This window comes from Shewanella sp. WXL01 (assembly GCF_012263345.1).
Classification (GTDB): domain Bacteria; phylum Pseudomonadota; class Gammaproteobacteria; order Enterobacterales; family Shewanellaceae; genus Shewanella; species Shewanella maritima.
In genome coordinates this window covers 57,672-115,342 of record NZ_JAAIKQ010000005.1, presented here as the reverse complement: position 1 = coordinate 115,342, position 57,671 = coordinate 57,672, and the positions used below count along the sequence as shown (strand labels likewise).

Annotated in this window: 48 protein-coding genes (2 of these 48 cut by a window edge); 29 read left to right on the top strand and 19 right to left on the bottom strand. The window is 43.8% G+C overall.

Going from position 1 to position 57,671, the window contains the following annotated elements; genetic code table 11:
* From G3R49_RS13325 to G3R49_RS13315, 3 genes are all read right to left on the bottom strand, one after another.
* A protein-coding gene (locus G3R49_RS13325; protein ID WP_167869999.1) for a GNAT family N-acyltransferase crosses the window boundary here: on the bottom strand, positions 1–515 show its 5' end (the start). The gene continues 1,240 nt to the left of window position 1, outside the view; 515 of the gene's 1,755 nt are visible here — the first part of the coding sequence; it begins with the start codon at positions 513–515; the stop codon falls past the left edge of the window.
* The gene (locus G3R49_RS13320; RefSeq protein WP_167869998.1) at positions 505–1,482 is read right to left on the bottom strand and encodes a UDP-2,3-diacylglucosamine diphosphatase; all 978 of its coding nucleotides are present in this window, start codon (positions 1,480–1,482) and stop codon (positions 505–507) included. The genes G3R49_RS13325 and G3R49_RS13320 overlap by 11 nt, the downstream gene beginning before the upstream one ends.
* Before the next feature lie 358 nt (positions 1,483–1,840).
* Complete coding sequence (locus G3R49_RS13315; protein WP_167869997.1) at positions 1,841–2,875, bottom strand: Glu/Leu/Phe/Val dehydrogenase; 1,035 nt, start codon at positions 2,873–2,875, stop codon at positions 1,841–1,843.
* A 310-nt stretch (positions 2,876–3,185) separates the two neighbouring features.
* Here G3R49_RS13315 and G3R49_RS13310 point away from each other — a divergent pair, with 310 nt between their 5' ends.
* Positions 3,186–3,626 carry a DUF4826 family protein gene (locus tag G3R49_RS13310; RefSeq protein ID WP_130602761.1) on the top strand — a complete coding sequence of 147 codons (441 nt, stop codon included), beginning with the start codon at positions 3,186–3,188 and terminating at the stop codon, positions 3,624–3,626.
* Positions 3,627–3,706: 80 nt separating this feature from the next.
* On the opposite strand, the gene G3R49_RS13305 is transcribed toward G3R49_RS13310, so the two are convergent.
* The 6 genes from G3R49_RS13305 to G3R49_RS13280 form a co-directional block, all read right to left on the bottom strand.
* Entirely contained in the window at positions 3,707–4,852 is a 1,146-nt protein-coding gene (locus G3R49_RS13305; RefSeq protein WP_167869996.1) for a cupin domain-containing protein, read from the bottom strand.
* Between the two features lie 136 nt (positions 4,853–4,988).
* Positions 4,989–6,359: an adenylosuccinate lyase gene (gene purB, locus G3R49_RS13300; RefSeq protein ID WP_167869995.1), complete on the bottom strand. Its 1,371-nt coding sequence runs from the start codon at positions 6,357–6,359 to the stop codon at positions 4,989–4,991.
* 35 nt (positions 6,360–6,394) lie between these two features.
* Complete coding sequence (gene hflD, locus G3R49_RS13295; RefSeq protein ID WP_130602767.1) at positions 6,395–7,027, bottom strand: high frequency lysogenization protein HflD; 633 nt, start codon at positions 7,025–7,027, stop codon at positions 6,395–6,397.
* 2 nt (positions 7,028–7,029) lie between these two features.
* Positions 7,030–8,145 (bottom strand): tRNA 2-thiouridine(34) synthase MnmA, encoded by a 1,116-nt coding sequence (gene mnmA / locus G3R49_RS13290; RefSeq protein ID WP_167869994.1) that lies wholly within the window; start codon positions 8,143–8,145, stop codon positions 7,030–7,032.
* Between the two features lie 432 nt (positions 8,146–8,577).
* Entirely contained in the window at positions 8,578–9,030 is a 453-nt protein-coding gene (locus G3R49_RS13285) for an NUDIX hydrolase (RefSeq protein ID WP_167869993.1), read from the bottom strand.
* A gap of 50 nt (positions 9,031–9,080) precedes the next feature.
* Positions 9,081–9,797, bottom strand: a complete 717-nt coding sequence (locus G3R49_RS13280; protein WP_167869992.1) for an rRNA large subunit pseudouridine synthase E — start codon at positions 9,795–9,797, stop codon at positions 9,081–9,083.
* A 522-nt stretch (positions 9,798–10,319) separates the two neighbouring features.
* On the opposite strand from G3R49_RS13280, the gene G3R49_RS13275 reads away from it, so the two are divergent.
* A complete protein-coding gene (locus G3R49_RS13275; RefSeq protein ID WP_167869991.1) occupies positions 10,320–12,545 on the top strand; it encodes an NADP-dependent isocitrate dehydrogenase in 2,226 nt (741 codons plus the stop codon).
* 181 nt (positions 12,546–12,726) lie between these two features.
* Here G3R49_RS13275 and cspD read toward each other — a convergent pair whose 3' ends face one another.
* Complete coding sequence (gene cspD, locus G3R49_RS13270) at positions 12,727–12,933, bottom strand: cold shock domain-containing protein CspD (protein ID WP_130602777.1); 207 nt, start codon at positions 12,931–12,933, stop codon at positions 12,727–12,729.
* Positions 12,934–13,128: 195 nt separating this feature from the next.
* Here cspD and clpS point away from each other — a divergent pair, with 195 nt between their 5' ends.
* Together clpS and clpA are read left to right on the top strand one after the other, a co-directional pair.
* Positions 13,129–13,437, top strand: a complete 309-nt coding sequence (gene clpS, locus G3R49_RS13265; RefSeq protein WP_130602779.1) for an ATP-dependent Clp protease adapter ClpS — start codon at positions 13,129–13,131, stop codon at positions 13,435–13,437.
* Between the two features lie 49 nt (positions 13,438–13,486).
* Positions 13,487–15,745: an ATP-dependent Clp protease ATP-binding subunit ClpA gene (gene clpA / locus G3R49_RS13260; protein WP_130602781.1), complete on the top strand. Its 2,259-nt coding sequence runs from the start codon at positions 13,487–13,489 to the stop codon at positions 15,743–15,745.
* 449 nt (positions 15,746–16,194) lie between these two features.
* On the opposite strand, the gene infA is transcribed toward clpA, so the two are convergent.
* From infA to aat, 3 genes are all read right to left on the bottom strand, one after another.
* Positions 16,195–16,413: a translation initiation factor IF-1 gene (gene infA / locus G3R49_RS13255; protein WP_011496276.1), complete on the bottom strand. Its 219-nt coding sequence runs from the start codon at positions 16,411–16,413 to the stop codon at positions 16,195–16,197.
* A 96-nt stretch (positions 16,414–16,509) separates the two neighbouring features.
* Positions 16,510–17,190 carry an arginyltransferase gene (locus G3R49_RS13250; RefSeq protein WP_167870087.1) on the bottom strand — a complete coding sequence of 227 codons (681 nt, stop codon included), beginning with the start codon at positions 17,188–17,190 and terminating at the stop codon, positions 16,510–16,512.
* 7 nt (positions 17,191–17,197) lie between these two features.
* Positions 17,198–17,905: a leucyl/phenylalanyl-tRNA--protein transferase gene (gene aat, locus G3R49_RS13245; protein WP_167869990.1), complete on the bottom strand. Its 708-nt coding sequence runs from the start codon at positions 17,903–17,905 to the stop codon at positions 17,198–17,200.
* Positions 17,906–17,950: 45 nt separating this feature from the next.
* On the opposite strand from aat, the gene G3R49_RS13240 reads away from it, so the two are divergent.
* On the top strand, positions 17,951–18,445 hold the full coding sequence (locus G3R49_RS13240; RefSeq protein WP_167869989.1) for a glycine zipper 2TM domain-containing protein: 495 nt from the start codon (positions 17,951–17,953) through the stop codon (positions 18,443–18,445).
* A 66-nt stretch (positions 18,446–18,511) separates the two neighbouring features.
* On the opposite strand, the gene G3R49_RS13235 is transcribed toward G3R49_RS13240, so the two are convergent.
* Positions 18,512–18,880 (bottom strand): hypothetical protein, encoded by a 369-nt coding sequence (locus tag G3R49_RS13235; protein ID WP_130602787.1) that lies wholly within the window; start codon positions 18,878–18,880, stop codon positions 18,512–18,514.
* A gap of 202 nt (positions 18,881–19,082) precedes the next feature.
* On the opposite strand from G3R49_RS13235, the gene G3R49_RS13230 reads away from it, so the two are divergent.
* Positions 19,083–19,835 (top strand): Nif3-like dinuclear metal center hexameric protein, encoded by a 753-nt coding sequence (locus tag G3R49_RS13230; RefSeq protein WP_167870086.1) that lies wholly within the window; start codon positions 19,083–19,085, stop codon positions 19,833–19,835.
* Between the two features lie 129 nt (positions 19,836–19,964).
* Here G3R49_RS13230 and metG read toward each other — a convergent pair whose 3' ends face one another.
* Positions 19,965–22,001, bottom strand: coding sequence for a methionine--tRNA ligase (metG, locus tag G3R49_RS13225; RefSeq protein ID WP_167869988.1), 2,037 nt, complete (start codon positions 21,999–22,001; stop codon positions 19,965–19,967).
* A gap of 158 nt (positions 22,002–22,159) precedes the next feature.
* Here metG and apbC point away from each other — a divergent pair, with 158 nt between their 5' ends.
* The 8 genes from apbC to G3R49_RS13185 all read left to right on the top strand — a co-directional run bounded on the left by apbC (position 22,160) and on the right by G3R49_RS13185 (position 28,918).
* Entirely contained in the window at positions 22,160–23,275 is a 1,116-nt protein-coding gene (gene apbC / locus G3R49_RS13220; protein WP_130602791.1) for an iron-sulfur cluster carrier protein ApbC, read from the top strand.
* An 8-nt stretch (positions 23,276–23,283) separates the two neighbouring features.
* Positions 23,284–23,922 carry a uridine kinase gene (udk, locus tag G3R49_RS13215; RefSeq protein ID WP_130602793.1) on the top strand — a complete coding sequence of 213 codons (639 nt, stop codon included), beginning with the start codon at positions 23,284–23,286 and terminating at the stop codon, positions 23,920–23,922.
* A 126-nt stretch (positions 23,923–24,048) separates the two neighbouring features.
* Positions 24,049–24,885, top strand: a complete 837-nt coding sequence (gene pabC, locus G3R49_RS13210) for an aminodeoxychorismate lyase (RefSeq protein WP_167869987.1) — start codon at positions 24,049–24,051, stop codon at positions 24,883–24,885.
* Between the two features lie 190 nt (positions 24,886–25,075).
* Positions 25,076–26,083, top strand: coding sequence for an endolytic transglycosylase MltG (mltG, locus tag G3R49_RS13205; RefSeq protein ID WP_167869986.1), 1,008 nt, complete (start codon positions 25,076–25,078; stop codon positions 26,081–26,083).
* On the top strand, positions 26,083–26,715 hold the full coding sequence (gene tmk / locus G3R49_RS13200) for a dTMP kinase (protein WP_167869985.1): 633 nt from the start codon (positions 26,083–26,085) through the stop codon (positions 26,713–26,715). The genes mltG and tmk overlap by 1 nt, the downstream gene beginning before the upstream one ends.
* Before the next feature lie 20 nt (positions 26,716–26,735).
* Entirely contained in the window at positions 26,736–27,731 is a 996-nt protein-coding gene (gene holB / locus G3R49_RS13195; protein ID WP_245335365.1) for a DNA polymerase III subunit delta', read from the top strand.
* Between the two features lie 34 nt (positions 27,732–27,765).
* Positions 27,766–28,092, top strand: coding sequence for a PilZ domain-containing protein (locus tag G3R49_RS13190; protein ID WP_130602801.1), 327 nt, complete (start codon positions 27,766–27,768; stop codon positions 28,090–28,092).
* Positions 28,093–28,135: 43 nt separating this feature from the next.
* The gene (locus tag G3R49_RS13185) at positions 28,136–28,918 is read left to right on the top strand and encodes a TatD family hydrolase (RefSeq protein ID WP_167869984.1); all 783 of its coding nucleotides are present in this window, start codon (positions 28,136–28,138) and stop codon (positions 28,916–28,918) included.
* Between the two features lie 345 nt (positions 28,919–29,263).
* Here the strand turns inward: G3R49_RS13185 and rsmF are convergent, their stop codons facing one another.
* Entirely contained in the window at positions 29,264–30,736 is a 1,473-nt protein-coding gene (gene rsmF, locus G3R49_RS13180; RefSeq protein WP_167870084.1) for a 16S rRNA (cytosine(1407)-C(5))-methyltransferase RsmF, read from the bottom strand.
* Between the two features lie 138 nt (positions 30,737–30,874).
* On the opposite strand from rsmF, the gene G3R49_RS13175 reads away from it, so the two are divergent.
* Positions 30,875–32,101 carry a spore maturation protein gene (locus G3R49_RS13175; protein WP_167869983.1) on the top strand — a complete coding sequence of 409 codons (1,227 nt, stop codon included), beginning with the start codon at positions 30,875–30,877 and terminating at the stop codon, positions 32,099–32,101.
* 128 nt (positions 32,102–32,229) lie between these two features.
* Here the strand turns inward: G3R49_RS13175 and G3R49_RS13170 are convergent, their stop codons facing one another.
* The 3 genes from G3R49_RS13170 to G3R49_RS13160 are packed head-to-tail and all read right to left on the bottom strand — an operon-like array spanning position 32,230 to position 36,122.
* Positions 32,230–34,869 carry a PqiB family protein gene (locus tag G3R49_RS13170; RefSeq protein WP_167869982.1) on the bottom strand — a complete coding sequence of 880 codons (2,640 nt, stop codon included), beginning with the start codon at positions 34,867–34,869 and terminating at the stop codon, positions 32,230–32,232.
* Positions 34,856–35,503 carry a paraquat-inducible protein A gene (locus tag G3R49_RS13165; RefSeq protein WP_130602811.1) on the bottom strand — a complete coding sequence of 216 codons (648 nt, stop codon included), beginning with the start codon at positions 35,501–35,503 and terminating at the stop codon, positions 34,856–34,858. Before G3R49_RS13165 ends, G3R49_RS13170 begins: the two co-directional genes overlap by 14 nt.
* Positions 35,493–36,122, bottom strand: a complete 630-nt coding sequence (locus G3R49_RS13160) for a paraquat-inducible protein A (RefSeq protein WP_130602813.1) — start codon at positions 36,120–36,122, stop codon at positions 35,493–35,495. The genes G3R49_RS13165 and G3R49_RS13160 overlap by 11 nt, the downstream gene beginning before the upstream one ends.
* A 176-nt stretch (positions 36,123–36,298) precedes the next feature.
* On the opposite strand from G3R49_RS13160, the gene G3R49_RS13155 reads away from it, so the two are divergent.
* From G3R49_RS13155 to G3R49_RS13090, 14 genes are all read left to right on the top strand, one after another.
* Positions 36,299–36,580: a YebG family protein gene (locus tag G3R49_RS13155; protein WP_130602815.1), complete on the top strand. Its 282-nt coding sequence runs from the start codon at positions 36,299–36,301 to the stop codon at positions 36,578–36,580.
* A gap of 33 nt (positions 36,581–36,613) precedes the next feature.
* Positions 36,614–37,072, top strand: a complete 459-nt coding sequence (locus G3R49_RS13150) for a GAF domain-containing protein (protein ID WP_167869981.1) — start codon at positions 36,614–36,616, stop codon at positions 37,070–37,072.
* A 286-nt stretch (positions 37,073–37,358) separates the two neighbouring features.
* On the top strand, positions 37,359–37,994 hold the full coding sequence (gene proQ, locus G3R49_RS13145) for an RNA chaperone ProQ (RefSeq protein WP_167870083.1): 636 nt from the start codon (positions 37,359–37,361) through the stop codon (positions 37,992–37,994).
* Positions 37,995–38,012: 18 nt separating this feature from the next.
* A complete protein-coding gene (gene prc, locus G3R49_RS13140; protein ID WP_167869980.1) occupies positions 38,013–40,064 on the top strand; it encodes a carboxy terminal-processing peptidase in 2,052 nt (683 codons plus the stop codon).
* 73 nt (positions 40,065–40,137) lie between these two features.
* Entirely contained in the window at positions 40,138–42,696 is a 2,559-nt protein-coding gene (gene pepN / locus G3R49_RS13135) for an aminopeptidase N (RefSeq protein WP_167869979.1), read from the top strand.
* 120 nt (positions 42,697–42,816) lie between these two features.
* Positions 42,817–43,032 (top strand): DUF2835 domain-containing protein, encoded by a 216-nt coding sequence (locus G3R49_RS13130; protein ID WP_130602823.1) that lies wholly within the window; start codon positions 42,817–42,819, stop codon positions 43,030–43,032.
* A 312-nt stretch (positions 43,033–43,344) separates the two neighbouring features.
* A complete protein-coding gene (locus tag G3R49_RS13125) occupies positions 43,345–45,381 on the top strand; it encodes a DUF1302 domain-containing protein (RefSeq protein ID WP_167869978.1) in 2,037 nt (678 codons plus the stop codon).
* Positions 45,382–45,395: 14 nt separating this feature from the next.
* Positions 45,396–46,760, top strand: coding sequence for a DUF1329 domain-containing protein (locus G3R49_RS13120; RefSeq protein ID WP_167869977.1), 1,365 nt, complete (start codon positions 45,396–45,398; stop codon positions 46,758–46,760).
* Between the two features lie 53 nt (positions 46,761–46,813).
* Positions 46,814–47,818 carry a YCF48-related protein gene (locus G3R49_RS13115; protein WP_167869976.1) on the top strand — a complete coding sequence of 335 codons (1,005 nt, stop codon included), beginning with the start codon at positions 46,814–46,816 and terminating at the stop codon, positions 47,816–47,818.
* A gap of 43 nt (positions 47,819–47,861) precedes the next feature.
* Complete coding sequence (locus G3R49_RS13110; RefSeq protein WP_130602831.1) at positions 47,862–50,171, top strand: RND family transporter; 2,310 nt, start codon at positions 47,862–47,864, stop codon at positions 50,169–50,171.
* A 277-nt stretch (positions 50,172–50,448) separates the two neighbouring features.
* On the top strand, positions 50,449–55,293 hold the full coding sequence (locus G3R49_RS13105; protein WP_130602833.1) for an NAD-glutamate dehydrogenase: 4,845 nt from the start codon (positions 50,449–50,451) through the stop codon (positions 55,291–55,293).
* Positions 55,294–55,353: 60 nt separating this feature from the next.
* On the top strand, positions 55,354–56,373 hold the full coding sequence (gene pyrD, locus G3R49_RS13100; RefSeq protein WP_167869975.1) for a quinone-dependent dihydroorotate dehydrogenase: 1,020 nt from the start codon (positions 55,354–55,356) through the stop codon (positions 56,371–56,373).
* A 178-nt stretch (positions 56,374–56,551) separates the two neighbouring features.
* Complete coding sequence (locus G3R49_RS13095; RefSeq protein ID WP_167869974.1) at positions 56,552–57,091, top strand: cell division protein ZapC; 540 nt, start codon at positions 56,552–56,554, stop codon at positions 57,089–57,091.
* A gap of 546 nt (positions 57,092–57,637) precedes the next feature.
* Positions 57,638–57,671, top strand: the start of a protein-coding gene (locus tag G3R49_RS13090; RefSeq protein WP_167869973.1) for a methyl-accepting chemotaxis protein. The gene runs 1,613 nt beyond the window's last position; 34 of the gene's 1,647 nt are visible here — the first part of the coding sequence; its start codon is at positions 57,638–57,640; its stop codon lies beyond the right edge, outside the window.

The following is a 57,671-nucleotide window of genomic DNA, read 5'->3' as shown; positions in this document are numbered from 1 at the left end:
GGAAAAATTAATACTGCACCTTCATTGTTTAAATGCTGATGAATTTCATTTAGGTGTTGTTTTGGCGTGCCGCCAGTCATGTTTCGTACTGGTAATAAAATGGAGTGTAAGGGCTTAATTGCCATGAGCAGTTCATTGGCAACAACCTTAATATCAGGGCGAAATTGGCTGATTAGCTTAATTAACACTAACGCATCCATCGACCCTATTGGGTGATTGGCATAGATGACAACTCTACCTTCTGAAGGGATGTTTTCCACCTCTTTGTCAGGCACTGTATAGCTAACATTAAACGTCGCTAGCACTTGCTCAACAAAGTCGACGCCTTGCAAATGAGCAAATTGCTCAGCAAAGGTGTTGCATTGCTCTTCGTGGAGTAAATACTTAAGCATGGCTTTGGTTGGTTTTGCTAGCCAAGGTGAAGCTTCGATGCGTGGAAAGCTTTGTTTGACGATTTGCTCTACATTGAGAAGTGCATTGTTATTGTTGTTTTCTTGCTCGTTATTAAGCAACATGTCGATCACCTTGTTGTGGCTTAGTTGGTTCTATTTCATTAGATTGTGAGATTGAAAACATGATGCTGCTTAACGGTTTAAGCCCTGAGAGCTTCTCTTCCCATTTGAGTAAATGGAAATCTCCGCTAGGGCATTCAGCTATAACAGTGCAGTTCTCAACCCAGTCGCCGTCGTTGGCGTAGATGATGGCGCGGTCATTAATTAAATTGTGTGAAAGTTCAGGCTGATGAATGTGGCCACACACCACAAGATCAGCGCCTTGTTTACGTCCATAAGCCAAAGCTGCCGTCTTGAACTGATTGATTGCAGCTTGTGCTTTTGAGACGCGCTGTTTGACATAGCCAGCTAATGACCAATAGGAATAACCAAACAAGCTTCTTGCCTTGTGTAGGCCACGGTTAAGCCACAACAACACGTCATATAAACGGTCACCAAGCTTGGCATAGAAAGGGTGAATTCCGACCTCGGAATCGAATTGGTCGCCATGGATCAGCAGGCAACGTTTACCTTGCTTAGATACATGCATGTGCTCTTGTTTAATCGTGATGCCTCTAAAGTAACTGTCAGAGTATGCTTTAAAAGCTTCATCATGGTTGCCCGGTATGTAGAACACTTGCGTGTCAGTATCTGCAGCAATCTGCATGATTTTTTGTAGTACACGCTGGTGTGGTTCAGGCCAATATACACGGCGCTTTAATGCCCAAATATCAACAATATCGCCGACTAAATACAGGTAATCACACTGAGCTTGTTCAAGCAGTTGCAATAAGAACTCGGCCTTACAATCTGGCGTGCCTAAATGCACGTCAGATATCCAAAGCGCATGATATTGATTGGACTTGCAAGAACTCGTTGATTGAAAAGGAGAGGGCAGGTGAGATACGCTCGTTTGTTCTTTCTGTGAAATGCTGTTGGGTTGTGAAATGCTTTGGTGCTGAGAATTGTGCTGACGCTTGACTTGATTCATGCTGTGCATAGCCAATCCATTCTGTGGCAAAGTTTCACCAAGAATAAAAAGCAAAATTGACAGCTACATGAAACCCTTGTTGCATTTTTATTAAACTGTAGATTATACCAATTAGCACAAAAACGTGATCATTCTTACTGGTTACATCTTATTGGTAAAAAAGGCTTATAACTTCGTTAGAAATTTTGTAGGTAGAGCAACTAGCTAGCTTCAATTTCCGCCTTGTTCTAAGCGATTTTTCCTGCGTAATCTCTGACCACTTATTTATCCCAATTGGTATTATAAAAAAGGAGACCCTGAGGTCTCCTTATAAGTATGTGTACAGCTAGCTTTTTCGCAGAATCAGCTCTTTGCAGAACTAACGCTTTGCCGAATCAATGATGGCTTTTGCCATTTCATCAGCAACGTCAGCCGTAGTGCGATTTTGCTCATCTGCGGCGGCAAAAATCTTGATTAGCGTATTGTAAATTTGCTCTACCTTGGCAGTCGAAGCCGCTTCGTCATAGTTATTCTCAAACGAAACATTGATAATACCACCAGCGTTAATCACATAATCTGGTGCGTATAGAATGCCAAGTTCTTTTAGCTTTTCACCGTGACGAGGCTCAGCTAGCTGGTTGTTGGCACAACCGGCAACAATAGATGCTTTTAGCATTGGGATTGTGGTGTCGTTGATAGTTGCACCAAGGGCACAAGGCGCGTAAACATCGACGTCTTGATGATAGATATCGTTAGGCGCTACCACGGTTGCGCCGAACTCAGTTGCTACTTTATCTAGCGACTCCTGGTGAATATCAGTAACGATAAGCTTGGCGCCTTCTTCATGTAGGTGCTTACATAAGTAGTAACCTACGTGACCCACGCCTTGTACAGAAATCGTTAGACCTTCTAGGCTATCTAGGCCTTTTTGATGCTTAACCGCTGCTTTAATGCCTAGATATGTACCAAGCGCCGTGAATGGTGATGGGTCGCCTGATTTTCCCTCAAGGCCTGCGACGAATTCAGTTTCGCGGTTAGCGATCATAATATCAGCGGTAGATACACCAACATCTTCAGCAGAGTAGTAACTGCCACCTAATTTGTTGATGAAGCGACCAAATGCAAGGAATAAAGCTTCACGTTCTTGGGTTTTCGGATCGGCAAGAATAACTGCTTTGCCGCCACCCATTTCTAGGCCAGCGAGGGCATTTTTGTAAGTCATGCCACGAGATAAGCGCAGAACATCATTGAGTGCTTCGTCATCCGAGTCGTAATTCCACATACGACAGCCGCCAACTGCTGGGCCTAGGTTGGTATTATGAACTGCAATAATGGCTTTTAGGCCGCTTTGTTTGTCATGGCAGAACACCACATTTTCGTGTTCATCGAACGAGACATGATTAAATACCGTCACGTGCATTCTCCGCTTGCGATAAAAATTTGTTAGCGTGAGGCTAACACCTACTTGTTATATTTATTGCAGCAAGATAGCATCTAGGAATAATCTCAACAAAGTTTGACAGGGTTATTTTTGTGATCTACGTGGCAATTTTGCTTGCCACTTTACGTAAACGTAAAGAAGTTGATGAATTCCATTCAATTTTGACTAAGTTAGCCGCAAAACTCCGATTGTTATTTCTTGGTTGGTAGCCTCATTATTGAGGAATTTTTGAATATCGTGCTCAGCGAGATTTGTAAAGTATAACAATAAGATAGGAAGTATTATGAGTGAAGAAGCAGTAGAACTGACTCCAGAGCAAATTCAAGAGCAGGAAGCGTTAAGAGCACAATGGGTGCGTGAACATTTTCAAAAGGCGAATAAGTTTTTAGCCGAGAAAGGCGTGATCCCAACAAAAGTTCATACCGAAGAAAGCCGTTACCTAGCGCCATACTTAGCTGTATGGAAAATGGATGCTAAGCAGCCTAAGAAACAAACATTCTGGGTAATGTCTGGTGATTTACCGTCAGATTATGTTGATGTAAAAGTGGCGGCAACAGCCCGTGATGCACTGCGTCACTTTTCAATGATGTGGCAGCTAAAGGCTGAAAATCTACATCAATCTGGTTTAACCCAAGATAAAACTCAACGTGAGTTTGCCAATCTGTTGGTCTCACGTGCTGAGAGTTTGTATCACATGCACAATGACGACAAATTGTGGGGTTAACAAATAGCGGGGCAAATTACCCAAGCTTGTAATTGTTATAACCATAAATAGGGCGCCAATTGGCGCCCTATTTATGTCTGTTATCTGCGGCTCTCACTACTCTGCAAGATATAAAAGCCTTGGCTAAGCAGCTGGGTAAAGAGTGTTTGTAGCTGTGGCTCCGCATCAATTAGTGCTAGTGCTTGCTCAGATGTAAAACTCACTTGATTGGTGAGCAGTGTAAGCGTTTCAGCATTTAATTCATTAAGCTCAAATACTTCACCATTAACGAAAATACGCTGAGCGCTGTCATCTTCGAGTTTGAGCACTTTGAGGCCGCCAATGCGGCTGATAGTTGCACCTTGCGTCAGAGCATCGATGAGCTCTTGCTCAGTTATCGATTCATCTGGGCAGATATCTAGCTCAAAGCGGTTTTGACTAAGCAGCTTACCCATCATGGTTTGATAAGCTTGCGGGTTGTTTGCTAGCTCAGCTAATAGCTTCATGATGCCTTGCTGGTGGGAGGTAGACACAACACCAGGGCTTGATGGTTCATCATTTGACGTAAATCGCTGACTGCCAAGGTTGTTGTCAATAAAGTAATCTGCAAGTTCGTTGACTACTTCTTGCTGACTAGGGGCGCGAAAACCGATTGAATAGCTCATGGCAGTCGTTAGGGTTTCACCGCAATGTGGGTATCCAGGTGGAATGTATAAAATATCGCCTGCTTGTAATACTTCGTCGATAATTGGTTCAAAGTCTTCAATTAGCGGTGAGTTTGGGTTGTTGTCTCGTTGCTGATAGTTGCCAAGATCGCCAACGCGCCAGCGGCGCTCACCTTCGCCTTGAATAATGAATACATCATAATTATCAATGTGTGGGCCGACTCCACCTTTTGGCGTGGCAAATGACGCCATAAGATCATCAAAACGCCAGTCGGGGATAAAACGAAACGCTTCGACTAATGGCTGTGAGTCTGGATACCAGTGATTGACGGCTTGCACTAGCAATTGCCAGTTTTGTTCACCATATTCACTGTAGTCTTCAAATGGACCGTGGATAACATCCCAACCATCAGCTGTTGTGTTTACCACACGTGATGCAATGTCTTCTTCACACGCCAGTCCCGCAAGCTCTTCAGCGCTGATCGGGTCAACGAAATCTTTAAATGCGCCGCGAAGTAGTACTGGCTTTTTCTGCCAGGTGTTTGCCAGGAACTCGTTTATGTCGAAGGTTAGTTGATACATACAAGACTCGTTTATGGTGCTGAAAATATGGATTAGTGTCGGGCTTTATCGCTTAGGGTTAGCGAATAAAAATGGCGGCATCATAGATACCGCCATTGTCTTAGCTTATTGCTTTGTTATTGAGTTAAACAGGCTGTTAGCCTAGCTCAGCAACAAATGCTTCAGCGCGGCCAATGTAGTTAGCTGGAGTCATTTTCTTCAGCTCAACTTTTACTGCGTCTGGCAGCTCAAGACCATCGATGAATACCGCTAGTTGGTCACCGTCGATACGCTTACCACGAGTCAGCTCTTTAAGCTTCTCATATGGTTTTTCGATACCGTAGCGGCGCATAACTGTTTGCACTGGCTCAGCCAATACTTCCCAGTTTGCATCTAGCTCAGCAAGTAGTGACTCTTCGTTAACTTGGAGCTTGCTCATGCCTTTTAGGGTTGCTTGGTACGCAATTAGCGAGTGCGCCATACCTACACCTAGGTTACGTAGCACTGTTGAGTCTGTAAGATCACGCTGCCAGCGAGAAACAGGCAATTTAGCGGCTAAGTGTTGCATTAACGCATTGGCAATACCTAGGTTACCTTCAGAGTTTTCAAAGTCGATTGGGTTAACTTTGTGTGGCATGGTTGAAGAACCAATTTCACCAGCGATAGTGCGTTGCTTGAAGTGGCCTAATGCAATGTAACCCCAGATATCGCGATCAAAGTCGATCAAGATAGTGTTGAAACGTGCTACTGCATCAAATAGCTCAGCGATGTAATCGTGTGGCTCAATTTGCGTTGTATATGCATTCCAGTTAATGCCTAGGCTAGTCACAAAGCGCTGTGAAAGCTCATGCCAGTTAACTTCTGGGTATGCAGATAGGTGAGCGTTGTAGTTACCTACCGCGCCATTAATCTTACCCATGATTTCAACTGCGTTGATTTGGTTTAATTGGCGCTCTAAACGGATTGCCACGTTCGCCATTTCTTTACCAAGCGTTGTTGGTGATGCTGGCTGGCCGTGGGTACGAGACATCATAGGCACAGACTTGTTGTCGCGAGCAATCTGCTTAATGCCGTCAACGATTTGTTGGCAGTAAGGCACAAGTACTTGCTCACGCGCTTCTTTAAGCATTAAAGCGTGTGACAGGTTGTTGATGTCTTCAGAAGTACAAGCAAAGTGAACAAACTCATCAATTGCCGCTAACTCTGCATTGTCTGCGATTTTTTCTTTAATGAAGTACTCAACCGCTTTAACGTCGTGGTTGGTGGTGCTTTCAATGGTTTTAACGCGAAGTGCATCTTCTTCAGAGAAATTGTCTTTAATGCTGTCTAGCAAAGTCAGTGCTTCTTCGCTAAATGGCGGTACTTCTTCAATTTCTGGGCAGCTAGATAACAGCTTTAACCAGTTGATTTCAACTTGTACGCGGTACTTAGTTAAACCAAACTCGCTGAAAATAGCGCGTAGAGAGGCTGTTTTACTACCGTAACGGCCGTCTACTGGCGAGATAGCTGTTAATGCGGAAAGATCCATTTTAAGCTCCTTAATGAACTTTCTGTAGGGTGAGATTAATGATTATGTTGGCTTTTTTTAGCCATTTCGAATATTGCTTTGCGACTGAATACTAGGTGGCGACGTTTGCCACCAAGTTGACGCCACAACACTGCGCTTCTCATTGCAGCAAGTAATAAGGCGCGAATTTTATTCTGTACGCTTGGCTGTTGCAAATAGGTTGGGTTACCTGATATCTGCAGCTTAGGCCCAAGGGTACTAATGATGTCGCTGTAGATGCTGGCAAAGTTGGCAACAACTTGCTCGTCAGTGATATCAAAATGGTGCAGTTGGCGATTAACCTGGCTAATACGCTCAGCTAGCATGCCAAGACCGTTGGCAGAGCGACTGAGTTTGCGCTCAAGTGCTAGCATACCGACCAAATAACGCGTGGTTTCAACATCTTTGTTGCTACCGTCACCAAGCTGATCTTGGATTAACTGATAGCCTTTGCGCAGCATGGCTTTGTCTGGATAGATGTCGCTAATAGAATCTGGGTTAGTGACAATAATGGTGTTTAGGCTAGCACCTAGGGCATCGTTGTCACTGTCGCCGTGTCTGGCGATAAACTGAACTTGACCAATGGCGTGCAAGATACCTGCAAACGCCATGGTACGCTCATACAAATTGTCAGTACCTGACTGAGCCATGTTTATCCTCGAATTAAGCTATCGATGATGCCGCCGCCTAAGCAAACTTCACCATCATAAAATACTGCGCTTTGACCTGGGGTAACTGCAGCAACTGGCTCGTCGAAGACAACTTCAATTGTGCCTTCATCTTTATGGTATACAGTACAAGCAACATCTTGTTGGCGATAGCGAGTCTTAACAGTAATGCTTGCTTTATCAGCAGGGCCTTTACGGTCAACCCAGTGCAGCTGATTTACCATCATGCCATTTGACATTAGGCGAGGGTGGTTTGCGCCTTGACCTACAATCAATACGTTACGCTTAAGATCTTTCTCTACCACATACCATGGATCTTCGCTTGAATTTTTAAGGCCGCCAATGCCTAAGCCTTTACGTTGACCAAGCGTGTGATACATCAAGCCTTGGTGAGTACCAATCACTTCACCTTCAGGCGTTTCGATATCGCCTGGCTGAGCTGGTAGGTAGGTTGACAAGAAGTCGGTAAATTTACGCTCACCGATAAAACAGATACCTGTGCTGTCTTTTTTGTCATGGGTGATTAAGCCCATTTTCTTAGCAATATCGCGCACTTCGTGCTTTTCAAGTTCGCCCACAGGGAAGAGGCTGCGCGCTACTTGCTCATGACTTAGGGTATAAAGGAAGTAGCTTTGATCTTTGTTGTTATCAACGCCGCGCAGCATTTGTGTGCTGCCATCCTGCGCGTCAAAGCGACGAACATAGTGACCCATAGCAATATAGTCGGCATCAAGAATATCATCAGCAAAGTCTAGAAAAGCTTTGAACTTGATTTCTTTGTTGCACATGATGTCTGGATTTGGCGTGCGACCTGCTTTGTATTCAGCTAGGAAGTACTCGAATACATTGTCCCAGTACTCTGCGGCGAAGTTAACTGTGTGCAGTTTGATCCCCAACTTGTCGCAAACCGCTTGGGCATCTTTTAAATCTTCCGCTGCAGCACAGTATTCATCAGTGTCGTCTTCTTCCCAGTTCTTCATGAACAGACCTTCTACCTGATATCCCTGCTCTAAAAGCAAGTATGCTGAAACTGAAGAGTCCACACCGCCAGACATGCCGACAATGACTTTTTTATCATGATTGGGATTTGCTGATGTCATATATCCTAAACCGTCACTATGTTTGAAAAATTGCGAAAGCCGCATTCGAGAGTTTCAATATGGGGGCAGCCTTCGTATCTTCAACCCTTTAAGGGCATTGATTGATACAAGTTAGCCAACTGGCTATGGATTCCGTAAGCCAACTGATAGCAAATACCTGAAACTAGCTCGCAAAACTCGGTGTTTTGTGCGGCGCGTATTCTATCACGCATTAAGTTATGGGGCTATGATTGTGGTGAGCTAACTAATGATCTGTGGGTAATAGTGTAATGCGTAGGTTTCATTGATGTTATTAGGTAGGTTACATAATGGCTTTTGTCTGTTTAGATTGGGCATTACTATTAAAATTAATACTGTTATCAAGATGAATACAGTTTCGCCTACTTGAAACTGTTGCTCGAGTTCTAGCTTCTATGTTTTAGCTTTTAGGTGCTATAGGTATTGAGTATCAATGAAGTTTAATGGCAGTAGTTGCTGAGATTGCTCAAAGTCGATAATTGACTGCAGAACTAATGGGCTGCGATGCTGATTTTCACATTGTTTAACCTCATTTAGGGTCATCCAGTGGCAGGCAGTTATTGCACTGTCTTGCGGTATAGCAGCAACCAACTCTTGTACTTCAGCGGCAAAGGTATAGCGCACAAACCCAGTACCATCAGCAGCGGTGAATTGATAGATTTTAACCAAGCCATCAAGGGTGACGCTTAAGCCGGTTTCCTCTAATACTTCCCGAGTGCAAGCCGCTACAATTGATTCACCGGCTTCGATGTGACCCGCTGCTTGGTTAAAACGCTGTCGTCCGTCGATTTGTTCTTCTACTAACAAGTAGTTTCCTTGGCAGTGGATGATGCAAGCGACAGTTGTGTTGGGTTTATAGCGAGTCATGGCAAATTCCTGTATAGCTTAGTTTTAATAGTTATTGCTTATTAGGCTGCTTATTTAGAGGCTTTATCAGTTGATTTATCTACTTTATAGTCGCCATTTTTAAGTTCGTCTAATTGCCATTGACCTATTTTGTAGCGGATCAGTCGCAGTGTTGGAAAGCCAACATGCGCCGTCATGCGCCTAACCTGACGATTACGTCCTTCGCAGATCTGTATCTCAAGCCAGCTGGTAGGGATAGACTTTCGCTCGCGCACCGGTGGCGTGCGCGGCCAAATATTTGGTTGCTCAATCAGCTTTACTTTCGCGGGTAAAGTTGGGCCATCTTTTAGCTCTACGCCATTTTGCAGTGCTGCTATCGCAGCTGGTGTCACTTCGCCTTCTACTTGTACCCAATAGCCTTTAAAGGTTTTCTTTTTCGGTTGGGTGATCTGTGCTTGTAGCTTGCCGTCATTAGTTAGTAGCAATAAGCCCTCGCTGTCTCGATCTAACCGGCCCGCAGCATACACGTCTTTGACATCAATGAAGTCTTTTAGCGTTTTACGGCCTTGCTCATCGGTAAACTGACACAAGACATCAAATGGCTTGTTGAATAATACAATTTTAGGATCGTTAACCTGGCGAGCAGGCTTGTTGGTCTTCTTATGCGCAGCACGTGAATGACTTTTGCCTATGTTCGAAAAGGGTTTACGAGCACCGGTTTTATTGGCACTCGATTTATGGCGAGGTTTGTGGCTATTTGATTTGCGAGAGTTGGAGTCTACAGGCATAGATAACAGGTAATTTGCGCTAAGTAATGAAATAACCGGGCTATTTTAGCATGTTAAATCCATGCCTGTCTGTGTTGGACGAACTATGCTGCATCGCTGTCAAGCGGCACGTCATCTAAGTGGATTCACTTGCTCTTAAGAATGTTAGCTTAGACTAAAGTTGGTTAGTTTGTCTGACCAATGTTTTCCGATTATAAATCAGTGTGTTAACTGTTTTTGCTCGCGGTTTACAGCCAGGAATGTAAAAAATTTTGGCGCTAAACTCGCTAAATGTGACGTTTTGGGTATATTATGTTGCCGTAAAAATGTGATCTACACCTAATTTTAAGTTGCAGAGGTGGCCGTTCATTATCTGCAACTATGATGAACACCGGGATAGGCAAGCTCACATTATCCGCTGGTTTATTGATAGCTCAGCAGCGTGATGTAACAGATACCTTTCTTGGATTTATCTTAACTCGCAGCCATTGCGAGACAGCATAATTATTCTAAAAAATTATTTTATATAATGTAGGAATCAACATGAAAGATAACGCTCCAACGATCATCTATACCGAAACTGATGAAGCGCCAGCGCTAGCCACAGTTTCTTTTCTACCTATTATTCGCAAATTCACTAACGCTGCTGGCGTAGAAGTTGAGATCCGTGACATTTCACTTTCTGGTCGTGTCATTGCTAATTTTCCTGAAAACCTAACTGACGCGCAGAAAATCTCTGACGCACTTGCAGAGTTAGGTGAAATGGCGAAAACACCAGAAGCCAACATTATTAAACTGCCTAATATCAGTGCTTCAATTCCTCAGTTAAAAGCATGTATTGCTGAGCTACAAGCAAAAGGCTACGACATTCCAAACTATCCTGACGAGCCACAAAACGATGCCGAGAAAGAAGTAAAAGCACGTTACGACAAGATCAAAGGTAGTGCGGTAAACCCAGTATTGCGTGAAGGTAACTCAGATCGTCGCGCTCCAGGTTCAGTGAAAAACTACGCCAAGAAAAATCCACATTCAATGGGTAAGTGGGCGAGTGACTCACAATCTCACGTTGCGCACATGAGTGAAGGCGACTTTTATAGCAGCGAGCAATCAACCACTGTTGGCGCTGCTGATGACGTAACAATCGTACTGACCAAAACTGACGGTAGTGAGCAAGTGCTAAAAGCGTCTGTTGCTTTGCAAGCTGGTGAAGTTATCGATGCTGCTGTTATGAGCAAGAGAGCGCTAGTTGATTTCTATACTCGTGAAATCGAAGCCGCTAAGTCTGAAGATGTGTTGCTTTCTTTGCACTTGAAAGCAACCATGATGAAAGTATCTGACCCAATCCTATTTGGTCATGCAGTAAAAGTATTCTTTAAAGATGTGTTTGCTAAACACGCTGAGCTTTTCGAAGAGCTAGGTGTTGATGCAAATAATGGCTTTGGTGATGTTTACGCTAAGATTGCTAACCTGCCAGCTGCTAAAAAAGAAGAAATTGAAGCAGACATTGCTGCGGTTTATGCTCAGCGCCCAGCGTTGGCTATGGTTGATTCTGATAAGGGTATCACCAACTTACACGTACCAAGCGACATCATTATCGACGCATCTATGCCAGCTGCGATTCGCTCTTCAGGTCAAATGTGGGGCCCAGATGGTCAATTAAAAGATACCAAAGCAATGATCCCTGATCGTTGTTATGCCGGCGTGTACCAAGAAACCATTTCATTCTGTAAACAACACGGTGCATTCGACCCAACCACTATGGGTAGCGTGCCAAACGTGGGTCTAATGGCACAAAAAGCGGAAGAATACGGTAGCCATGACAAAACCTTTGAAGTGCCTGCTGCAGGTACGGTAAAAGTGATTAACCAAGCTGGCGATGTGTTAATGAGCCACGAGGTTGAGCAAGGCGATATCTACCGTATGTGTCAGGTTAAAGATGCACCAATTCGTGACTGGGTGAAACTTGCTGTTAAGCGTTCGCGTTTAAGCAATACTCCTGCGGTATTCTGGTTAGATAAGAATCGCGCCCATGATGCTCAGCTTATTAAGAAAGTAGAGCAATACCTTCCAGAGCACGACACTGACGGATTAGACTTACGCATTCTTTCGCCAGTTGAAGCGACAAAGCACACGTTAGCTCGCATTGCGAAAGGTGAAGATACGATTTCAGTAACAGGTAACGTACTGCGTGACTACTTAACCGATTTATTCCCAATTCTTGAGCTAGGCACCAGTGCTAAGATGCTGTCAATTGTGCCGCTAATGAATGGTGGTGGCCTATTCGAAACGGGCGCTGGTGGTAGTGCGCCTAAGCATGTTCAGCAGGTAGAGAAAGAAAACCACCTGCGTTGGGACTCACTTGGTGAATTCCTAGCATTAGCGGCTTCACTTGAACACCTAAGCCAAACAGCGGGCATTGCTAAAGCGCAAGTGCTTGCTGATAGCCTAGACAGTGCAATTGGTCAGTTCCTTGATAGCAACAAGTCGCCATCTCGCCGCGTTGGTGAATTAGATAACCGTGGTAGTCACTTCTACCTTGCGATGTATTGGGCGCAAGCGCTTGCTACTCAAACAACTGATGCTGAACTTGCCGCTCAGTTTGGTGAGCTAGCTGAAAAGCTTGCATCTAACGAAGTTGCCATTGTTGCCGAGCTTAACCAGGCACAAGGCCCAGCAGTTGATCTAGGTGGTTACTACCGTTTAGACGCTGATAAAGCTGTTGCTGCAATGCGCCCAAGCTCGACGCTAAATGCAATTATCTCAGGCTAATAAGCGCTGAGATAAAGATATAAAAACGGCCAGATGTGCGAACATCTGGCCGTTTTTTATTGGTACTTACAAAGTTGCATATTGTGGTAAGTCAACGTGTTCATTTTGATGGTATAAAAAACGCGCATAAAAAAAGACAGGGATTACACTCCCTGTCTTTTTGTTTTATAGTTTCACCACACTATTTTGTTGGTGAAATGGCCGAAGCGTGCATCCCTTTGGGGCCTTGCTCAACTTCGAAGGAAACTGGCTGACCCGCTTTTAATGTGCGGTAGCCTTCCATCTCAATTGTTGAATAATGCGCAAATACATCTTCGCCACCCTGATCTGGGCAGATAAACCCGAATCCTTTGGCGTTGTTGAACCATTTAACAGTTCCGCTTGCCATACTTCCACTTCCTTCTGTTGTCTACTTACCAGTAAGATAGTAAAACTTATTATCCAGCGGTCTCATGTCGCCGCCTAGCAAACAGAATGAAATTTGTACGAAAAGAAGTCAAGCTAAAATTAACAAAAACTCAACATTTAAGTAAATTAATGTTATCAAGTGGTAGTATATCAAACGAGAGGCTAGTATTAACTCATGGCTAAATTAGGTAGCGTAGAACACACGGAAGAGACCTTAGGGACAGATCTACAACCTCCTAGTATGTATAAGGTTGTTTTGAATAACGATGACTACACGCCAATGGATTTTGTTGTAGAAGTATTACAGCGATTTTTTAATAAGACTGAACAACAAGCGACTGACATCATGTTAGCCATCCATCATAAAGGAAAAGGGCTTTGCGGGGTTTACCCTTTCGGGATAGCAGAAACCAAAGTGCTACAGGTAAACCAATTTTCTAAAGAAAACCAACATCCATTATTGTGTACATTAGAAAAGGCATAAACCTTATGCCGATTCTTGACGCCGCAGCAGTTAATTTTGGGGGGAGCTTATGCTGAATAAAGACTTAGAGGTAACCTTGAACCTTGCCTTTCAGCAAGCGAGAGATTCGCGTCATGAGTACATGACGGTAGAACATTTGTTATTAGCGTTAATTGACAACCCAGCGGCTTACGATGCACTCGTTGCATGTGGTGCGGACATCAACAAACTTAGAGATGAAGTTGCGACTTTCATTGAGCAAACCACACCGCTGATCGCTGAACCCATTGAAGATAAAGAAACTCAGCCGACGTTAGGGTTTCAACGCGTACTTCAACGCGCTGTATTTCATGTGCAGTCTTCTGGCCGTAACGAAGTAAACGGCGCTAACGTATTGGTTGCGATTTTTAGTGAACAAGAATCACAAGCTGTGTATTTACTGCGCCGCTGCGATATTACTCGCCTTGATGTGGTTAATTACATTTCACATGGCTTCTCGAAAGATGAGAAAGCTAACGAGGGCATTGAGAACGAGCATACCGATGAGCAGTCAGAGCAATCTGAAACTCGCACAATGCTTGAGCAATTTGCCAGCGATCTAAATCAACAAGCATTAGATGGCAATATCGACCCATTAATTGGCCGTGACGCTGAAGTTGAGCGCGCAATCCAAACGCTTTGTCGTCGCCGCAAGAATAACCCATTACTAGTGGGGGAAGCCGGTGTCGGTAAAACTGCCATTGCAGAGGGGTTAGCCTACCGCATTGTTAATAACCAAGTGCCGGACGTGATGAACGACGCCAAAGTGTTCTCGCTTGATATGGGCGCGTTGCTTGCCGGAACTAAATATCGCGGCGACTTTGAAAAACGTTTTAAAAGTTTACTAAAAGAACTCACGGCCAACGAGCACGCGATTTTATTTATCGATGAAATCCACACCATTATCGGCGCAGGCGCTGCGTCAGGCGGGGTGATGGATGCATCTAACTTATTAAAGCCATTGTTATCAAGTGGCCAGCTACGCTGCATGGGCTCAACCACATTCCAGGAATATCAAAGCATTTTTGAGAAAGACCGTGCCTTGGCACGTCGATTCCAAAAAATTGATATTAATGAGCCAAGTGTTGCTGAAACCACTAAGATTTTGATGGGACTCAAGTCTAAGTACGAAGAGCATCACGGCGTACGCTACACCCAGGCGGCGATTAGCTGCGCAGCAAGTTTATCTGATAAACACATTAATGATCGTCATTTACCAGATAAAGCCATTGATGTGATTGATGAAGCGGGCGCGCGTATGGTCATGATGCCGCAAAGCAAACGTAAAAAGACCATCGGCCAGGGCGAAATTGAGCAAATCATCGCTAAACTTGCCCGTATTCCTGAAAAAACAGTCTCGTCATCTGACAAAGACCTACTTAAGAACCTTGAGCGCAATCTTAAGATGGTGGTGTTTGGTCAAGATAAAGCCATTGAAAGCCTTAGCTCAGCAATTCGTTTGTCTCGCAGTGGTCTTGGTGTCGATAAAAAGCCTGTGGGCAGTTTCTTGTTTGCTGGCCCAACCGGTGTGGGTAAAACCGAGGTGACGAATCAGTTGGCAGCATGCTTGAACTTAAAACTAATCCGCTTTGATATGTCCGAATATATGGAGCGTCACACTGTGTCACGCTTAATCGGTGCACCGCCAGGTTATGTTGGTTATGACCAAGGCGGTTTGCTAACGGATGCCGTGATTAAGAATCCGCATTGTGTGGTGCTGCTGGATGAAATCGAGAAAGCCCATCCAGATGTTTATAACTTGCTGCTGCAGGTGATGGACCACGGCACGCTTACCGATAATAACGGCCGCAAAGCTGACTTTAGACACGTTACCTTAGTGATGACAACCAATGCGGGTGTGCAAGAGACTGTGCGTAAGTCGATAGGCTTTAGGCAGCAGGATCATTCACAAGACGCCATGGCAGAAATCAATAAGGTGTTTTCACCAGAGTTCCGTAACCGTTTAGATTCAATTGTGTGGTTCAATCACCTTGATATGACGGTTATCGCCAAAGTGGTCGATAAGTTCTTGGTAGAGTTACAGGCTCAGCTTGATGATAAAGGCGTGACTCTGGACGTGAGCGATGAAGCGCGTACCTTACTTGCTGAGAAAGGTTACGATAAAGCCATGGGCGCGCGCCCAATGGGACGTGTTGTGACTGAGCTGATTAAACGTCCTTTAGCCGATGAAATCTTATTTGGTGAGCTAGAGTCAGGTGGCGTAGCGGTAATTGATGTCAAAGACGGCGAGATTAACATTGACTGTCAGACGACAGAAAAAGTCTCATAAGTGCTTCGCCTAGTTTAAGCTCTTGCTTCAAAGCTAACAGATACCACTTCCAAAGCCACGCATCGTCGTGGCTTTGTTTTTGATGAGTTTATATAAACATTTAGTTTTACTTTGGTTTTTACCTGTAGCCTATTTAAAGCGCTTCATTACCTAGGGCGAGATCATGCACATATATCGCGCATTTTCTTATGGAGTTAATGAGCTTTGAGTAAGCAAGCCTCTTTAGCAGGGATGCTAAAGCGGAGCCCCTAAAGTAACCATAGGGGATGATTTTACGGTGTCTTGTGCAATCAAAGTCCGTTAACTCTTATTACATGGTTGATAATTAATCACTCATGCGCTCGCGCTGGTTCACTACCCATTAACGTTAATGCAAGTACAACAAATTAATAAAATTGAGGCACAAAAAAAACCGACATAGTGTCGGTTTTTAACTTCAAGGCTAACGATTAACGCGCACGGAAAACGATACGTCCTTTAGATAGGTCATAAGGTGTTAGCTGAACTGTTACCTTGTCACCAGTTAAGATACGGATATAGTTTTTACGCATTTTTCCAGAAATATGAGCAATGACCACATGGCCATTTTCTAGCTCTACGCGGAACATTGTGTTTGGCAAGGTTTCAAGGATCGTACCTTGCATTTCAATGTTATCTTCTTTCGCCATTAATTAGTTATCCCATTAGCCTTTAAATATAAAAAACGGGCGTATCATGCCGCAAAATAGCCGCGCTGTAAAGTCCGTTGTACTTTGACATGAAAGTTATTGCTGTTGTTGCCAACCTTGTGCAGTAAGAATTTGGTACGGGCGGTACAAGCGCTTGTAGTTCATTTTAGCGTTCTCATCGATTTGATACCCCAGGTATAGATAACGTTTACCAAGGACCTTAGCGAGCTCACATTGCAATAAGATCATTAAAGAACCGAGTGAGCGCTTGCTGTAGTCAGGGTCAAAGTAACTGTAAATTGCCGATAAACTATTAGGCATGAGATCGGTTACCGCAACACCGATTAATTTATCTTGATGAAACAATTCGATAAAGGTTGGCTCAAGCCAATCACATATTAAGAACTCGTTAAACTGCTCGCGGCTTGGTGGAAACATGGGACCATCACTGTGACGAGCATTAATATAACGCTCATATAGTTCAAAGTGACCTTCAGCGTGCTGATGACTGAGTTGCCATTGGATATCAACATTTTGTTTTAGTGTACGTTTCTGCCTCTTTGAAGGACTAAATTCGGCTATCGGTACCCGAATAGACTGACACTGCTGGCAGGCTGGGCAGTGTGGTTTGTAGATTGAGTTACCATTACGCCTAAAGCCCATTCCTAAAAGCTGTTCAAATAGGTGATCATTGAGTTGCTGCTCTTGAATGACCAACAGTCGCTCCTGATTGCCAGGAATGTAATTGCAATCAAAGGTATTGGTCAGTCCCACCATTAAGTTGTTAGAACTCAAGTGCTAACTCCTTGGCTTGCCAGATACTTGTATCTGTTGTTTGATGGCGCAGCTCATTCAATTGCGATAAAAACTCGACTCTAGGGATATCAACTGCACCTAGGCTTTGAAGATGCGGGTTCATGATTTGCGCATCAATGAGCTTAAAATCGTGCTCAACTAAAAACCTATTGAGCGCAAAAAAAGCCGCTTTAGACGCATTCGTTTGATGATGGAACATGGACTCGCCGCAAAACACTTTACCCACATTGATCCCATATAGTCCGCCGATCAATTCATCTTTGCTCCAAACTTCAACGCTGTGAGCGCGACCTAGCTGGTGTAGCTTGATATAAGCCAGCTGGATCTCTTTAGTTATCCAGGTGCCATCTTGAGTTTGCCTTGGGCCTGCACAAGCTTCAATGACCTGTTCAAAGGCATGATTGATGGTATAACGCCAGGGTTGCTTCTTGAGATACTTAATGAGGCTTTTACTGCCAGCGTTTGGCTTAGGCGTAAAAACAGCTCTTGGATCTGGGCTCCACCATAAAATGGGATCATTAACGTTAAACCAGGGAAAGATGCCATTAAAGTAGGCTTGCTCTAACCGCTCGGGTGTGAGTTGTCCGCCGACAGCCAGTAACCCATTGGGCTCGCTGAGCGCTAGGTTTGGATCGGGGAAATCATCAAATGGATTTAAATAAGACAGAGCGTTCACAAATCGCGTATATTAGGGGAATAGGTACCTATAATTTAGCGGAAAATGCTTATGTTGAATATATCGATAAAACAAATAGCTTGTCTATTTGGGTTGATTGCAGCGTTGTTGAGCGCAAGTTTTTCGGTTGAGGCTAATTATCAGCGTAATACCGCGCAGCAAGTTGAGAAGGTGCTTTATGGCAATGTAGAGTCAATTAAGCACATTACTGAAAAGCAATTAGTTGAAGATCGCAATAATGGCTGGCGTACCTTCGGTGGCGCATTAATTGGTGGTTTAATCGGCAATCAGTTTGGTAGTGGCCATGGCAAGGATGCGGCGACGGTACTGGGGGCCTTGATTGGTGGTCGTGTTGCCAATGAATATCACAAACAGCCTTATTATATAGAGCACAAGCTTGTTGAGTTAATGATCAAGCAAGAAGATGGCACTCAGGTCATGGTGATTCAAGACTTAGATCCAGGTATGCCGTTAGCTGCGGGAGATGAAGTGCGTGTGGTGTATTTGCCAGGATTTGTGCGTGTTGATATCGCAATGTAGTACGCTAAGCGTATTAAAAAAGGAGCATTAAGCTCCTTTTTTAATGGTTGTCACTGACGAGACGACTTAGAAACCACGTGGTAGGGTATTTTTACCTGCGTTAGCAAGCTTTTGACGCCAAAGTTGCTTAGGTGTTAGGCCACCGTTTGCAGAAGTAGCTGGCTTTTTCTTTTCTGATTTAGCCGCAGCTTTTTTAGCAGGCTTAGCTTTTACTTCTTTTTTTACCGGCTCTGCTTTAGTTTCTTCAGCTTGTACAGGTGCTTCACCGCCATCAAACTCAGCTAGCATTTTTTCTAGTTCGCTAAAACGAACCGATTTACCGCCATCAATTTTGTACCAGCTACCAGATTGCTCAATCGATACCGCTTTACCAGATTGTTTCTCTAGCGCAGCAGACAATGCGCTGATGACTTCTTCTTTGCTTAGTGCAGTCATTTTATCTATAACCTATTTTTAGGGTAAATTAATTTCAGCGGACAATTCTAATGGGGATTGACCCAAAAAGTCCAATTTCATTAGTTTTTATGCCGTATTTGAGGTCAAAGTGGGGCTTTTGAGGTTATTTTTGATGATTGAGTATGATTAGTGCCGTACAATTTCACTCATTGAACGTTAAATTAATAATAGCCTTATGACCATTTCTACAACTGAACTTACCCAATATCTAGCTGACTACCTACAAGTTGACCAATATAAAGACTACGCGCCCAACGGCCTTCAGGTACAAGGTAGTGAAAACATTACTCGTATCGTGACCGGTGTAACTGCGTGCCAGGCGTTGATTGATAAAGCGGTCGAAGTTAATGCTGATGCCATTTTGGTTCATCATGGCTTTTTCTGGAAAAGTGAGCCAGAAGTGTTAACGGGTATGAAATACAAGCGTATTAGCGCGTTAATTAAAAACGACATCAATCTATTTGGTTACCATTTACCGATTGATGGACATCCGCAAATAGGCAACAACGCTCAGCTTGCAAGCAAGATAGGCGTAGCCGAGCCTAAAATCGCCGAGTCAGTTAAACAAAACCTGCTTTGGCGTGGGGAGCTTGAGCAAGCATTAGCTCCGCAGCAGTTAGCTAGGCGACTTAATGATACGCTAGCGCATAAACCGCTTCATATTGGTGAAGCTCCTGAGCTAATTAAAACTGTTGCCTGGTGTACTGGCGGGGCACAAGATTATATAGATGCTGCAGTGGAATTAGGTGTGGATGCATTTATCAGTGGTGAGGTGTCGGAGCGAACATTTCATGCCGCTATGGAGCAAAATATTCACTATTTTGCCGCAGGGCATCACGCAACTGAGCGATACGGTATTAAGGCGCTTGGCGAACATCTATCAGACAAATTTGGCCTAGAACATCAGTTTATTGATATTTATAACCCTGTATAAAAGGCTCTTTGCTTTTCAGTGTGGTAGCAACCTTGATGATAGTTATTGAGTTCGGTGCCGCGGGTAGCTACAAAGGCAAACAAAAATGGCGACCAATTGGTCGCCATTTTTAATGAATGCAAATGCGAATTACATGACGCGCATGCCTGGTTTTGCACCAGCGTGTGGCTCTAAAATCCATAGGTCTTTACCGCCTGGACCTGCAGCTAGCACCATGCCTTGTGACTCACCAAACTTCATTTTACGCGGAGCTAGGTTAGCAACCATTACCGTGTGTTTACCAACTAAGTCTTCTGGAGCATAAGCAGACTTAATACCTGCAAATACTTGGCGAGTTTCACCGCCTAAGTCTAGCTCTAGGCGCAGCAGCTTATTGGCTTTCTCGATGTGCTCCGCTTTGGCGATCAGCGCGATACGTAAGTCAACTTTGGCAAAATCGTCAAAGGTGATTTCATCGGCGATTGGCTCTTTTTCTAGCTCAGATTGCTCAGCTTTTGTCGGCTCAGGTTGAGTAGCTTGTAGGTTTTCAGTCGATGCATCGATGATAGCCTCAATGCTCTTCATTTCGATGCGTTGCATTAGCGCTTTAAACTTAGCAATTTCATGACCAGCAAAGTCATCGCTCATGTTGTCCCAAGTTAGCTCAACTTGTAAGAAGCTTTCTACGTCTTGAGCAAGTTTTGGCAGCACTGGCTTTAAATAAGTCACAAGAATGCGGAACAGGTTTAGCGCGTTTGAACAAACCTGGTGCGCGGCATCTTGCTGATCTTCTTGCTTAATTAATTGCCAAGGCGCTGCATCTGCCACGTAAGCATTAGCAATATCGGCAAGCGCCATGATTTCGCGCATCGCTTTACCAAATTCACGGGTTTCGTAAAGCTCGGCAATGGTTTCACGTTTCGCTAGGAACGAGTCGATAAGTGACTTATCTTCCACAGCAGCCAATTTGCCGTCAAAGCGCTTGCTGATGAAGCCTGCAGTGCGTGATGCCAGGTTAACTAGCTTACCTACAAGATCAGAGTTCACACGCTGAGCAAAGTCTTCAAGGTTTAAGTCTAAATCGTCAATACGGCTATTTAGCTTAGCGGCGTAGTAGTAACGTAGGTATTCTGGATTTAAGTTGTCTAAGTAGGTACGTGCCTTAATAAAGGTACCCTTAGATTTAGACATTTTCGCACCATTAACCGTGACATAGCCGTGGGCGTAAACGCTAGTAGGCTTACGAATTCCGGCGCCATCAAGCATGGCTGGCCAGAATAGGCTGTGGAAGTAGACAATATCTTTACCAATGAAGTGGTAAATCTCAGCGTCTGAGTCTTTGCCCCAGTAATCATCGAAGTTAAGGTCGTCACGCTTGTCACATAGGTTTTTGAATGAGCCCATGTAGCCGATAGGCGCATCTAACCAAACATAGAAGAATTTGCCTGGCGCATCTGGGATTTCAAAACCAAAGTAAGGCGCGTCACGAGAAATATCCCACTGTTGCAGGCCTTGCTCAAACCACTCATTTAGCTTGTTGGCCATTTCTTGCTGTAATGAACCAGACTGGATCCACTCTTTTAACATGCCTTCAAACGCTGGTAGGTCGAAGAAGAAATGTTCAGTGTCTTTCATTACTGGTGTTGCGCCAGATACAGCCGAATATGGGTTGATCAAATCTGTAGTGCTGTAGGTCGCGCCGCAGTTGTCACAGTTATCGCCGTATTGATCTTCACTCTTACACTTCGGGCAAGTACCTTTAACGAAGCGATCTGGCAAGAACATTTGTTTTTCTGGGTCAAACAATTGCGAGATGGTTTTGGTTTTGATGTAACCGCCATCACGAAGCTTTAGGTAGATTTGACTGGCTAACTCACGGTTTTCATCGCTATGAGTGCTGTGGAAATTGTCAAACTGGATATGAAAATCTGCAAAGTCTTGCTCGTGTTCTTTTTGCACCTGAGCAATCATTTCTTCAGGTGTCATACCTAACTGCTGAGCTTTTAGCATGATAGGTGTGCCGTGAGCGTCATCTGCACAAATATAGTGGCACTCATGGCCACGTAATTTTTGATAACGTGACCAAATATCAGTTTGAATATATTCCAGCATGTGGCCTAAATGGATTGGGCCGTTAGCGTATGGAAGGGCACTGGTGACCAAAATTTTACGCGTTGAATTCGTCATTTTATCTCTATATCGATCTACTTCAAAAATATTGCCAAGATACTACCTGATTGCGGTCACCTTTTCATTATTTGATGATACAAATTCTTCAACAAAGCAGTAAATTGCTGCCTAAGTTCTGCTACACTAGCTCGAAATTACAATGAGGAGTTGATGTTTTGTCTAATCCGCATCCAGATTATCAGTTACCTGATCAATTATTGTCCCAAGTTCTTGCTATTCTCGACGATTTCCAAGACCCATATTTAAATAAGAGTTTCATTGCTGCAGGTTTGGTAAACAAACTTGCCATTGAAGATAAGCGCTTGCAGCTAGGTTTGGTATATCCATACCCATGTATGACTCAATACCGCGATACAGTTATGGCTGTGACCAACAAGCTCGCGGTATTGGATGAAATTGATGAAGTTGAATGTGAGATAGACTTTCAACCAGCAACATACTCAGCTATTACCTCAGTAGCGCCGGTCAAAAATGTTAAGCAAGTGATTGCTGTTGCCTCTGGTAAAGGCGGCGTAGGTAAATCAACCACCGCGGTTAACTTAGCATTAGCCCTTAAAGCAGAAGGTGCTAATGTCGGTATTCTTGACGCTGATATTTACGGACCGTCTATCCCTATCATGCTGGGTGTGCCGCACTTTAAGCCTCAGTCTCCAGATGGCAAGATCATGACAGCGGCCGAGGCTCACGGCATTGCTGCGCAATCAATTGGTTTTATGCTAGCCGATGAAGAAGCTGCGGTTTGGCGCGGGCCAATGGCTGCGGGCGCACTGTCACAACTGTTAAATGAAACCCAGTGGCCTGAACTAGACTATTTAGTTATCGATATGCCGCCAGGAACCGGTGACATTCAGCTAACCTTATCGCAAAAGTTCCCTGTAAGCGGCGCTGTGATAGTCACCACACCGCAAGATATTGCACTTGCTGATGCCAAAAAAGGCATCACCATGTTTAACAAGGTGAGTATTCCTGTACTTGGTATTGTTGAGAACATGAGCTTCCACTTATGCCCAGAATGTGGTCATAAAGAGCACCCATTCGGAACCCATGGTGGTAGTGCGATTGCTGAGCGATACAATGTGCCTTTATTGGGCGCACTGCCGCTAAATATTAATATTCGCGAGTCGATGGATGATGGCGCGCCATGTGTCGTGAGTCAGCCAGAAAGTGAAGTTGCGGGCATTTACCGCGAGATAGCTCGCAAATTAGGTGCACAGCTAGCCCAGCAAACGGTACAATCTAGCATCGCAATCAGTATTACAGACGACGAATAAGGTTTTATATGAATTCACAGCAATGTGTCATTATTGGAATTGCTGGCGCGTCTGCGTCTGGTAAGAGCCTAATTGCTAACACTATTTTTAACGAGCTATGCCGCGATTTGGGCACAGATCAAATTGGTGTGATCAATGAAGATGCTTACTACCGTGACCAGAGTCACCTCACCATGGATGAGCGTGTTAAGACTAACTATGACCATCCTAAGGCGCTTGATCATGAGTTATTGGCGAGCCACCTTCGCGAGTTAAAAGCACTAAAGCCGGTAGAGATCCCGACTTATAGTTACACCGAACACACGCGTATGGAGCAAACCCAATGTATGAGCCCGAAAAAGGTGATTATTTTGGAAGGTATTTTGCTGTTAACTGATCCAAAATTGCGTGAGCTGATGGACGCGAGTGTATTCATGGATACGCCTTTAGATATTTGTTTTTTGCGCCGCCTACAGCGTGACGTACAGGAAAGAGGGCGCACCATGGAGTCGGTAATCAGTCAGTACAAAGCAACGGTTAGGCCTATGTTCTTGCAGTTCATTGAACCGTCAAAGCAATACGCTGATATTATCGTGCCACGTGGCGGCAAAAACCGCATTGCAATCGATATTCTTAAAGCGCGATTACAGCACTTGTTGGGCAAATAACCAATGGGCAATTAGCTGAGGTTAAAAGCATTGCTAATTAACCCTCGCTAATGCAGTCTACGAAGAGCCGTTATTACGGCTCTTTTTTATATGAGATTTTCTACCTGTGTACTTAAAGGGTGAGTCATGACGCAAAACCTAGACACTAACGTATGGGTCAATCAAGATGAGGCTGGAACCATAAGCCCGTTTGATCGCGGACTTGCTTATGGCGATGGCTTATTTGCTACCATGCAAACAAATAATGGCGTTATTTTATTGCTTGATGCCCATTTAGCACGTTTGCATCAAGGTGCTGTTAGGCTCGGTATTAATTGGTCGCCAACTGAGACTTTTATTGCTCATCTAAAGCAACTGGCTGCTAGTAATCCTAATCATTGTATTAAGGTAATATTGTCTCGCGGCAATGGTGGGCGCGGTTATATGCCGCCAGAGCATGCAAAGCTTACCGAAATTACCTCGGTGCACCCGTTGCCTTCGCATTATCCGGTTTGGCAGCGTGAGGGCATTAAGCTTGCGCTGTCTGAAGTTGAGCTTGGCAGACAACCATTGCTTGCCGGTATCAAACACTTAAACCGTCTGGAGCAAGTGTTGATTAAGGCGCAGCCTCTCGCTACTGATGTGCAAGATTGGCTTGTTGTCGATACTCAAGGCAAAGTGATTGAATCGTCAATGGCGAACCTGTTTGTGATTAAATCAAATAAGGTCTATACGCCGTCAATGGCATACTCTGGTGTGGCTGGTGTTACCCGTGAACGGGTAATTGATGCTTTGCTGCAATTTGGGCTGAGTGTGGAGTGTACTGAGTTTGATGTTACTTTCTTGCAAAGCTGTGATCATGTGATGTTGAGTAATAGTCTATTTGGCGTAGTTGACGTGACCGCAATAGGTAACCAGGTTTTTGAGCGTTTTGCTGAAACTAAAAAGCTTACTGAGTTAATCTATGCAAACGAAAAGCGCTAACACAAATGCTTCGTGCAAGAGGTGGCAGTTAGAGGCACTTTAGGATTAATAGCTTTGAGCGAAAGGCAATGGTTATAATGGCGCGATTTAAGCTTAAGACCACTAAGGTTGCCGACTTGCTAAAATCTCAGTGCTAAAAACTCAGCGCTTAAAAAGCGACAATGATTGATGACAATTATAATTACAGGTTATGACAAAAATAATTAAATGGATTTTAGCCAGTACCTTTACTTTGGCTAGTGTGGCGATTGTTGCTGCTTATTGGTTTACCCAACAGTTAAGTGCATTTCCACAGCAACAGCTTTCCCTTGATGCGCCAATCGAGATAGAGATCACTCGCGGCAATACAGCTATCGGATTAGTTCATCGGCTACAAAATGATGGCTTAATCACCGATGCCTGGAAAATGAAATACCTGCTTAAACTTGAGCCAGATTGGGCGCAAATCAAAACGGGATTATTTGCGCTAGAACCGGGTGACACCCTAGCGGACGTATTAAACCGCATTAAATCTGGCGAGCAAATGGTGTTTTCAGTCACCTTGATTGAAGGAAAAACCATTAAAGAATGGCAAGCATTGCTCAATGAACAATCAAGACTGACCGTCGATGAAGATGTGTTCAATAAGGTATTAGCAAAACACGGTGATACGTCTGGGCTTCCAGAGGGCAAATTTTATCCTGACACTTATCAATTTCATGCCGGCGACAGCGCACAAAGTGTGCTTGAGCGTAGTTATTTGCGTATGCAGACGGAGATTGACAATGCCTGGCAACAACGTGATCCGCAGTTAAAGTTAAAAACACCTTATGAACTGTTGATCATGGCGTCGATTATCGAAAAAGAAACTGCACAATCGACTGAGCGTGATTGGGTATCAGCGGTGTTTAATAATCGTCTGAAAAAGGGCATGCGTTTGCAAACGGACCCAACAGTGATTTATGGCATGGGCGACCGCTTCAACGGTAATATTACTCGTAAGGACTTGCGCGAGTATACGCCATTTAATACATATAGAATTAATGGTTTACCACCAACTCCAATTGCTGCGCCAAGTCGCGCATCGTTAATCGCAGCAGCCATGCCTGCTGACGTCGACTATTTGTATTTTGTATCGCGTAATGATGGCACCCATGTGTTTTCAACCAATCTTCGCGATCACAACAATGCTGTTAACAAATTTCAGAGAAACCAATAATGAGTTTAGGTAAGTTTATCGTCATTGAAGGCCTAGAAGGCGCGGGCAAGTCATCTGCAATCGAGTTAGTTAAGCAGGTTATCACCGAGTTTACTGAGCAAGAGCCAGTATGTACTCGCGAGCCTGGTGGTACTCCACTTGCTGAGAAAATGCGCGATTTAGTGAAAATTGCTGATGAATCGGATCCACTATGCGATGAAGCAGAGTGTTTATTATTCTATGCTGCACGTACCCAGCTTATCGCTAACGTCATCAAGCCTGCACTTAACAAAGGTCAATGGGTGTTAGGGGACCGCCATAATTTATCTTCACTTGCGTATCAAGGTGGTGGTAGAGGGCTAATGAATCTAGTGCAGTCTATCAGTGATATTAGCTTGCAAGGCTTCAAACCTGATTTAACCTTATACCTTGATATTGACCCTAGACTAGGGCTTGCTCGTGCAGCACAGCGTGGTGAGCTCGATCGCATCGAGACGCAAAAGATTGCCTTTTTTGATAAGGCACGTGAAACCTTCTTATCATTTGCAGATCAAGATGAATCAATTGTGGTCATTGATGCCTCACAGCCGATGGAAAAGGTGCATCAAGATATACGTAGCCAGCTTAATCAACATTTAGCAAATTTAAACTAGACGTTTGGGAAGGAAGACCATTGCCTTTTAAATCGAGCAGCCCAGATACTGCGCTAAATTCTATTGTGCTGAACCATGGTGAGCTGCCATGGCTTAGTGCAATGACGCAGCAGTTTTATCGACAAGTTGTTGATGAGCACTACAGTCATGCATACATGCTTAATGTCGATAAGGCTTATGGCGGTGAATTGCAGGCCAGTGTGATGGCGCAAGCTGTACTTTGCTATAACCCAAGTGAACAAGGCGCTTGTGGTCATTGTAAGAGCTGTCAATTGATTGCTGCTGGCTCTCACCCCGATCTACATCTTGTGGCGCCAGATGGGCATCAGATTAAAGTCGATCAAATTCGCCAGCTTTGTAGCAGCCTCAGCCAAACGGCTCAGCAGGGTGGGCGACGTGTTGCCGTTATTCATCAGGCTGAAAGGCTTAACCTTGCAGCGGCAAATGCACTGTTGAAAACACTAGAAGAGCCAGGCGAAGATACCTTGATTATCTTACAGGTGAATCACGGCTCTCAGCTGCTAGCGACCATTAAGAGTCGTTGTCAGGCACTAGAGTTTACCCGCCCCAATAAAGCAGAGCTGTTGTCCTGGTTAGGGGCATTGAATATTCAGCTACCGTTGGATAAAAACGATAAACCTCAAGATGTTACCTGGTGTATTGGCATTCTCGGTGGTCCAATTGCTTTGGTTGACAGTTTAGCTAACGGACGCTATCAACAATTACTTGCCTACCGACAGGATTGGGCACTCGCCGCTAAACAAGGTTATGTGAGTGGACAACTTAGCAAGGTAAGTGAGGAGCAAATAATTGATGCTCTTAATGTTTTTTATTTGTACTTACGCCAATATGTGTTAAAAAATACCAAGACATCACCTTTTATTCAGGCTAAAATTATTTCACTTGCAGGTGAGGTGATGCAGATGTGTCAGCGCTTGTCGAGTATGCCAAACGTCAATACGACGGCTTTATGTCAGCAATACATCATTTCTTTTAGGCAACTAATTTTGTCTTAGCAACAACTATGTTATTGGAATATGTGAATTTATTATGGTCGATTTAGTTGTTAACTACGATACATTACATCAGCTTTACCGTGCTTATATGCCGTTTATTAAGCCCGCTGGGCTGTTTGTTGCAACAACAGAAAGCCACTTTTTGGGTCAAGAACTGACTATTTCTTATCGTTTACCGGGTGCTTCGCAATCAAATGAGTTCCAAGGTACAGTCGTTTGGATTAATCCACTTGGTGCATCAGGCGGTCGTCCTGCCGGTATCGGTTTGAAAATCAACACAGAGGCGGAAAGCCATAAGCATCATATTGAAAAGCTGTTGTCCCATGAGCTTTCTTCAGGAGATTTGACCTGCACTATGTAGGTCGGTATCCTCTGCGCTTTATTCACCATAGAACCTGCGAAACATGTTAATTGATTCACACTGTCACCTTGACCGCCTTAAATCTGCGCCAGATCAACCGAGTTTAAAAGCCATTATTGATGGCGCGAAAGCACGCGGCGTTGATTACTTTCTTTGTGTTAACGTGCGTCAGCAAGGCTTTGAAGCCATGCGCGATAAAGTGGCAGAATTTGAAAATGTGTTTTTATCTTCAGGTGTGCATCCACTAGACGTACAAGACGGCTTAAACGTGGAGCAAATTCGCCAATTTGCTGGCGAAAAGCGCGTGGTTGCAATTGGTGAAACTGGGCTAGATTATTACTATGCTAACGAAACTAAAGCCTTGCAGCAAAGCTGCTTCGAGCAGCAAATTGCGTTGGCCGTAGATATCGATAAACCGCTGATTGTCCATACTCGTGATGCCCGTGAAGATACCATTGCTATGTTGAAGAATGGTAATGCTGACAAAGTAGGTGGGGTATTGCACTGCTTTACCGAGAACTGGGAAATGGCGAAAGCAGCTATCGACTTAGGTTTCTATATTTCAGTTTCAGGCATTGTCACGTTTAAAAATGCTGGTGAACTACGCTCAGTGATCCGAAAAGTCCCTCAAGATAAACTGCTAGTCGAGACTGACGCGCCGTATCTCGCGCCAGTGCCACACCGAGGTAAAGAGAATCAGCCAGCTTATGTGCGTGATGTTGCTGAGTTTGTTGCTGAGCTGCGTGGTGAAAAGTTTGAAGATCTTGCCAATTACACCACAGAGAACTTCTTCAACTTGTTCACTCAGGCTAAAAGCCTTATTTAGTTTGAGTTTGAATTTCTTCTTAAGTTAACAGCGCCAGTTTCTAAATAACTGCGTTGCTACAGTAAGCCTTAACATTGAATTATGTTAAGGCTTTATTTTTTTGGTGACAGGCTACAAATTTCAGACAAAAAAAGACCCAAAACTATCCAATTGTTTTGGGCCTAGGGGAATGGCTCTTCTCAGAGCCGTGCGCTATCTTCAATTCAAGATGAATAAATTATAGACAGTGATTTTGGTTTTGCACAAATTCTACACAAGTTTTGCACAGTTTTTTGTTGATAAAAATGTATCTATTTATAACCTATTGAATTAGCGTTTCTTATTTAACTGGCTGCTTTCGTTTGATCAATAGTGATAAACCCTGTCGTGGACTAAATCTCTTGGTAAGCCATTTTTTAACCTGTGACCGAGAAACTTCATTACACCTAAAGAAACCTGGTGCAAGGTGACGATTAACTCACCATTACTGTAGCTACCAAGCTTAGTTTGTTGAGCGTCGTCTAGTTCGCTAACTTGAATATCGCGCCCCATTAAAAATAGTTTTGCTTGCTCTGGGGTGAGCTCAAATCTGTGTTGAGTATCAATTTGATTGTTTGCCTCTAATGTGGTCAAAGCGATCACTGCCTCGTGACGGATTTTGAAGCCCTTTTTCAAAATATCGGCCAGCTTGAAGCCAATCCGCTGAAAGCGCATCTTACCGACAAACTCATCGAATGCTTGCGGGAATAACCAAATTTCTTCGTCACGGACTTTGGCGTTAAAGTGCTCAGGTATCGATAGTCCAATGTTATCTAAGTAGACTTGCAGCTGTGAAAATTGCTTTCTGCTGATATCGCTAAACGGGAATTTACGTTGCGGTTTTGGTTGCTTGTTAACTCGTTCAACTGAAGCTAGCTTGTTGATTTTGGCAACAAAAAAGCCTTCGCTATCATAAATTTGCGGCCAAACATGTAGAAAGCCTTCTTCAGTTGTGGCCTTGTCGGCATCTTCAAACAAGTTAGCCAAACTTTCAAACTCTACTGCTTTACCAAATACTTGCTTGAGGTGATGACATACAGCTTGGTTTTCAGCGCGGCTTAATGTACAGGTTGAGTAAACTAAACTGCCACCGGGTTTTAAGGCTAAAAATGCAGATTCGATGAGATCTTGCTGGGTATCACCAATTGCTTCGACATCACTAATGTCCCAACTTTTTAGTGCATTAGCATCTTTACGCACCGTACCTTCACCGCCACAAGGCGCATCGAGTAAGATAGCGTCAAATTGCTCATACATGTATTCGCCAAACACACGACCGTCAAAGTGGGTGAGGGCGCAGTTACTTACGCCCATACGCTGAACATTAGCGTGCAGCACTTTTACTCGGCTAGACGAGTACTCATTGGCAACCAGTAGCCCTTGATTGTTCATCAGAGCGGCAAGCTGAGTTGACTTGGAGCCTGGCGCTGAAGCAACATCGAGCACATAGTGATTACTAAAATCATCGTTATCACATGCTGAGAATAATGCGGTTGGCGGCAACATAGAGCTGGCTTCTTGAATATAAAATAGGCCTTGTAAGTGCTCGACAAGATTACCCAGGTTTGCGTCATCTTTAACGGTTATCCAAAAGCCAGAGTCGCACCAAGGAATAGGCTCAAATTGCCAACTATGGGGATGCATTAACTGCTTAAACTCGTCTACCGAAATTTTTAAGGTATTCACTCGGATTGATTTACGCAGTGGGCGCTGACAATATTCAATTAAATCATCAATATTGAGGTGTTCAGGCAGCTCTTGCTCGATATGTTTGATAAAGTTAGGGTTGATATTTGCCATTGAGTTTTGCGGTCTTGCTAAGTTTGCAGCGATCATACCTTAACTGGCTTCACTTGTATGCGAAAGCGTGATCTAGTTTGGTTGAATTGACTTGAAAATCAACTATCGCATCAATGCTGATAAATAATTGGAGCTTGTGTGTTAAATCGAGTTTGGTTTACGTTTTTTATCGTCGCTGCACTAGCGATAACCGCTCAGCTTTTTTCGGGCAATACTCAGGTTCTGCATGAAAGTGTCGCTGGCATTTTCGCCAGTGCTAAGCTGGCTGCGGAAATCTCGCTTGGCTTAATAGGCGTACTTGCACTGTGGATGGGGCTAATGCAAGTTGGTGAGAAAGCTGGCGTTGTTGGTGTATTTGCCAAAGCCTTTGAGCCCTTGCTCGCCAAATTAATGCCAGAGGTGCCAAGAGGGCACAGAGCATATGGCAGTGTGACGATGAACCTCACTGCGAATATTTTAGGGCTAGATAACGCAGCTACACCACTGGGCTTGAAAGCAATGAACGATTTGCAATCGCTTAACCCAAACAAGTCCGTTGCCACCAACGCCCAAATATTGTTTTTGGTGCTCAACACATCCTCAGTCACCTTAGTGCCGGTCACCGTTTTTCTATACCGAGCACAGCAGGGAGCGACGGCGCCAGCAGATATTTTTTTACCGATTTTATTAGCAACAACATGCTCAACGCTGGTGGGCTTAATCATTGTCGCCTTAGTGCAGAGGATATCTTTACTTAACACCGTGGTACTTGGCTATGGCATGGTGATAGTTTCCCTGCTTTGCGCGTTAGTTTGGAGCCTCGTTGGTTTAACAAGTGAAGCGATTGGTGCGGTTTCTACAGCATTAGGTAATGGTATTTTGCTATTACTTATCTTGAGTTTTGTTCTGGTAGCTGGCGTTAGGCGTGTTGCCGTGTATGACGAGTTTATCAGTGGTGCTAAACAAGGGTTTGAGCAATCAATTAAGCTTATTCCATACCTACTTGCCATGTTGCTCGCGATTGGCCTGCTTAGGAGTTCAGGAGCACTAGACTATTTACTCAGTCTGGTAGCCGCAATAGTCAGTGCATTTGGCGCCGACACTCGGTTTATTGATGCGATGCCAACAGCCTTGATGAAGCCATTTAGCGGCTCGGGTGCGCGGGCTATGATGCTGGAAACCATGCAGCATCATGGCGTTGACTCTTTCGCAGGTAGACTAAGCGCAGTATTGCAGGGTAGCACTGAAACCACCTTCTATGTATTAGCTGTGTATTTTGGCTCAGTTGGGATCAAACATGGTCGACATGCTTTGGGCTGTGGACTTGCCGCAGATTTTGCTGGGATTGTCGCTGCGATATCTGTTTGCTATTGGTTTTATGGCTAGGGTAAATTTGTGTTTGATGGTTTTATGTAAGCCAAGTTAATCCTAGTAAAGTTAGGCGGATAAAGCGCATATGTTTGAAAGTAAAAAAGCCAGCGTGACTGCTGGCTTTCGTTATTAAAAGATAAGAGTTAACGCTGCTGCTCAGGAGACCAATCTTGCCATTCTTTGTTCATTTTATGGTGCAGGATAAAGTGCGAGCCTGAAGTGAGCTGGTTACTATCGGTTGTGACCTCTTCAGTCACTACTGAAATGCCACCCGCTAGCAAGGTTTCTAATGACCCTGTTTCGATTTGCGCGCCAGAGAATAAGCCTACTTCTAGCTTGATCCCAGATGCATCCCAGAACTTACTACTTTGGTTTATCAAGAAAGTGTATTCTTTTTCAATGTGACCAAAAATTTCCACATGACTTCCACTGCTACTTAGTTGGTAACCGTCGATTTGACCAATGGCAATGCCGCGGTAAAACACAGGTGTGCCTTGCTTAATTGAGCCGAGTTGTTCATCTTTTAGGACGAAATCAACCGAGCCAGATGGGCGATGGGAATCAAACTTGGATTCAAGGTTAACCTTAAAACTACGGGCTTTGGTATCGGCGCTACCTGGTAGTACTCCAAGATAAGGGCCGGTAATTAAGGTATCAGGAGCTTCTATGCCAGCAAGCGAAATACTGGCATCAACAATATAGTATTCACTGTCGGACTTACTGAAGTGATCAGCGTATTCACCATATAAATAAGCGTTTGCCTGAATGAATGCTAAGTCACTTTGTAGCTTGACTTGTTTCACAAAGCCAATTTGGTGCCCTTGATAACGAATAGCTGCGTTGTCATTGAGTTTGACACTAGCCGGCACAGTAAGGGTGACCAGTTGTGCTTGACGCATGGCAAGCTGTTTATCTTCATAAAGCAACCCCTTAGCGCTTGGTTGAACCTCTATGCCTTCATCTATCATGCCGAGAGAAATGCTACCTTTAATTGCGCCGGCCAAAGGCGCTACGTCGACTTCTACGCCCGCAAGTGACGCATTTACGCTAAGGGCGTTGTTACGCCAAAAAACGGTACGTTCATTTATCAACTTTTTATATTTGGGCTCAATAGCCAACTCAAACTCGAAGCTATCTTGCTCGGCTATCCAGTCAATACGGTTGATATGGCCGATCACCATTTTCTTGTAGTAGATAGGAGAATCCACTGACAAGTCAGCACCGTTGTTGGCGCTTAAACTGAGCTTGTGCATTTTTGCCAGTCTAAATTCATCTTGTGCGACATCACCTGACTCGTACAGCTTCATTTGCGCATTCGCTTGTACACTCTCACCTTTAAAGCTCGGTATTAAACTAATTGCACCCTTCATAAACGTATTAATATCGCGGGTTTTGACACTTACCTCATCAAGCGATGCCTTTATGTCTAAAGCCGCTTCATGAACGAAGTAACTTCCCTGGGTAAGTAGCTTTTTATATTCAGGGTAAATCTCAATTTGATAGCTAACTTTATTGAAATCGTCACTCAATGCTATATCTAGTACTTCACCGATAGGCAACTGTTTATAGCGAATTTGCGCGCCTACACTGACACCTGTGTGAATGTCAGCACTTAATGTGAGTGGTAGTTTGTCTGCTAGTAATAAGTCAGGTTGCTCAGCTTGTAGTTCAAAGTAAGCCGGTAACGATTCTTTGCTGTTACCAGGTAAAATATTGATGACATGGCCTGTAACAAGACGTGAAAGATGTTTGACTTCATCAAGGGAGATGTGCGCGCCAGCTAGCCAGAACTGACTGTCTGCGGTTAGCAGCCCTTGGTACTCTTGCTCAAGTTTGGCATCCACAGCAACCTTGTCACCGTCAAGGGTCACTTGCGTGACTTCACCGACCGTTAGTCCGCGGTAAACAATTTGCGTACCTTTACTTACATCATCGCCAGTGTCGATTTTGAATTTTAATTCAATACCGCCAATGGCGAGTTCTTGTGAGTCGTATAATTGGTATTGATCGCCATAAGTGGCTTGTTCACCGTCGCCTGAGCTAAAGCTAATGCCGCCGGCAAGAATAGATGCAATACTTTCGGTGTTAACGCTAATGCCTGACAAAGACGCGTCGACTTTTAACCCTGAAACATTCCAAAAGCGTGAGTCTTGTTTAACTAGGTGAGCGTATTGATCTTCAATAAAGCTATTAATGATGATGGTTTTATCGTCTTGAAGATGAAAGCTAACGACATTACCGACAGGAATTTGTCTGAAGAAAAGTGGTGAGCCAACGTCAAGTGAGCCAAGCTTATCCGCCTTTAACGAAATCACCATTCCCCGAGAACCAGGAAGAATAGCTGGTGCAGATTGCTTGGCAACAAAGTCTGTAGTGGCTTTACCTTCACCTGGCTGCACCGCGATATAATTGCCCGAGAACAAGGTATCTAGTCCTTCAACGCCAGTGATACTTGCCTTTGGTTTAACCAGCCAAAATTGACTGCTTTCGTTTAAAAATGGCTCTGAACGGTAGTCCATTAATACACGCACATTTACCCCGACCAAGTCATCATCGAGACTAATGTCAGTCACTTTACCTACGGTGAGACCTTGGTATTTGACTAGGGTTTTACCAATTTCGATACCAGCGGCATTTGGGAAGTGAATCTGAATTTCAACGCCGGCTTCTTTTACACTTTTGTATCCAAGCCAGGCAGCCAGTACAAGCGCAACAATAGGTAACAGCCATACTGGAGAGAATAATTTCTTTTTAACGATCTTAGGTGATTCACTTTGCGTCATTTTGAGGTTCCAAACGATCCCATAGTAAGCGAGTATCAAGTACTTTCGCTGCTAATTGTGTCAGCAATATAACTAGTGCAAATGCGGTAGCTGCTGGGGCGGGTTTTGCATCGAGAAGCTGCCCCATATTAACCAAAGCTACGGTAATAGAAATAACAAACAAATCTAACATCGACCAGCGGCCAATCCATTCAATTATATGAAAGCCTACCATTAATTTCTTCTTAGAAACTGGTAAGTTAAAGCTAATCGCTGTTAAATAAATCGCAAGTCCAATGATTTTTAGCCATGGCACCAACACACTGGCGGTAAATACAATGATGGCAATCGGGATCATGCCAGTTTTTACCAGGTGTACGGTGCCACTGAAAATGGTGTCATTAGTAACGACGCCGCGATTAGTAATCAATGTAATTGGATAAATGTTGGCAAGCACCAACAAGATAACCGCTGTGATTAGTAAAGCCCAGCTTTGGCCGATACTCGCATAATTTCGAGTTGCTAACGGGGCATGACAGCGGGTACAAGAGCCGTTACTTGTTAGGTTTATCTTGCGGCAGACTTTACAAAGGCATAAGCCCTTATTCATACCTTGAATCTGTGTTTGATTGTCTAGGGAAGAGCTAGTTGTCATCTAACAAGCCCCACATATGTTCAAGGTTGTACTCTCGTTGTAAAAACAACAGCAATAAAAACAACATGGTAAAACAAAACGTGCCCATGCCCATGTGCACGTCGGCAAAATCAGACAGCTGGAAAGCCGAAACTAAAAAACTCAACACGTATATTTCAAGCATGGTTAACTGTGATAACAGCCCTTGCTGTTTAAGTAGCATCCGCAGAGTTTTCTTACCAAGTTCTAAATGCAGGGCAAATTTTGCAATACATACTTGCGCGAGTATTGAGCTAAGTAGTAACAAGGGCGCGATTACCGCTGATATCGCGACCGCGACTCCAACAACCCAATAACCTTGGTCGCCCACAGCGATTGCAGCTTGAAATGCTGTGGTGTTACGTATGCTGCCAAGGAAGTGGATTTCGAGCACTGGTAGCAAGTTGGCGGGGAAAAACATAATTAACGCAGCAATACACAAAGCCAGCATACCGTTAATTGAGCAGTAAGGTGTATCGTAAAGCGCCGTACCACAACGCGGGCACAGTGCTCTAACTGGCGAGGGTAGTGCGCGCTTTTGTACCACCAAATCGCACGAGCGGCAAAGTACATGACACTGATGCTGATCCGTATGAGCCATATTGACCGTGAAATCCCTATATCGTGTGAACCATCAAAGATTGAGCAAACAAATAAATTGCTCAAGATCACATTGCATAAAAATTAAATAATATCAGATTAATCAGAATACTTGCATCATAACTTCAATGTATGAGAACCTTGTTTACTGTATATAAAAACAGTAGCGGAGGAATCATGGCTGTTATCACCAAATTCGTCGTAGTCAGAGAAGGGGAAGAGAAGATGACCTTCACAACCAAAAAAGAAGCCGATGCCTATGACAAAATGCTCGATATTGCGGATAACCTGATTCCGTTTCTAGAAAAATCAGAGTTAAGTTTAGATGAAACAGCTTGTGAGCAACTGGCATTTTATCTTGCACAAAATAAAGATGAACTCGGCAATTTGTTAAAAGGTGTGGTAAAACCTAAACCCGCTCCTGCGAAAAAAGCAAAAGCTAAGCAAGAGTCTGAATAATTACTGATTTTACGTCTAGATAAAGGCAACACGATGAAGCAAGAGTTTTATGATGTACTAAACCGTCAAGTAACTGCATTATTTGAAGGTGAAGATGACTTAGTTTGTGCCATGGCCAATTTCTCTGCGCTGTTAAATGACAACTTAGAAGACATTAATTGGGTTGGTTTTTACCTGCTTAAAAATGAACAACTGGTGCTTGGCCCATTTCAAGGCAAACTTGCCTGCACACGTATTGCCTTAGGTAAAGGTGTGTGTGGTACTGCCGCGCAGCAAAAGCAAACCCAACGTGTTGCAGATGTGCATCAATTTGCCGGACACATTGCGTGTGATGCAGCCAGTAACTCAGAAATTGTGGTGCCGTTTTGCAATGACGGTCAGCTGATTGGGGTACTTGATATCGACAGCCCAAGCTTTGATCGTTTTGATGAGCAAGATCAACAAGGCTTAGAAATGCTCGTTTCTAGCTTCGAAAAAGTCTTATTTGGTTAGTTTGCGACCAATATTACGTAATTCTAGGTCGCAATCGTCGTCATGAGCTTTATAATAAGCCGCTACTTGCAGCCTTGTGTTTGTGCGCAACTGGCGGCGAGTATTTTGTTAAGGATTGTTTCATTTCCTTTTGCAAAATATATTATAGTGCTAATTTGTAGGTTAAGAGCTAGGTAAACAATGCGATGGTAAACATGCTGTCGCGACCATTAAGCGCTTAACAAAAGATGAACGACTCGTGGTAACCACTACCTTAAGAGTCCCTTTTATTAACGTGGAAGTAATGATGGAATCAACAGAAAAGTTGACCGACACTAACGCTATTTTAGCGTATTTATACGAAACCTTTCCTTTATGTTTTATTAAAGAAGGTGAAACTAAACCTCTAAAAATTGGTTTATTTCAAGATTTAGCTGAACGGTTAGCTGATGATTCTAAAGTAAGTAAAACTCAGTTACGTGTAGCGCTAAGACGCTATACCAGCAGCTGGCGTTATTTAAAAGGGATCAAAGCGGGTGTTCAACGTGTTGATCTTGATGGCAACGAATGTGGTGAGCTTGAGCAAGAGCATATTGAACACGCTCAAACTACATTAAAGGAAAGCCAAGAAAAGGCCAAAGCTAAGCGTCAAGCTCAAGCGCCTAAGAAAGATGCCGCTAAACGCGCACCACGCAAAGATAGTAAGCGTGCAGTAAATAAGCGTGTACCGAGCAAAAAAGATCGTCCGGCTAAAACACCGTCAGTTGATTTGAACTTAACTCAGGCCAACATGTCTGATCTAAAACAAGATCAACGCGTAAACGTAAAATTAGGTGCTGCACCAGTAGCTGGTGTGATCACTGACATCAAAAAAGATGATGTTCAAGTTCAATTAGATTCAGGATTATCTGTAAAAGTAAAAGTTGAACACATCTTGGTATAAATAAGGAGTAACTTGTTGATGCGAAAACTAACCTTGGCTGCGTCAATTGCCAGTTTATTTGTCGGATTCTCGGCGTGGGCAATTTCACCAACTATTCAAATCAGCGAGTTACCTGAGTTAGCGCAAGAGCCGCAACACAAGGTCGCGAGTAAACGTGTCACTAATCGTTTTACTCGTGCCCATTATCATCGCTTCCAATTGGATGATGCATTTTCCCAGCAAATCTATACGCGCTTTCTTGAGCAGTTAGATTTCCGCAAAAACATCCTTACTCAAGCCGACGTTGATAGTTTTAACCAGTATCAGAACCAATTTGATGACATGGTGAAGCTAGGCGATATGGGCCCTGCGTATAAAATGTATGCAGTGGTTCAAAAACGCCGTTATGAACGTTTTGCCTATGCGCTGTCGTTACTTGAAAACGAGTTTGACTTCGCCAAAGCGGGTGATAAGTACGAGTACGACCGTAAAGACGCAAGCTGGCCTAAAAATGAAGCCGAGTTAGATGAGCTTTGGCGTCAACGCGTAAAGTATGACGCACTAAACCTTAAGCTTGCCGGTAAAGAGTGGAAAGAAATCCAAGAAGTGCTCGGCAAACGTTATAACAATGCGATTAAACGTTTGAGCCAAACTCACAGCGAAGATGTATTTCAAAGCGTAATGAATGCATTCGCTCGCACAGTTGAGCCACACACTAGCTACCTGTCACCGCGTAATGCAGAGCGTTTCCAAATGGAAATGAACTTGAGCCTTGAAGGTATCGGCGCTGTGCTGCAAATGACAGATGATTACACTGTGATTAAAAGTTTGGTTGCCGGCGGCCCAGCGGCTAGCAGTGAAAAGTTATCTGTTGAAGATAAGATTGTCGGTGTTGGTCAAAAAGGCAAAGATATTGTCGACGTGATTGGCTGGCGTTTAGATGACGTAGTTGACCTGATTAAAGGTCCTAAAGGCAGCGAAGTCATTTTAGAGATTTTACCGAAAAAAGGCGGCGCTAACGCCAAGACCTTTGAGGTGACCATAGTTCGCGACAAAATCCGCCTTGAAGACAGAGCTGCAACGTCAAAAGTTGTCACGCCAGAAACTGGCCCATACGCTGACCGTAAAGTGGGTGTGGTGCAAATTCCAGGTTTCTACATGAACCTGTCTGAAGATGTACGCAAAGAGTTAGCCAAGCTTGAGCAAGAGAATGTTGAAGGCATTATCATCGACCTACGTGGTAACGGTGGTGGTGCGCTTACTGAAGCTACATTGCTAACCGGTTTGTTTATTGATGCAGGCCCTGTGGTGCAGATCCGTGATGCTAATGGCCGCGTAACGCAAAATCGTGATAATGACGGTAAGAGCGCTTATTCAGGTCCATTAACTGTGATGGTTGACCGTTACAGTGCGTCAGCGTCTGAAATTTTCGCAGCCGCGCTGCAAGATTACGACCGCGCGTTAATTGTGGGTGAGTCGACCTTTGGTAAAGGTACGGTGCAGCAGCATAAGAGCCTGGGCCGAATTTACGATATGTACGAAAAGCCTGTCGGCCATGTCCAGTACACCATTGCTAAGTTTTACCGTATCAATGGCGGTAGCACGCAATTAAAAGGCGTTACTCCTGATATAGCCTTCCCGAGTGCGTTAGAGCCTGGCGAATACGGCGAGTCTGAAGAGAAAAATGCACTACCTTGGGATAAGGTGCCAGCAGCGCAATACGGTGTGCTTGGTAATATTCAAACCAGTTTGATTGATAGCCTAACTCAAAAACACAGCTCTCGTATCGTTGGCGATGTTGAATTTGGTTATATTCTTGAAGACATTGAAGAGTTTAAAAAGCATCAAGAAGACAAAACAATTTCTTTGGTTGAGTCAGAGCGTATCGCGTCTCGTGAAGATGATGATGCTCGCGCGCTGAAACGTGAAAACGAGCGCCGCGTTCGCAACAACTTAAAACCTGTTGAATCGCTTGATGATGTAGAAGATGTGAAAGCGGAAGATCAACCGGACCCGTTCTTGGATGAAACCGCCTTAATCACGTTAGATATGGTAGATGCTAAAAGGTTGGCCAAAAACGCTAGCAAGTAATTAGCAAAACTTAATACAAAAAAACGCGCATTCAGCGCGTTTTTTTAATGCGAACAATAAAAAAGGATGCGTTATGACGCAAGTACAAGCAAAGCACTTAAAAGATTATCAATCTCCAGAATTTACCATTACAGATATCGATTTAGACTTTATTCTTGATGGCGAAGCTACAAAAGTCACCGCTGTGAGTAAAGTTGTTCGTTTAAAGAGCGCAACCCAACTTGTGCTAGACGGTGACAAGCTGACGTTAGAAGCTGTGCTGATTGACGGTAAGCCTGCATCTTACCAACAAACTGATACTAATTTGATTATTGAAGCGGATTTAGATGATTTTACGCTGACAGTGATCACCAAGTTAGACCCAGCTGCTAATTCAAGCCTTGAAGGTTTGTACATGTCAGATGGTGCATATTGTACCCAGTGTGAGGCAGAAGGCTTTAGACGAATTACCTACTTTTTAGATAGACCCGACGTACTGGCGAAATACCAGGTTCGTATCGAGGCTGACAAGCAAGCATTTCCATTTTTATTGAGTAACGGCAATAAAGTCGAGCAGGGCGAAATGCCACGTTCAGGGCGTCACTTTGTTAAATGGCAAGACCCATTTCCAAAGCCTAGCTATTTGTTTGCTTTAGTCGCCGGTGATTTTGATTTATTGGAAGATAAGTTTGTAACTCGCTCTGGTCGTGATGTTGCGCTACAGGTGTTTGTTGATAAAGGCAATTTACATAAAGCCGACCACGCAATGGCGTCTTTAAAGAAGTCAATGAAGTGGGATGAGGAGCGCTTTGATTTAGAGTATGACCTAGACATCTATATGATTGTCGCGGTTGATTTTTTCAACATGGGCGCAATGGAAAACAAAGGTTTAAATATCTTTAACACCAAGTATGTACTTGCTGATAAACAAAGTGCGACTGATGAAGACTATCACGGCATTGAGTCAGTTGTTGGCCACGAATACTTCCATAACTGGACAGGTAACCGCGTGACTTGTCGAGACTGGTTCCAGTTAAGCCTTAAAGAAGGGTTAACAGTATTTAGAGATCAAGAGTTTAGTTCTGATGTTGGCTCACGGGCAGTGAACCGGATTCATGCAATTAAAGTGATGAAGAACCATCAGTTTGCCGAAGACTCTGGCCCGATGGCACATCCAATTCGCCCAGAATCTGTTATTGAAATGAACAACTTCTACACAGTGACAGTTTACGATAAAGGTGCAGAAGTTATCCGTATGATGCATACCATCTTAGGTGAGGAAGCATTTCAGGCTGGGATGCGCTGCTACTTTGAGCGTCATGACGGCAAAGCGGTGACTTGTGACGACTTCGTGGATGCAATGGCTGATGCATCAGGTAAAGATCTCACTCAATTTAAACGTTGGTATAGTCAGGCCGGCACGCCTGAGTTAACCGTTAGCGAAGAGTATGACACTACGTCAAATACTTATCATTTAGATGTTTCTCAGCAAGTGTTTGCCCAAGGTGAGAGGGGCGCTGAGCTACACATCCCATTTAGTATTGAACTACTCGATTCAAAGGGGACGAGCCTGTTTAATCAAGTGCTTGATGTTACAAAGGCAAGCCAGCGCTTTACCTTTAATGATATCGCGCAAAAGCCAGTAGCTTCACTGCTGCAAGACTTCTCTGCACCGGTAAAACTGGTATTTGACTCAAGTGTTGAGCAACTTGCCCACTTGATGCGTTTTGCTAGCAGTGAAGTCGCGCGTTGGGAAGCGTCAGTTAAGCTAGTTAGTGACAGCATTTGGCAAAACGTAGAGCATCTGCAAAGCGGCGAAGCAATGCGAGTCGATCCCCGCGTTGTTGATGCTTTCAAAGGAATGGTGCTCGATAGCGAACTTGATCTTGCTCTTATCGCTGAAGTGCTTACATTACCTACTTTGAACACGCTGATTGAACAGGTTGAACAAGTTGACCTTGATAACCTTATCAGTAGCCGTGCTTTTGTACTTGAACAAATTGCCACTGATTGTGAAGATGAGCTTATCGCTCGCTATCGCGAAGTAACCCAAATCGACAGCGCTGGTGCACGTGCACTTAAAAATGCATGTTTGAACTTACTCTGCAGTGTCCATGTTGATGCTAATAACTTAGTTAGTGATCAGTTTAGCCAGGCAAGCAATATGACTGACTCTCTGGGCGCACTAAAAGCGGCTGTGTATAACAATACCGATAATATGGATGCTTTGCTTACAGAGTTCGAAGATAAGTGGAATGGTACGCCGCTGGTGATGGATAAATGGTTTATGTTGCAGGCGAGAATTGATAACGAAGCTGTTATTAGCAACATTGATAAGCTGACGGCCCATGCGAGCTTTAGCTATAGCAATCCTAATCGCGTTCGCTCATTAATTGGTGCATTTGCAAGTGGTAACACTGCGCAGTTCCACCGTGCAGATGGCAAAGGGTATGAGTATTTAACTAAGGTACTGGTTAAACTCAATGACACCAACCCTCAGGTTGCAGCAAGGCTTATTACGCCGCTAATTCAATTTGCTAAGTTTGATGCTAATCGCCAAGCACTGATGAAGCAGCAGCTTAAAGTACTTCAAGACTTACCGAATCTGTCTAAAGATTTGTTTGAAAAAGTGAATAAAGCGTTAGAGCACTAGTTTGTATGCGCAATAACTCGTAAGCGCGCTAATTTGTAGCTTTAATTTATCAACTCCGAGCCAGCTCCGTGCGTAACTGCATCGTGCTGGCTTTGATAAAATGCAGTATAAGAGATTTACATGCAGTTCTATTTTAGTTGTTATGTTCGATATGACGATTTTCTTGCCTATTATCAAGGCGCGGTCAATAAAGTCGAAGTAACTGATAACGCTGGACGTGTATTGCATATCAATGCCAAATACTTCAAACCCTATCTGACTCGAGATGGCATACGAGGACATTTCTGTTTACAAACAGACAGTAATGGCAACTTTATTTCCCTCACTCAAGTTTAGAGTAAAAACTTCAAACGACTGATTTAGTTTTTACTTGTGCGTTCAAGTCATTGCTTTAATGCTAAGTGTATGAATAAACGATGGTTTAACGACCTAATTATTCGCAGTAACTGCACTAGATTTCATTATTTAAATAAACGACTGTTTATTTCTCGCTAGAAGCCTCAAATCCCTTTCATTTTATTGAACATTTCTTTGTTTTTGACCTTGCTCACAGATGTTAAATGCTGTAACAATGGTGTTACCTGTAGGCTAACAAGATGTTGGCTAATTCTTATAACAACAGATCCGGCAGGTTACGGAGATAATAAAATGCAAATTGTGAAGAAACGATTCAACAAGTCAGCACTTGCTTTGGGGGTGGTGTCGGCTTTATACCTAGGTATGAGTCCTTCTGCGTCTGCAGTCTCATTTAATTGGGGAGAGATTGACGGCACATTTGACTCGACATGGACATTAGGCGCCAGTTGGCGAGTTAGCGAAAGAGACTGGTCGGGGCAAATTGGTAAAGTTAACCAACCTCAATTCGATTGGTCAGGCTACTCGGCGTTCGGCAACACTAAATACACCTCTGCGCAAATCTGGTCCCAAAACGGTTCTTATTCAAGTAATAACGATTTAAGTAACCTGCTTTACTCTCAAGGTGACCGCACTTCTGAAATCTTCAAAGGCTTACATGAACTTTCTCTACAATGGGAAAACTACGGCTTGTTTATGCGTGGTATGTATTTCTACGATCGTAAGCTAAATGACGGTCACTATGATTTCAATGACCCGCTTACAGGTAAAACCTATGACCCTTGTGCAGACTCAAAAGCTTCAGAGGTGCAATGTAAAGATATTCGCTTACTTGATGCATTCATCTATGCCAACTGGGACCTAAACGATGGTAACAACCCATTATCAGTACGTGTTGGTAATCAGGTTGTGTCATGGGGTGAAAGCACACTTATTCCACACGGTATCGGTGTAATTAACCCTGTAGACCTTAACATCCTAAATGCGCCGGGTGCGGAGCTTAAAGAAGCATTCCGTCCACAAGGTATGGTTTGGGCATCGCTTGGTCTTACCGATAACCTGAACGTTGAAGCGTACTATCAATATGACTGGCAAGAAGTGTGGGTCCCAACACCGGGCTCAATTTTCGCAACAAATGACTTCGCCGGCTTTGGTGGTTATAACCAAAATGCGCAGTTAGGTTTCAACGCTAACCCAGATATCAATCTTGATTTCTTAATGTCAGAGTATGGCAACTTGTATCAAATGGCAGCGGCGACAGGTTTTGACCCGAGCTTGGCACCACTTATGACAGCTTACTCAACTAAAGTTGCTTTGGTTCAAGACTCACAGTCAGCACCCGATGATGGCCAGTTTGGTATTAAGTTGGGTTACTACTCGCCTGAGCTTTGGGAAACTGAGTTTGGTCTTTATTACATGAATTACCATAGCCGCCGTCCACTTATTAGTGGTACAGCGTCTAACTTTACCGCAGAAGCCATTGCTCGAGACTACGGCCGTTTAGCGCAAAGTGGCGGTAACATCACTCGCGAAGTCATGCTAAGCATGGAAACCTTTACTAAAGCGCAAATTGTTTATCCAGAAGATATTCAATTGATTGGCGCAAGCTTTAACACGCTTGTAGGTGAAACTTCAGTTGCCGGTGAAATTGCTCACCGTAAAGATGAACCACTGCAGATTGATGACGTTGAGTTGTTGTTCGCTGCAATGCCACAGCAGTTAGCCAATGCAGGTCTGCGCCCAGATTTAGACGGCATTTCGCAAATGGGTAATGTTGACCCAGGCGCTACCGTTGATGGTTTTATCCAGCGTGATACCACTCAAGCGCAAATGACAGTAACTCACTTATTTGGCCCAACCCTTGGTTTAGATAACCTAGTAATGCTGGCCGAAGTCGGTGGTGTGTGGATCCATGATATGCCTGGCTTTGACGAGCTACGCTTAAATGGTCCAGGTACGGCTCGCTCGGGCGGCAACCCAGACATGCCGGGTATTATTGAAGCATTGCACAATGGCCCGGAAACTAATCCTTTCCCGACAGATTTTGCTTGGGGTTACCGTTTAGTTGCCAAAGCTGACTTTAACAACTTAATGGCAGGCATGAATATGTCGCCACGTATTATCTTCTCCCATGACGTAGACGGTATTACGCCTGATCCTATGTTCTTATTCACAGAAGGTCGTAAGTCGGTTGCTGTTGGGGTTAACTTTGATTACCAAAGCCGTTGGGGTTTCGACTTCTCGTATAACAATTTCTTTGGTGGTGTAGGGACGACGAACGCGATGAGCGACAGAGATTACGTGTCGTTTAACGTTAAGTTCTCAATATAATAAGGATAACAATAATGAAAAAACTGACACTTATTTCTGCTGCTATTGTTCTTGCGCTGGGCGCACCAATAGCATCAGCTAAGGTATCTCAAGCCGAAGCTGACAAACTGGGGACCACGCTAACGCCACTGGGTGGTGAGAAAGCAGGCAACGCGGATGGTTCAATCCCGGCATGGGATGGAGGTATTACTCAGCCTGTTGCGGGTTATGAAAAAGGTATGCATCACCCAGATCCTTTCGCTGGTGACAAAGTACTATTTACTATCACTAATGCTAATAAGGCGCAGTATCAAGAGTTTTTAACTCCAGGTCAGATGAAGTTGTTTGAACTGTATCCTGACACTTACAAGATGAATGTGTATCAAACACGCCGTACAGCGTCTGTGCCGCAATATGTATATGATGCTACTAAAGCCAATGCGGTTAACGCCGAGCTAGTGTCTGGCGGTAATGGAATTAGCGGTGCGTCAATTGGTGTGCCTTTCCCAATTCCTGCCAATGGTTTAGAAGCAATTTGGAACCATATTCTGCGTTATCGTGGCGTTGATGTGGCGACTAGCCGTAGTCAGGCTGCACCTACAGCATCAGGTTCTTATACGCTGATTGAAAATACTGAGCAAATTCGCTTTGAGTATTCTCGCCCAGAGATCACGCTAGATAAACTTAAAGAAACCAATACCTTATTCTTTTTTAAGCAAATCGTGACTCAACCTGCACGTCTTGCAGGTACTGCACTGCTTGTAAAAGAAACCATGGACCAAGAAGCGTTGCCGCGTCAGGCATGGACGTATAACACAGGTCAGCGCCGCGTTCGTAAAGCGCCAAATGTTGCATTTGATACGCCAGGTACAGTGTCTGATGGTCTGCGTACAACAGATGATTTCGATATGTTTAACGGTTCACCTCAGCGTTACAACTGGGAGCTAGTGGGTAAGAAGGAAATCTATATTCCTTATAATGATTATCGTCTGCATTCAGATAAGCTTAAATACAAGGATATCCTGACGCCAGGTCACATTAATCCTGAGTATGCCCGTTGGGAGAAACACCGCGTTTGGGAAGTGAAAGCTACCCTGAAAGATGGCATGCGCCACATTTATAAAACTCGCGTGTTCTATATCGATGAAGATTCTTGGCAGGTATCGTTAGCTGAAATGTACGATAATCGCGATGAGCTATATCGTGTAGCGACTGCGCACAGCATTAACTACTACGAAGTGCCAACGCACTGGAGTACGTTGGAGATCTTCCATGATCTACAATCTCGCCGCTATCTAGCAATGGGGTTAGATAACGAAGGCAAGATGTATAACTTCGATGCTAAGTTATCAAGTCGTAACTTCACCCCAGATGCACTGCGCCGCGCAGGTATTCGATAGTCGTCCAATAGGTGGGGCACATTGGTGCCCCATTCACTGTTAAGGAAGTTTGTATGTCGTATAGCATACTTCGCAGCGCAGTATTGGTAGCTGTAGGGTATTTTAGCTCTGTTTCTGCTTTTGCTGACAACCAGGTTGTCGCTGCACAAATTCAACCTCTCTCATCTTCTTCGTTAGTTCTCGATATCGCTTCAACGTCTAACTCAATGATTGCAGTTGGCGAGCGCGGGCATGTACTAGTTAAAGGAACTGAATGGCAGCAGGTTACGACGCCTGTGTCAGCTCAGTTAACTAAGGTGTTTTTCCATAATGACAACTTAGGTTGGGCTGTAGGGCATGATGCAACCATTATTCATACGAAAGATGGCGGTAAAACCTGGAGCTTGCAGATGCAATCTCAGGAAATCGAAAAGCCGTTTTTAGATGTGTATTTCTTTGATGAAAACCATGGTATTGCTGTTGGCGCCTATGGTTTGTTCTATCGCACTGGTAATGGCGGCGAATCGTGGAATGAGGAGTTCCATGAAGAGTTGCTGTTTGAAGAAGACATTGCTTATTTAGCTGACTTAAAGGCAGAAGATATTGCCTTGTATGAGTCAGAAAAAGCGGCATTGCTGCCTCACTTCAATCGAGTTTTGGCGCTCAAAGATGGTCGTTTATTGATGGTGGGTGAGCTTGGTTTAGTTAGTTACTCAAATGACCAAGGTAAAACCTTTACCAAAACTGATTTTTATTATGATGGCTCCATGTTCAGCGCCATTGAGCATCAGCAAGATGTTTATGTGATGGGACTTAGAGGCAATGTATTTAAGGCTGATTTGACCTTATCTCAATGGCAAGAAGTTGAGTTGCCAGTTGAGTCTTCAATCAACAATGCCATAGTGACTGATGACAAAGGCTTACTACTTGTCGGTAATGCCGGGGTTATTTTACAAATGAATAATGGCACTGCTGAAGTGTTAGCGCGCAGACAAGGTGAAAACATTGTTACTGTTGCTAGCGATAACCAAGGCCAATTATGGTTTGCCGGTTCCAAAGGGCTATTTCAGTTGCCTTAAGGCGCTGTATAAGTGGATATAACAACAATAATAGGGCTTCACGATGTTAGAGAAACTCGTTAATGGATTTGAGAGCCATTTATTTCGCAATCGCGTTTGGGTGATTTTGTCATTTATTTTAATGACAGTGTTTTTAGGCTATCAAGCAAGCCAACTTAAAATGGATGCGGCTTTTAGTAAGAACATCCCGCTAAACCATGAGTACATGAAAACCTACACCAAACACCAAAAGAATTTTGGTGGGGCCAACAGTATTATGGTGGCAGTTGAAGACACCAGTGGTGATATCTTCAATCCTGTGTTCTTTGATGCACTGAAAAATGTGCATGACCAATTATTCTTTATTCCCGGCGTTGAACGCTCGCAGGTTAAATCGCTGTTTTCACCATCGACTCGTTTCACTGAGGTTGTCGAAGATGGTTTTGCTGGCGGGCCTGTTATTCCGGCAGACTTCACCACAGACGAATACGGTTTAGGTGTGGTGCGTGACAACATTGAAAAGGCAGGGATTGTAGGACGTCTAATCGCAACCGATTACTCCGCTGCCATGGTGTCTGCTCAGTTGATGGAGTTTGACCCACAAACGGGTGAGCCACTTGATACTATTGCGTTTGCGAAACAACTTGAAGAGCAGCTTCGCGGTCAGTATGAAAACGACAAAATTAAAATTCATATCATTGGCTTTGCTAAAATGGCTGGTGATGTGGCGGAAGGCGCTAAAGGCGTATTACTGTTTTTTTTAATCGCTATCGCTATTACAGCAGTGATGGTTTACCTGTTTTCTAAATCAATCATCCTAACGATTTTACCTTTACTATGCAGCTTAATGGCGGTTGTATGGCAGTTAGGCTTATTAACCGTTGTCGGTTTTGGCCTCGACCCTATGTCAATTCTGGTACCGTTTTTGGTATTTGCCATTGGTGTGAGTCATGGCGTACAGATGATCAACGGCGTGCGTAGCCGCGTGGTGAAAGGGCAAGCGACAAAAGCGGCTTCAGCAAGTGCGTTCAGAAGTTTGTTAGTGCCAGGTGGTGTAGCCTTGCTGTCTGACACCGTAGGTTTCTTAACACTGCTGGCAATTGATATCGGTATTATCCGTGAGCTTGCGATTTCAGCGTCGCTGGGTGTTGCGGTAATTATTTTAACTAACCTTATCTTATTGCCTTTGGTTATTTCATTTACTGACTTGTCAAAGCTGTCAAGCAGTGAAGAGAGCGAGCAAAAGGTTAAACAGATTTGGCACAAACTGTCGCAGTTTGCTACGCCAAAATATGCCGTTGTGGTGTTGGCATTTACCGCAGTGCTTTACGGTTTTGGTTATCAGCAATCTGCCAAGATGAAAATTGGTGACTTACAAGGTGGGGCGCCAGCGCTTCATCAAGACTCTCGATACAACCAGGATACCTTTTTCATTACCGATCATTTCTCAATTACCACAGATGTGATGTCAGTGATTGTTGAAGCGACACCGGAAGCGTGTACTTATCACAGCGTTCTAGAGCGCATTGATCAGTTTGAATGGTTGGTAGCAAACACGCCTGGCGTTGAGTCAACGGCAAGTTTGGCATCTGTTGCAAAACGCGTGAACGCAGGCTTTAACGAAGGTAATCCTAAGTGGCAGGTGTTGCCGCGCACTACCGCAAGCTTGGTGCAAGCAGTAGGGCGCGTTCCGACAACGTCTGGTTTGTTAAATGGTAACTGTTCAGTCATGCCAGTATATCTGTTCTTAAAAGATCATAAGGCTGAAACGATTGAGGTAGTAGTTGATAAAGTTAAAGCGGTTGCAAGTGAACTCAATACAGATGAGATTCAATTTAAGCTAGCATCGGGTCCAGTAGGTGTTATGGCGGCAACGAACGAAGCGGTAAGTGATGCCCAATTACCTATGATGCTCTACGTATATGGCGCAGTGTTTGTGCTTTGTTTACTCAGTTTCCGCTCTGTTAAAGCTACCGTTGCAGTGATTATCCCGCTTTATGTGGTGTCAACGTTGGCGCAAGCGTTAATGACCTGGCTAGAAATTGGTCTTGCAGTAAGTACCTTGCCTGTCATTGCTTTGGGCGTGGGTATTGGTGTTGATTATGGCATTTATATCTTATCAACTATGTCGGGTAAGCTATCTAACGGTATGCCAGTGCAGCAAGCCTATTTTGAAGCCTTAGTAGAGCGTGGTAGTGCGGTTATCTTTACTGGTCTTACTTTAGCAATCGGTGTGAGCACCTGGTTTTTCTCCGCGCTGAAGTTCCAAATGGATATGGGAATTTTGTTAACCTTTATGTTTTTAGTGAACATGCTGGGTGCAATTATTATTCTTCCTGCGCTCTCCGCAATTTTCTGGCGTAATCCTAAGTAAACGTTAGTGTTTTTTATCAAAAGAGAAGCAATGCTTCTCTTTTTTTTTGCATATATAACCTATTAATGCGATTCAATTATCACTTTAACGCTAGCACCTCGTTTAAAACTGGAAAATTACAGGATCTACCACTAAAATTTTTCTCGATAAAGCAGCAATTTAGTAATAAACTTTGCGCCAGATCTCAGTTCGTTTTTGTTTAACGACATCTGAATCACAAGCGAAGCATTCAAATAATGATAAAAGCGCTGCCATAGACGCTTAAGGAATCTGCAACATGGCCTTGAAAGATGCAATGCCTTCAGTACTACTGGAAAATGTAGTCACTCTTATTCACTCCAAAATCCCTAATTCACAAGCTAAACAAGTTGAGCAGTTCGCCACCTGTTTGTATGCGCATATGTCAAAAGACGATTTACATGCGCGTAACGACAGTGATTTATACGGCGCTGTGGTGAGTCTTTGGAATGCCTTAAATAAAACCGCAGCTGACCAAACCCATATTCGTGTGTTTAATCCAAGTCAGGCCAAGCATGGTTGGCAGTCGACTCACAGTATTATTGAAGTGATCCAACCTGACATGCCATTTTTGGTTGATTCACTGACTATGGCGTTTAATCGCATGGGAATTACCGCCCACGTGATGCTGCATACTCCATTGAATGTTCAGCGCAAAGGTAAACTTGTTGAGCAGGTATCGTATATCCAGGATGCCAAACAAGACGGCGATAAAGTTGCGGTATTCCTAGTCGAAATCGACCGTCAAAACAGTAACGCTGATATCAAAGCCATAGAAAAAGAAATTCAATCTGTGCTTAATGATGTGTCTGCATCGGTCAATGACTGGAAAAACTTATCTGACAAGCTTGGCGATACCATCAAACAGATGCCTAAGCGCCCATTCCCAGGTGGCAAAGAAGAGCTAAACGAAGCTATTGAATTCTTAAATTATCTCAATGACCATCATTTCACCTTATTGGGTTACCGCTATTACGACCTAAAACGTGTTAAAGGTGACGTGGAGCTAGTGCCTGACATGAGCACAAGCTTAGGTTTGATGGCAAAGTCGAAAGAGAATACATCTGATAAAGGCTTGTTGTTATCGACTTTGTCTGAAAGTGCGCGTAAAGAAGCGCTGGATGAAAGTTTACTCGTGTTAACTAAAAGCTCAGCTAAAAGCCGCGTGCATCGTCCAGCTTATGTTGACTACATCGGTGTTAAGCGCTTTGACAAGCAAGGCAATGTGATTGGTGAAGACCGCTTTATCGGTCTGTATGCATCAAATGTGTATAACCGCAGCCCACGTGAAATCCCTTTACTTGCGCAAAAGGTTAAGCGCGTGTTGGATATGTCCGGCTTAACGCCGCGCTCACATGACTATAAAGCGTTGACCAATATTCTTGAGACGCTGCCGCGTGATGAGTTGATTCAAGCGAAAGTAGAAGAGCTTTCTGATACTGCTCATGGTGTGCTGCAAATGCAAGACCGTGACAAGCTTAAGTTATTTGTTCGTAAAGATGGGTTCGGCCGTTTCTTTTCTTGCTTAGTTTATGTATCTAAAGACAGATATAACACTAAGCTGCGTGAAGATACTCAGCGTATTTTGGCGCGTCATTTTAACAGTAATGAAGACGTGGAATTTACCACATACTTCTCAGAGTCTACTTTGGCTCGTACTCATTACATCGTAAAAGTCGATAATAACAATATGGATGTGGATGTGGCTGCAATCGAACAAAACCTTACTGAAGCGGCGCGCTCTTGGGAGGATAAATTACACACGGCGTTAAATAATGCTGTAGGTGAACAAAAAGGTACAGGGCTAACCAAGCGTTACCTTAATGCATTCCCGCAAAGCTATAAAGACGATGTATTGCCAAGCTCTGCCGTGGTAGATATTCAGCACCTTGAAGCGCTGGATGATGAGCACAAGTTAGGCATGTTGTTTTATCAGCCACAAGAGTCAGCGTTAAATGACAATAAAGTGCGCTTAAAGCTGTTCCATAAAGATGAGCCTATTCATTTATCAGACGTACTACCAATGCTTGAAAACTTTGGTCTACGGGTAATTAATGAGCGTCCATATGAAATTAAGACAGCTGATGAAAATACCTTCTGGGTACTAGACTTCTTAATGACAGTGCAGGGTGCAGCGACGGATAACCTGGCTGATAGCCAAGACCGCTTCCAAGATGCACTTGCACAAGTTTGGGAAAAGCAACTTGAAGATGATGGCTTTAACCGCATGGTGCTATCAAGTGGTTTACATGGCCGCGAAGTGTCGATTTTACGTGCGTACGCTAAATACATGCGCCAAATCGATGCGACGTTCAGTCAGTCTTACATTGAAGAGACATTTAGCCGTTACCCGAAAATTGCTGACTTATTGGTGAAAATGTTCATCCGTAAGTTTAACCCTAAGCTTAAGACACGCACACTTGATAAGTTTGTTGATCAAATCAACAAGCAACTTGATGACGTATCTAGCCTAGATGACGATCGTATTATTCGTCGCTACCTTGATTTAATTAACGCGACACTGCGTACTAACTTCTATCAACAGTTAGAAGGTGGCGTAAACAAGCCATACATTTCCTTTAAGTTCTCGCCAGAGATGATCCCGGAAATGCCTAAGCCGCTGCCAAAATTCGAGATATTCGTATACTCTCCGCGCGTTGAAGGTGTGCATTTACGTGGTGGTAAAGTTGCCCGTGGTGGATTGCGTTGGTCAGACCGTCGCGAGGACTTCCGTACTGAAGTACTGGGTCTAGTTAAAGCACAGCAAGTTAAAAATACGGTAATTGTGCCAGTGGGTGCAAAAGGTGGCTTTGTTTGTAAGCAACTGCCGACCGAAGGTGGTCGTGAGGCGTTCTTCAATGAAGGGCAAGCTTGTTACCGCTTGTTTATTCGCGGTCTGTTAGATTTGGCCGATAACATTGTTAACGGTGAAGTTGTTCCGCCAAAAGATGTGGTTCGTCACGACGAAGACGATGCTTACCTGGTTGTTGCAGCCGATAAAGGTACGGCAACCTTCTCGGACATAGCTAACTCAATCGCAATAGAATATGGCTTTTGGTTGGGTGATGCGTTCGCATCTGGTGGTAGTAACGGTTACGACCACAAAAAGATGGGTATTACCGCGAAAGGTGCCTGGGAGTCGGTTAAGCGTCACTTCCGTGAAATTGGTATTGATTGCCAAACCACAGATTTTACCTGTTTAGCTGTAGGTGACATGGCTGGTGACGTATTTGGTAATGGTATGTTGTTATCTGAGCACACCAAGCTGGTTGCTGCATTTAACCATATGCATATCTTCATTGATCCAAATCCAGATGTGGCTAAGAGCTATGCAGAGCGTAAACGCTTATTCGACCTGCCTCGCTCTAGCTGGGAAGACTACAACGCTAAGCTTATTTCGAAAGGCGGCGGCGTGTTCAAGCGCTCGGCGAAATCAATCAGTTTAACTGATGAAATGAAGCAAATGCTTGAGACTGACAAAGATTCAATGACCCCTAACGAGCTGTTGACTGGCCTACTTAAAATGCAAGTAGACTTAATCTGGAACGGCGGTATCGGTACTTATGTTAAAGCGACGTCAGAATCCCATGCAGAAGTGGGTGACCGCGCGAACGATGCGCTGCGCGTTAATGGTAGCGAAGTACGTGCACGTATTATCGGTGAAGGTGGTAACTTAGGTTGTACTCAACTTGGGCGTATTGAATATGCAGCCAATGGCGGCCGCATGAATACCGACTTTGTTGACAACGTGGGTGGTGTAGACTGCTCAGACAACGAAGTGAATATCAAAATCTTCTTGAACACGCTGGTTGCAGACGGTGAACTCACCATGAAGCAACGTAACAAGTTGCTTGAAGATATGACTGATGAAGTGAGTGAAATTGTACTGCAGGATTGTAATGACCAAACACGTACCATTTCGGTAACTCAAGTACATGGTGTTTCCCAGCTTAAAGAACAAATTCGCTTCATTCACCATCTTGAAAAAGAAGGCAAGCTGGATCGTGCGTTAGAGTTCTTGCCTACAGAGGATGATCTCGCTGAACGTCTATCAAACGGTAAGACTTTAACTCGCCCAGAGCTATCAGTGCTAGTTGCCTACGCTAAGATGGTGTTAAAAGAGCAGCTCGTAACACCAGAAATCACTGAAGATAGCTTCTTAAGTAAGTTACTGGTGGAGTACTTCCCGAAACAGCTTCAGCAAAAATACGCTGACAGAATGCCAAGCCATCCTCTACGCGGCGAAATTATTGCTACCTCTTTAGCCAATGAGCTAGTTAATGACATGGGCTTTAATTTCGTACAGCGTATGCAAGATGAGACAGGTGCCTCAGTTGCAGAAGCTGCCATCAGTTATACTATGGCGCGCGAAGTCTTTGGTTTAGAGGAGTTAACTAAATCAATTACTGATTTAAACGGTATTGTTCCAGCAATCGTTCAAGGTGAAATGCTGCACCAATTGCGCCGCAACATGCGCCGCGCATGTCGTTGGTTTATCCGCCACCGTAATCGTGCACATAACATCGAGCAAACCGTTGCCTTCTTTAAGCCAGTGTTCAATCAGCTTAAAGATAATGTTGATCAGTACATGATTGAAGCGGAAGTGACTGCAATTAATGCAGAAATTCATGCGTTAACCAGAGAGAATGTGCCAACAGACGTAGCGAATGTGGTTGCTAAGATGAGCACCTTGTTCTCAGCGCTCGATATCGCTCAGATTGCACAGATTGAAGATAAGTCGGTAGAGCTTGTCTCTGAAACTTACTTCAAGTTAGGTGCGAAGGTTGAGCTGCATTGGTTCTTAGAACAAATTAGCGCTCAGCCGGTAACAAACCATTGGCAAGCACTTGCTCGTGCAGCCTTCAGGGAAGAGCTTGATTGGCAACAACGCGCACTAAGCTCAGCAGTACTAAGAACCTGCACTGATAGTTGTGACGCTGATACCGTGATTAACGAGTGGATTACTAACAATGGTTCGTTACTAGAACGTTGGTACCATATGTTGTCTGACTTCAAAGTTTCGCAAACGCACGAATTTGCTAAGTTCTCAGTTGCATTACGTGAATTAAACTTGCTCATCCTCCATTGTGAAGGACAGCAATAATTCTTTATAATAAAAGAGCCCTAGCAATAGCTAGGGCTTTTTTTAGGCCTAGGAGAAAACATGTTTTACAAGCTCGCACAAAAAGTGATGTTTCAGATGGACCCAGAGGTAGCGCACAACATTGCTATCGGTAGTCTGAAAATGACGGGAAACAACCCTTTGAATTGTTTTTATCGTCAAACAGTAAAGCCTGCACCAGTAGAGTGTATGGGTTTAACTTTTCCTAATCCGGTTGGATTAGCTGCGGGTTTAGACAAAGACGGTGAGTCAATAGATGCGTTTCACGCGATGGGTTTTGGTCATATTGAGGTTGGAACGGTTACCCCAAGACCACAACCTGGTAACGATCAGCCTCGTTTATTCCGCCTAAAACCTGCCAAAGGCATTATCAATCGCATGGGCTTTAACAACAAAGGTGTTGATAACCTAGTACGTAACCTAGTGGCAAAGAAAACTGACATTATGGTTGGCGTAAATATTGGTAAAAACAAAGATACGCCAGTAGAGCAGGGTAAAGATGATTACCTTATTTGCATGGACAAGGTTTATCAGCATGCAGCCTACATCGCTGTGAACATTTCATCGCCAAACACACCGGGTTTGCGCACACTGCAATATGGTGAACTGCTTGATGATTTGTTGAGCTCAATCAAAGCTAAGCAAACCGAGCTAGCAGAGAAACACGGTAAGTATGTACCAGTTGCATTAAAGATTGCGCCAGATCTAACTGATGATGAGATCAAAAGTATTTCAGACTCTTTGATCAAAAATAACTTTGATGCAGCAATTGCAACTAACACTACACTAAGCCGTGATGCTGTTGAAGGCTTATTACACGCAGAAGAAACTGGCGGGTTAAGTGGTAAACCTTTAACCGACTTATCAACGCAAGTGATTAAAAAGCTTGTAGATAATTTAGACGGCGCTATGCCAGTGATTGGTGTCGGTGGCATCAACAGTGCTAAAGACGCGCAAGATAAGTTTGCGGCCGGTGCTAAAATGGTTCAGATCTATTCTGGTTTTATTTACCAAGGACCACAGTTAGTGAAGCAAATTGTCGATCAATATGACGTTAAATAGTTACGATCGCTAATTTGATCTAAGTTATTGATCAAAAATCGTGCCGCGATCAAAAAGTAAGATCTTTAGATCGCGGTAACTACATGATTAATAGCTCATTTTTTGTTAAAAAATTTTGTAATCGCTTGAAATATCATCTAGTATATGAATCATCTTCAACGTAAAGGTGTGACTAGCGATGTTATTGATGCCAAATAAGGACTGGCATTGGGAATTCAATGAAGCTTATGGCCAATTAAGCATCTCACTGGGTTCCGAGATGGAGTTCTTGACCCCATATAAAGCTAAGCTACTTATCCCAGACGCACTGAGCAACAGTGAGTTTTGTGTCGAGCACGCAAAATTCTATATTGCTATGTTGGAGCGCCTTCCTAAAATCCTCAAGCTTTCAGATGCTGCCATTGTGCAAACTGCATTAAATGCAACAGCGGCCCATTTCCTACTTAAGCCGCAAATGCCTAAGTCGTGGTTTTTTGAAACCAGTAATGAATGTGTTTACAGTGAAGTAGGTAAGTTGTTTAACTTGAAATGCAATGGTGAGTCAGTACTCGTTATGGTTGTTGATGACAGCCTACAAGCATCAACGGTGATGATTTTATCGCATAACTGTCAGTTAACCGAGTCTAAGTTACTGCAGCAGTTTGACACGATTAAAGTCATGCACGACAGACTGCAACCTATGCGTCGTATGCCAGCCAAACAGGTTGTCGCGGCATAGCTAAATAAGCTATTCGCACGCTAGTTAGTTGTGCCCGCTACTTGTACTAGTTAATTGCATTAGCGGCAATCTAATAGATCTTCCTACATGCAGTAAATAGTTGCCTATTACCTCAGTTGGGTAAAACGGGTCGCTAATGGGCATGTATTATTCTCGATTACTTGTTTTACTCTCCTTTCACCAAAATCCTGTTATTAACTTATTTGCCTAGATACTTAGGGTTTAAGTTGAGAACCTTGGTGTTGTGTCATAGTTATGACATTTCATGCATCAACAGCTTACTTAACGCAGTTCCATGCTCACTTTATTTGGCCATAAAAGTAATTAACTTGTTCATCTACCTACAAAGTAAAAAATTCACGGTTTTTGATGTTTTTTGCTGAATAAACTGATGTTCACTTTGACAAGTAAGCCTTTAACAACAACAGTTAATGGATGATGTTGCACATTATTAATAATAACGGCAGGAACGCCGCACATCGTTAAAGTTTGATGTCTGCATCACCAGGAAGTGTTTGTGCCTACAAATAAAGGTTTGGTGATTATATGAACGCAATTACCCTATATTTTCGTAAAACTA

What these genes read in the sequence shown, in the direction of transcription:
- G3R49_RS13110 (WP_130602831.1), top strand. Translation starts at nt 47,862, where the DNA reads ATGTTAGAGAAACTCGTTAATGGATTTGAGAGCCATTTATTTCGCAAT.
- G3R49_RS13095 (WP_167869974.1), top strand. Translation starts at nt 56,552, where the DNA reads ATGTTATTGATGCCAAATAAGGACTGGCATTGGGAATTCAATGAAGCT.
- G3R49_RS13170 (WP_167869982.1), bottom strand. Translation starts at nt 34,869, where the DNA reads ATGACGCAAAGTGAATCACCTAAGATCGTTAAAAAGAAATTATTCTCT.
- mltG (WP_167869986.1), top strand. Translation starts at nt 25,076, where the DNA reads ATGACAAAAATAATTAAATGGATTTTAGCCAGTACCTTTACTTTGGCT.
- G3R49_RS13285 (WP_167869993.1), bottom strand. Translation starts at nt 9,030, where the DNA reads ATGACTCGCTATAAACCCAACACAACTGTCGCTTGCATCATCCACTGC.
- rsmF (WP_167870084.1), bottom strand. Translation starts at nt 30,736, where the DNA reads ATGGCAAATATCAACCCTAACTTTATCAAACATATCGAGCAAGAGCTG.
- G3R49_RS13165 (WP_130602811.1), bottom strand. Translation starts at nt 35,503, where the DNA reads ATGACAACTAGCTCTTCCCTAGACAATCAAACACAGATTCAAGGTATG.
- prc (WP_167869980.1), top strand. Translation starts at nt 38,013, where the DNA reads ATGCGAAAACTAACCTTGGCTGCGTCAATTGCCAGTTTATTTGTCGGA.
- pabC (WP_167869987.1), top strand. Translation starts at nt 24,049, where the DNA reads ATGACGCAAAACCTAGACACTAACGTATGGGTCAATCAAGATGAGGCT.
- purB (WP_167869995.1), bottom strand. Translation starts at nt 6,359, where the DNA reads ATGGATCTTTCCGCATTAACAGCTATCTCGCCAGTAGACGGCCGTTAC.
- pepN (WP_167869979.1), top strand. Translation starts at nt 40,138, where the DNA reads ATGACGCAAGTACAAGCAAAGCACTTAAAAGATTATCAATCTCCAGAA.
- mnmA (WP_167869994.1), bottom strand. Translation starts at nt 8,145, where the DNA reads ATGACATCAGCAAATCCCAATCATGATAAAAAAGTCATTGTCGGCATG.
- pyrD (WP_167869975.1), top strand. Translation starts at nt 55,354, where the DNA reads ATGTTTTACAAGCTCGCACAAAAAGTGATGTTTCAGATGGACCCAGAG.
- infA (WP_011496276.1), bottom strand. Translation starts at nt 16,413, where the DNA reads ATGGCGAAAGAAGATAACATTGAAATGCAAGGTACGATCCTTGAAACC.
- G3R49_RS13310 (WP_130602761.1), top strand. Translation starts at nt 3,186, where the DNA reads ATGAGTGAAGAAGCAGTAGAACTGACTCCAGAGCAAATTCAAGAGCAG.
- G3R49_RS13115 (WP_167869976.1), top strand. Translation starts at nt 46,814, where the DNA reads ATGTCGTATAGCATACTTCGCAGCGCAGTATTGGTAGCTGTAGGGTAT.
- G3R49_RS13240 (WP_167869989.1), top strand. Translation starts at nt 17,951, where the DNA reads ATGCTTATGTTGAATATATCGATAAAACAAATAGCTTGTCTATTTGGG.
- G3R49_RS13125 (WP_167869978.1), top strand. Translation starts at nt 43,345, where the DNA reads ATGCAAATTGTGAAGAAACGATTCAACAAGTCAGCACTTGCTTTGGGG.
- clpS (WP_130602779.1), top strand. Translation starts at nt 13,129, where the DNA reads ATGGCTAAATTAGGTAGCGTAGAACACACGGAAGAGACCTTAGGGACA.
- G3R49_RS13120 (WP_167869977.1), top strand. Translation starts at nt 45,396, where the DNA reads ATGAAAAAACTGACACTTATTTCTGCTGCTATTGTTCTTGCGCTGGGC.
- G3R49_RS13105 (WP_130602833.1), top strand. Translation starts at nt 50,449, where the DNA reads ATGGCCTTGAAAGATGCAATGCCTTCAGTACTACTGGAAAATGTAGTC.
- hflD (WP_130602767.1), bottom strand. Translation starts at nt 7,027, where the DNA reads ATGGCTCAGTCAGGTACTGACAATTTGTATGAGCGTACCATGGCGTTT.
- G3R49_RS13130 (WP_130602823.1), top strand. Translation starts at nt 42,817, where the DNA reads ATGCAGTTCTATTTTAGTTGTTATGTTCGATATGACGATTTTCTTGCC.
- G3R49_RS13160 (WP_130602813.1), bottom strand. Translation starts at nt 36,122, where the DNA reads ATGGCTCATACGGATCAGCATCAGTGTCATGTACTTTGCCGCTCGTGC.
- G3R49_RS13150 (WP_167869981.1), top strand. Translation starts at nt 36,614, where the DNA reads ATGAAGCAAGAGTTTTATGATGTACTAAACCGTCAAGTAACTGCATTA.
- G3R49_RS13155 (WP_130602815.1), top strand. Translation starts at nt 36,299, where the DNA reads ATGGCTGTTATCACCAAATTCGTCGTAGTCAGAGAAGGGGAAGAGAAG.
- udk (WP_130602793.1), top strand. Translation starts at nt 23,284, where the DNA reads ATGAATTCACAGCAATGTGTCATTATTGGAATTGCTGGCGCGTCTGCG.
- cspD (WP_130602777.1), bottom strand. Translation starts at nt 12,933, where the DNA reads ATGGCAAGCGGAACTGTTAAATGGTTCAACAACGCCAAAGGATTCGGG.
- G3R49_RS13305 (WP_167869996.1), bottom strand. Translation starts at nt 4,852, where the DNA reads ATGTATCAACTAACCTTCGACATAAACGAGTTCCTGGCAAACACCTGG.
- proQ (WP_167870083.1), top strand. Translation starts at nt 37,359, where the DNA reads ATGGAATCAACAGAAAAGTTGACCGACACTAACGCTATTTTAGCGTAT.
- G3R49_RS13235 (WP_130602787.1), bottom strand. Translation starts at nt 18,880, where the DNA reads ATGACTGCACTAAGCAAAGAAGAAGTCATCAGCGCATTGTCTGCTGCG.
- tmk (WP_167869985.1), top strand. Translation starts at nt 26,083, where the DNA reads ATGAGTTTAGGTAAGTTTATCGTCATTGAAGGCCTAGAAGGCGCGGGC.
- G3R49_RS13275 (WP_167869991.1), top strand. Translation starts at nt 10,320, where the DNA reads ATGAAAGATAACGCTCCAACGATCATCTATACCGAAACTGATGAAGCG.
- G3R49_RS13320 (WP_167869998.1), bottom strand. Translation starts at nt 1,482, where the DNA reads ATGAATCAAGTCAAGCGTCAGCACAATTCTCAGCACCAAAGCATTTCA.
- G3R49_RS13190 (WP_130602801.1), top strand. Translation starts at nt 27,766, where the DNA reads ATGGTCGATTTAGTTGTTAACTACGATACATTACATCAGCTTTACCGT.
- metG (WP_167869988.1), bottom strand. Translation starts at nt 22,001, where the DNA reads ATGACGAATTCAACGCGTAAAATTTTGGTCACCAGTGCCCTTCCATAC.
- G3R49_RS13250 (WP_167870087.1), bottom strand. Translation starts at nt 17,190, where the DNA reads ATGGTGGGACTGACCAATACCTTTGATTGCAATTACATTCCTGGCAAT.
- clpA (WP_130602781.1), top strand. Translation starts at nt 13,487, where the DNA reads ATGCTGAATAAAGACTTAGAGGTAACCTTGAACCTTGCCTTTCAGCAA.
- G3R49_RS13185 (WP_167869984.1), top strand. Translation starts at nt 28,136, where the DNA reads ATGTTAATTGATTCACACTGTCACCTTGACCGCCTTAAATCTGCGCCA.
- G3R49_RS13280 (WP_167869992.1), bottom strand. Translation starts at nt 9,797, where the DNA reads ATGCCTGTAGACTCCAACTCTCGCAAATCAAATAGCCACAAACCTCGC.